The sequence below is a fragment of the Planobispora longispora genome (assembly GCF_016863135.1).
Taxonomy (GTDB): Bacteria; Actinomycetota; Actinomycetes; order Streptosporangiales; family Streptosporangiaceae; genus Planobispora; species Planobispora longispora.
In genome coordinates, this window is sequence record NZ_BOOH01000038.1 from 1 (window position 1) to 53,901 (window position 53,901).

Consider the following 53,901-nt stretch of genomic DNA (forward strand, 5'->3'; position numbering starts at 1 on the left):
GGGGGGGGGGGGTTACCGGCGGCCGCAGCTGCTGGGCACCGGGGCCGCATCCTGGGCCGAGGTGTCGGCCGGGGTGCCGCAGCAGGCGCCCTTGTCTGCGGGCTCACAGCAGCTCTGCAGCGTCGTGGCCGAGCAGCAGGGCGCGGTGTCGGTGGCATCGGTCGTGGTCATGGCGGATCCTCCATCGTCAGGAAAAGGACTTCACCGGAGTAGACGGCGGATCCGGCGAAGGGATGCACCTCTGGACCTCAAAAATTAGACGGCCACCTAATTTGACATCTCTCTAATCAGGATGGCAAGCTGGGCACTACTTAGACAAGCTTCGAAACACGAGGTGTGAGATGCGCTCTCTGCTGCGCCGCCGTCCGGCTCCCGTGAGCGTCTCCTTCGACGAGGCCACCGGCGCCGTCTGCGACCAGGTCTGCCGGGCTGAGGCGGTCATCGAGCGCGCCCGCACCGCGGCCTGGTTCGCCCGCTGAATCCCGGCCATCACCCGAACCCGAAAGGAACGATCATGAGTAGTGGATGCTGCGGCCCGGCCGCCCCCGCCGAACGAAGCGCGCAGGCCGTACCGATCGCCCAGAGCGCTCCCGCCACCCAGAGCGCCTCAGCTGCCCGCACCGAGCCGGTCGCAATCGCACCCGAGCTGGCGCACCTGCCGGTCGTGGTGATCGGCGCCGGCCCGGTGGGTCTGGCCGCCGCCGCCCACCTGGCGACGCGCGGCCTGGACTTCGTGGTGCTGGAGGCCGGCTCCCAGGTGGGCGCCTCGATCGCGCAGTGGGGGCATGTGCGCACCTTCAGCCCGTGGAAGTACGACATCGACGCCGCCGCCCGCCGACTGCTCCAGGCGCACGGCTGGAGCGCTCCCGATGAGGACTGGCTGCCCACCGGCGCCGAGCTGATCGAGGACTACCTGGCCCCGCTGGCCGCCCATCCGGCCATCGCCCCGTACCTGCGCTTGGGCGCGAAGGTGACCGGCATCAGCCGGGCCGGATACGACCGGCTGCGCACCGCCGGCCGCGAGCAGGCACCCTTCCTGATCCGCCTGGCCGACGGCGGCGAGATCGCCGCCCGCGCGATCGTGGACGCCTCCGGCACCTGGACCACCCCGAACGTGCTGGGCGCCTCCGGCCTGCCCGCCCACGGCGAGAGCGAGGCCGCCGCCTACATCGACCACGCCCTCCCGGATGTGCTCGGCACGGACCGTGAGCACTACGCCGGCAAGCACACTCTGGTGGTGGGCGCCGGGCACTCCGCGGCCACCACCCTGCTCACCCTGGCCGCGCTCGCCGACGAAGCACCGGGCACCCGCGTCACCTGGGCGATTCGCGCCGGGAGTGCGAGTCGCAGCTACGGCGGCGGCGCGGCCGACGCGCTGCCCGCCCGCGGTGCGCTCGGCACCCGACTGCACGCTCTGGTGGAGTCCGGTCGCATCACGCTGCTGACCGGCTTCTTCACCCACACCCTCACCGCCGACGGTGACACCGTGACGGTGATCAGCCGCGACCCGTCGGGACAGGAGCGGAAGGCGGTGGCCGAGCGGATCGTGGCCGCCACCGGCTACCGTCCCGACCACGCCATCGCCGCCGAGCTGCGTCTGGACCTGGATGCGATCCTCGGCTCCACCCGGGCGCTGGCCCCGCTGATCGACCCCAACCACCACTCCTGCGGCACCGTGCCCGCGCACGGCGCCGACGAGCTGGCCCACCCCGAGGCCGGTTACTACGCCGTGGGGGTGAAGAGTTACGGCCGGGCCCCGACCTTCCTGATGGCCACCGGATATGAGCAGGTGCGCTCGGTGGTCGCCGCCATCGCCGGGGACTGGCAGGCCGCCCGGGACGTGCAGCTGGAGCTGCCGGAGACCGGCGTGTGCTCGGCCAATCTCGCCGAAGCCCAGGAGGCACGGGTCGGCTTGGCCACCGGGATCAGCGGCGGGCTGCTGGCCACCCCGCTGCCCCTGGCGACCGTCTCCGCCACCGCCGGGGGCGGCTGCTGCGGCTGACCCGCAGCACCATCACTCCAAGAAAGGGCCAGATGCGGCCATGTCCGACGGCTACGTCACCGCACCGCAGCAACAGGCCCTGCGCCTGATCTGCGAGCGCGGCCGGCGGCTGGCCCGTGCCCGGCCCGCCGCCTCCACCCCCGGCCACGCCCCGGCGATCACCCGCCTGGCCGGCGCCCTGGCCTGGCGGCTGGCCGCCCAGGGCTTCATCACCGACACCGGCGGCCGCTGGAGCGCAACGGCCGACGGCCGCCGCCTGATCTCCTGCTTCGGCGGACGCACGTGAGCTCCACCGCCGCCGCGACCACCGGGACCGCCGCCTCCGCCACCACAGGCGGCGGGCTGCATTCCCGGCGCCACGGCGTGCGGATCGTCGCGGCCCTGGCCATCACCCAGACCATCGGCTACGGCGTGCTCTACTACGCCTTCTCGGTCTTCCTGCTGCCCATGGCGGCCGATCTGGGCGCCGGCGCCGCCCAGATCGCCGCCGCCCTGACGATCTCGGTACTGGTCTCGGCACTGTGCGCACCCCCGGCCGGCCGCCATCTGGACGCTCGCGGCGGCCGCGGCCTGATGAGCGCCGGATCGGTCCTCGGCACGATCGCCGTGCTGGCCTGGTCGCAGGTGCACACCCTCATCCAGCTGTATGCGGTCTTCGCCGTCATCGGCGTCGCCAGCGCCATGGTGCTCTACCAGAGCGCCTTCGCCGTTATCGTGGCCTGGTTCGACGGCCAGGCGCGCGGCCGGGCGAATGCGCTGCTGGCGCTGACCGTCGTGGCCGGCTTCGCCTCCACCATCTTCCTGCCGCTGTCCGGCCTGCTGGTGGAGCACTTCGGCTGGCGCCAGGCCCTGGTGATCCTGGCCTTGGTCTACGGGGCGGCTGCGATCCCGCTGCACGCGCTGGTGCTGCGCCGCCGTGAGCGCACCGCCCGCGCGCCCGCCGCAGCCGAACAGCGCGCCGCCATCGTCGGCCACGCCATCCGGGCGCGTCCGTTTTGGCTGCTGGTGGCCGCCTTCACCGCCAACGGCGGCGCCGCGGCCACCGTGGCAGTGCTGCTGGTCGGCTACCTGATCCACCTGGGCCATCCCCCGGTGCTGGCCGCCACGCTGGCCGGGCTGCTGGGCGTGCTGTCGGTGACCGGGCGCCTGCTGACCACCGGCCTGCAGACCCGGCTGCCCGCCGCGCTCATCGCCGCGGCGCTCTTCGCCCTGCAGAGTGTGGCCGCGGCGCTGCTGCCGCTGGCCGGGCGGACGGTCGCGGGCGCGGTCGGCTGCGTACTGGGCTTCGGCCTCGGCTTCGGCATCGCCTCCATCACGCTGCCCCACCTGATCGTCGACCGCTACGGCACCACCGCCTATGCCACCATGTCCGGCAGGATCGCCATGTTCTCCGTCGCCGCCAAGGCCGCCGCCCCGCTGGGCGCGCTCACGCTGGCCCAGGCGGCCGGCTACAGCGGGGTCATGGCCGCGGTGGCTGTCGGCTGCGCGATCGCCGCAGTCGCGCTGACCACCTACCACCACATACCATTTCGAGAAGCGTCAAAGTAAGGAGTCCCCTCGTGAGTGCCCCCACCACCGCCTGCTGCGCGCCGATCGCCCGCGAGCCGCTGGCCGAGGCCGAGGCGGCCGAGCTGGCGGTGCTGCTCAAGGCGGTCGCCGACCCGGTCCGGCTGCGGCTGCTGTCGATGATCGGCTCCCACGCCGGCGGCGAGGCGTGCGTGTGCGATCTGACCGACGCCTTCGAGCTGACCGCCCCGACCATCTCCCACCACCTGAAGGTGCTCCGGACGGCCGGATTGATCGATTGCGAGCGGCGCGGCACCTGGGTCTATTACTGGATCGTCCCGGCGGTGGTGAACCGGCTGGGCGCGCTGTTCGCTCCGCTGGCCGAGCCCGCGCCCGCCTCCGGCGGCCCGGTGGACATCGAGCTCACCACCGTATGAGTGCACCGATGACCGGCGCCTCCCAGCCGGCCGGTGCTGTTGATGTCGCCGTCATCGGCGGCGGCCAAGCGGGCCTGGCGGCCGGGTACTACCTGCGCCGGGCCGGGGCCGACTTCGTCATCCTGGACGCTCAAGAGCAGCCGGGCGGGGCCTGGCGGCACGCCTGGCCGTCCTTGCGGCTGTTCTCCCCGGCTCAGTACAGCTCGCTGCCGGGGCGGATGATGCCCATCCCCGAGGGCGGCGGCTACCCCAGCGCTGCCGACGTGGTCGCCTACCTGACCGACTACGAGCAGCGCTACGACCTGCCGGTCATCCGGCCCGCAGCGGTGCGGGCGGTGCGTGAGGCCGGTGAGCGGCTGGCGGTGGAGACCGGCGCCGGCACCTGGCGGGCCCGCATCGTCATCAGCGCGACCGGTACCTGGGGGCGGCCGTACGTGCCGCACTATGCCGGTCGCGATGTCTTTCGCGGCCGCCAGCTGCATACCGCCACCTACCTCGGCCCCGAGCCCTTGCGGGACATGAGGGTGGTCGTGGTGGGCGGTGGCAACTCCGCCGCGCAGATCCTCGCCGAGGTCTCCACCGTCGCCGAGACCACCTGGGTGACGTTGCGCCCGCCGCGGCTGCTGCCCGATGAGGTCGACGGACGCGCCCTGTTCGACCTGGCCAGCCGCCGCGCCCGCTGTCCCGATGCGCCCGCCATCGGCGAGCTGGGCGACATCGTCGCCGTCTCGCCGGTGCGCCAGGCCCGGGAGCGCGGCGCGCTCAAGGCCGAGCCGATGTTCACCCGCCTCACCCCAGATGGTGTGGCCTTCTCCGACGGCACCACCCTAGGCTGTGACGCCATCATCTGGTGCACCGGGTTTCGGCCCGCCCTGGCCCATCTGGCTCCGCTGAAGCTGCGCAAGCCCGGCGGGACGATCCCGGTCGATGGCACCCGCGCCCTCGCCGAGATGCGCCTGCACCTGCTCGGCTACGGCGACTGGACCGGCCCCGCCTCCGCGACGCTGATCGGCGCCGGACGCAGCGCCAAGGCGACGGTGGCGCAGATCATGCGCCACCTCACCGCCTGATCTCACCCTCTGACGCTCCCGTCGCTGTCTCCCGGCGCGAGGCCGCGGCCGGAAGCTGAACAACCCCTGCGGCCACGACGCGAACACCTCGCCACTTGATTCGATACTTGTTTAAGTTGACATTCATCAAATCAAGCGGCAGGGTGGAGTTGATTCCAAAATCATCTAATCAGGCGACGTCCACCGATCCCCCCAGGAGAGCGCGATGACGACCACCCCGCCCCCCACCCCGGCCCGAGCCGGCGTCACCGCACCACCGGCCGCCCCGGCGGTGCAACCCGGCGACCTGGTTCCCCTGCCGGTGGACTGGGAGCGGGCGCTGGCCATCGTGGCCCACCCCGATGACCTGGAGTACGGCGCCGCCGGCGCGGTGGCGGCCTGGAGCGTCGCCGGCAAACAGGTCGCCTACCTGCTGGCCACCCGCGGCGAAGCCGGCATCGACGGCATGGACCCCGAGCAGTGCGCAAAAGTCCGCGAGGCCGAACAGCGCGACAGCGCCGCGATCGTCGGGGTCACCTCGGTGGAGTTCCTCGACCATCCCGACGGGCTGATCGAGTACGGGCCGCGGTTGCGCCGCGATCTGGCCGCGGCCATCCGCCGCCACCGCCCGCACCTGGTGCTCACCTTCAACCACCACGACACCTGGCCAGGGCCGCGCTGGAACACCCCCGACCACCGCGCCACCGGCCGCGCCGCGCTGGATGCGATCGGCGACGCCGGCAACCGGCACCTGTTTGCCGACCTGGGCTTGCCGCCGTGGAACGGGGTGCGCTACGCCGCCGTGGCGGGCTCGCCGCACGCCACCCACGCGGTCGACATCACCGCCACCCTCGAGGTCGCGATCGCCTCCCTGGAGGCCCACCGCGCCTACCTGGACGGCCTGGGTCCGGGCAACTGGATGGCCGATGCCCGCGGCCTGCTCACCACCATGGCCGAGCAGGCGGGACAGCGCTTCGGCGGCCGTCCCGCCGTCGCCTTCGAACTCCTCCTCACCTAGCCAAGCCCCGCCAGCGCCGCCGAGGCAAGGCCCGGCTGAGACTGCTCGGCAACGGCGACTGGGCCGGTCCCGCCCCGACTAGGCTGATCGGCGCGGGCCGCAGCGAAGGCGATGGCGGCACAGATCCTCCGGCAGCGGTGAGCGCAGGACGGCCGTTCGCCGCAAGGGTGCCCGCGCTCACAGCGGGGATTCGCCGGCCACCGTGACGCCGGTCGCCTCCGCCCACCGTTTCATCGCTTTCCAGTGCGGGCCCCATGCTTGGGCGTTGAGGCTCCCGTCCCGGCGGATCTGCCGGTTCTCCGGGACGCCGAAGGTCTGCAGCAGGTCCCCGACCAGATGGGCCGTGGCTCGGGCCAGCGGCTGGCCGTCATCGGCCAGATCGTCCAGCCATGCCACCGACTCGCCGTAGGCCAGGCGGCACAGGCGGGTGCCCAGCGGCTGGTCTTCGTCGGCGGTGGGGGTGTTCAGGGTCAGCCGGTAGCGCACGATGTCGGGGTTGTCATACGGCCATTTGGTCGAGGGCGCGATCGGCACCACCTCGGGGTGCAGGTGGGTGTCGGCCACCAGCATCACCCGCAGCAGCGCGGCCCCGTTGACCCCAGCCCGGTCCCGGGCGTGGCGGGCCAGATAGCGCAGCGCGCTGGCGGTGCGCACCACCAGCTCGGCATCCAGCACCCGCACCCGGTAGGTCTCCTTGCTCGGAGGCGACAGCCGCTGAGGGTGCACGCTGAAGGTGCCGGATCCGTCGGTGTACAGCTCGGCGCGCACCGCCAGCGGGGTCTCGGCGCCGGCCTCGGCGATCAGCCGCCGGTGCGCCACGCCGACCTCGTGGAAGGTGGGCGTGAAGGCACCGATCATTGCGACGTCGTCTGCGGTGCGCTCCCGAAAAGCCTGCACCGTGTAGCCGTCCATGAGCAGATCCCCGGGCAGATCGGGCACCAAGGTGACGACCAGCAGCGGCAGCGGATAGCTGCTGCGGGCGCTGGTGGCCGCCGTCGTGGCGAGCGCGTTCTTTTCCACCTCGGCCATCCGGGCGGCCTGGTCGGTGGCGGCCATGACGCGGCGCCGGTAGGCCGCGGCGATCTCCGACTCGCTCAGCCACACCTTGTCCGCGCCGTGCCGGCGCGGCCAGCGCAGACCGCTGTCCTTCTTGGCCGGAACCGACACCGCGTGCGGCGCCAGCGCGCTGGGCGGGATCGCGACCAGCAGGAAGCCTCTGCTCGCATCCTCCGGGTGCGGAACGGGGCGAGGGTCGAAGCAGGGCATCGGATGGATGCGGGAGGCCCCGGCCTGGCGGATGCGGTTCTCTAGTCCGGCCAGCTCCACTCCCAGCGCGGCCGAGGGGATCTCGCGGGTCTCGGCCATGCCGATGATGATCAAACCGCCGAGGTGGTTAGCGAAGGTGGCGATGTCGATGGCGATGTCGTCCTTGCCCTCCTCGCCGGAGGGATACAGGCGCTTGTAGTCCAGGTCCTCGGCCTCACGGGCGTCCGGGTTGCCGACCAGGCCGGCGATCTGCTCATAGGTGACCAGATGCAGCGGGTTGCCGAGCAGCGCCTCCAGGCGGCGCGGGCTGTAGAGCATGAGCGATTCAGGTCTCCTGTGACCGTGCGGGAGTCCGGGCGGCCCCGTGTGATCACCGTAGAGGAGACAGGCGACGAATCGTCAGCAAACCGGCACACGACGTGGCAGCCGCCCCGCCGGTGGGCGGCTCGAGGCGACTGCCGCGAATGGGACCGCAGAAGGGGTCAGGCGGGCAGCAGCTCGGCGATGAGCTGCTCGATCCGGGTACGGATCTCATCGCGGATCGCCCTGACCGCCTCGATGCCCTGGCCGGCCGGATCGTCCAGCTTCCAGTCCTCATAGCGCTTGCCGGGGAAGATCGGGCAGGCGTCCCCGCAGCCCATGGTGATCACCACATCGGAGTCCTGCACCGCCTCGGTGGTCAGCACCTTCGGGCGCGCGCCGGTGATGTCGATGCCGACCTCGGCCATCGCCTCGACGGCCACGGGGTTGATGGTCTCGGCCGGGGCCGAACCGGCCGAGCGGACCTCGATCGCCTCACCGGCCAGGAGGGCCAGCCAGCCGGCGGCCATCTGGGAGCGTCCGGCGTTGTGCACGCATACGAACAACACGCTGGGCTTGTCACTCATCACTCTCACAGTCTTTTCTCCAGGCCGCACGATGCGGCAGACACTTCCCCCTTTGAGCGTCCTGCGCCGCCCGGCAGCGGCCGAGGGCGCTCAGGGCCGGGAGGCCGGATGCGGCACGACCGCCTCCTGCCGCGCCCCGACGGCGGGGCGGCCGAACAAGCCGGTCACCAGCAGCAGGCCGATCACCCCGCCCGCCAGCTGGGCGACGACGAAGCCGGGCACCGAGGCCGGGGCGATGCCGGCGAAGGAGTCAGAAAACGCCCGGCCGACGGTGACGGCCGGGTTGGCGAAGCTGGTGGAGGAGGTGAACCAGTAGGCCGCGCCGATGTAGCCGGCGACCGCCACCGGCGCCATCGCCGTACGGCCGGCGCGCACCAGGCCGAAGATCACCAAGACCAGGCCGGCGGTGGCCACACCCTCGCCCAGCCACAGGTGGCTTGCGGTGCGCTCGGTGCTCGCCCAGCTGATGGCCGGCTGGTCGAACATGGCGTTAGCCAGCACTGCTCCGGCGATCGCCCCGCCGATCTGCGCCGGGATGTAGGCGGCCAGCTCACGCGCACTCAGCCCGGTGCCGGTACGGCGCGCCTGCCACCACTCGGCGGCCGAGACCACCGGGTTGAAGTGCGCACCGGAGACCGGGCCGAGCACCACGATCAGCACGCCCAGGCCGAACACCGTGGCGATGGCGTTCTCCAGCAGCTGCAGGCCCACATCGTTCGGCGACAGGCTGTGGGCCATGATGCCGGAGCCGACCACCACAGCCACCAGCAGCGCGGTGCCGAGGAACTCGGCCAGCACGCGGCGCGCCAGCGGGATCACGCGACCGCTCCGGCGGAAGCCGGGAGACCGAGGAGGCCCGACAGCTCGGCCAGCATCTCGGGGACCACCCGGTAATACACCCAGGACGCCCGGCGCTCGGCGGTGAGCAGGCCGACGTCTTTCAGGACCTTCAGGTGGTGGCTGATGGTCGGCTGGGACAACTCGAAAGCGGCGGTCAGGTCGCACACGCAGGCCTCGCCGTCGACGTGGCTGGCCACGATCGAGACGATGCGCAGCCGGACCGGATCCCCCAGCGCCTTGAACACCCGCGCCAAGGCGGCCGCCTGGTCGGCGCCGAGCGGCTGGCGGGCCAGCGGTGAGCTGCATCCGGCGATCTGCAGTGGCTCCATCGTCTCCCCTTGCTCGCGCCGAGCGGCGGCGGTTTCTGCTGCCATCTATATTGGCAGGCGTCTATGCGTGCAGGTGCAGTGAGGTGGGCCTACGCGACGGGGACGTCGAGTTCGGCGAGCAGGGTGCGCACGCGCCGCTCGATCTCCTCGCGGATCGGGCGCACCTGCTCGGCACTCTTGCCTGCCGGATCGGCCAGCTCCCAGTCCAGGTAGCGCTTGCCGGGGAAGATCGGGCAGGCGTCCCCGCAGCCCATGGTGACCACCACGTCGGCGGCGCGGACGATCTCCTCGGTCCACGGCTTGGGGAACTCACGGGAGATGTCGATGCCGATCTCGGCCATGGACTCAACTGCGGCCGGGTTGATCTCACTGGCGAACTCCGAGCCGCCCGACCAGGCCAGGGCGTGCTCGCCGGCCAGGTGCTGAAACAGCCCCAGGGCCATCTGGGAGCGGCCGGCGTTGTGCACGCACAAAAGCACCTGACTCCACCCCGGCGCCGGCACTGATCAGAGCGGTCGGACCCCGGTCATGCCCTCTGACCTGCGGTTGGCCCCTTTCCGGCTTACTTGGTCTGCCCCCCTTTCCGGAACTGCCGATAAGTGGCTAGCTCGTTAAGGGACACTCCGGCCACCCCAGCCACGAGGATTTCCGGGATGCCCGCACTAAGAGCTCCTAACAGAATGACCTCCGTTGTGCTTTGATCTCTCGCTGTAGCGGCGGCGAGAGGAGCAGCAGGGTGGCACGGCTGAAGCCGTGGGAGGTCAGTGACGAGCTGTGGACGGTCATCGAGCCGCTGCTGCCGAAGAAGGCGCGCCGTACCCGCTGGCCAGGACGTAAGCGGTTGGATGACCGCCTGGCGCTGCAGGGCATCTTGTTCGTGCTGCACACCGGCATCTCCTGGGAGCATCTGCCGCAGGAGCTGGGCTACGGCTCGGGCATGACGTGCTGGCGGCGGCTGAAGGAGTGGAACGACGCCGGCGTCTGGCAGCGTCTGCACGAGGTGCTCCTGGACCGCCTGAGAGCGGCCGACGCCCTCGACTTCTCCCGGGCCGTGGTGGACTCCTCCCACGTCAGAGCGTTAAAAGGGGGGCGCAGACCGGCCCGTCGCCGGTCGATCGGGACGGGCCGGCAGCAAGCACCATCTGATCACCGAGGCCACCGGCATCCCGCTCGCCGTCATCATGACCGGCGCCAACCGCAACGATGTCACCCAGTTGATGCCGCTGCTGCAGGCCATCCCCAAGGTGCGTGGCAAACGCGGCCGCCCCCGGCAGCGGCCGGAGGTCGTGCTGGCCGACCGCGGCTACGACCACGACAAGTACCGCCGGCTCGTGCGCGAGCTGCAGATCCGGCCGCTGATCGCTCGGCGTGGTACGGAACACGGCTCCGGCCTGGGTGAACAGCGCTGGGTCGTGGAGCAGGCCTTTGCCCTGTTGCATCTTTCCGCCGCCTGCGGATCCGCTGGGAGGTCCGCGCCGACATCCACGAGGCCTTCCTCAAGCTGGCCTGCGCCCTGATCTGCTGGCGCCGCCTCAGCTCATTGCGTTAGGAGCTCTTAGCGGCTGAGGCGTTCGATACAGCCGGCGTAGGGCGCAGGACAACCTCCAACTGCCCATACAGCAGGCGGGCGGTGAGAAGTCCTGGCTGAAGTTGACATGGAGGCGACATCAGGTTTGCCTTCCATGACTTTATGTAGTGAAACGAGGCTGCGTTGCTTGATCTTTCCCCAACAGAGCCTCTCCATTCGACAAAACTATGCATTATGTTAAAAACATGCATAAAACGGACATAAGGTTGCGGTGCTCTGTCACACCGAGTGAGGGACCTTTGTGACCACATCTCCATCCGCGCCCCGGCATCTGCGCCGGGGCGCTGCCGCGCTCGCCGTGGCCGCCCTGACATCCATGGGCATGGCGACCTCCGTCGGATCCGCCGCGGCTGACCCGCAGCCAGCCGCGAGCACCGAGGCCACCGCTACCTCGGCCCACGACAAGAACGCCGCCAAGAAGGCCGCCCGCGAACACGGCCGCCCGGTACGCGTCGATGCACTGCTCGCCGAGCAGTCCACCACCTGGGCCATGCCCGACCAGACGCTCAAGACCGAGCTGTATGCCGGCCCGATCCGCCTCCAGCGCGGCGGCGCCTGGCGCGACATCGACACCACCCTCACTCAGAGCGATGGAGTGCTCAAGCCCAAGGTCGCCAAGGCCGAGGTGGAGATCTCCACCGGCGGCACGGGCCCATTCCTGCGCCTGCGGCACGGCAACGGCAACGCCTTCGGGGTGCGCTGGGCCAAGAACCTGCCCACGCCGACCGTCGAGGGCGACACCGCGACCTTCGCCGACGTCATCCCCGGCGGTGACCTGGTCGTCACCGCCCTGTCGACCGGCTTCACCCACGATGTGGTGCTGCGCAAGCGCCCCACCGGCCCGGTAGAGATCCGCATGCCGCTGGAGCTGACCGGCATGAAGCTCGATCGCAAAGCCGCCAAGGGCGCCAAGCGCGGCGAGGGCCGCCTGGAGCTGACCGACACCAACGGCGACCTGATCGGTACGGCGCCGGACCCGCAGATGTGGGACGCCGCTGCCGAGGACTCTCCCGATGCCGGCCAGCGCGCGGTAGTCGACACCGAAATCGCCACCGAACGCGGCCAGCAGGTGCTGGTACTGCGCCCGGATGCCACCTTCCTGAACGACCCGGATGTGCGCTACCCGGTGCGCATCGACCCGTGGACCTCCCTGGCGCTCACCACCGACGCCTTCGTCTCCACCGACTACCCCAGCCCCGGCAACGCCTCCACCTGGCTGCACGCCGGCAAGTTCGGCTCTGGCGCCAAGGTCGCCCGCACCTACCTGAAGTTCGACACCACCCCCCTGCTCGGCAAGGCCATCCTCAATGCCGACTTGAAGCTGTGGAGCTACAAGTCCAACGCCTGCGGCATGGTCGTCGGCTCCGGCATCCAGGCCCGCCGCGTCACCGCAGCCTGGACCAAGGTCACCTTGTCGGCCCAGCCGGCCACCACCACTGAGGACGCGGTCACCAACCGCGCCTCCTACGGCGCGCCCAACTGCAAGGAAGAATGGCTGTGGTGGTCGATCGAGGGCATCGTGGCCGACTGGGCGAACGGCGCGGCCAACCACGGCCTGCAGATGCGCGCGGCCAACGAGAACGACACCACCAACTGGCGGATGTTCCACTCGGCCGAATTCGCCGGCGGAAACCGGCCCACCCTGGTGGTCAAGTACGAAGACCAGGGCATCGTCGCCCCAGCCGGCCCCGACGGCGTGGAGGTCTTCCGCGGCAACGGCGAGGATGTGCCGCAGATGTCGGACACCCTCTCGGCCGCCCTGGACAAGGCGATCGACGCCGCCGAGGCCAACCCGGCCGACCTGGCCCAGCCGTATGCCGATGCCGAGACCGGCCAGCTCATCACCCCGGCAGTGACTACCGCTGGGCAGACGCTGGCGGCCAAGACCCTCTCCGGCCAGGCCGCCACCGGTGAAGGCAGCGACGATCCGACCGTTCCCGGTGCGGTGGAAGCTTCTGAGGAAGGTGACGCCGCAGAAACTCCGGACACCTCAGCGGGCACCACCGTCTCCTACAGCATCGCCTCGGCGGTGGCCAACGCCAAGTACAGCGCTGGAGCATTGCAGGCGATCGCCGATGAGATCGCCGGCCTCGACGCCACGCAGCTTCCCGGCGCCGATGCCATCTACATCACCGGGGTGCAGCCGGAGCGCAACCGTGTGGTGGTGCAGGCCACCAGCGCCAGCGTGGAGACACGTCAGGCTCTGGCCGCCCGCTACGGCCTGGACAAGGTCGCCATTCGATTGATCGATCCTGGCCAGGTGCCGGTCAAGACCGAATCGCGCAACAACGACATCGGTGACTACATCGCCGGAGGGGCCGCCGCCAGCCCGTGCACGACCGGGTTCGCCTGGATGGACGGCACGACTCCGGCCATGTTGGGCGCCGGCCACTGCTACGACACCAACATCACAGATCTGGGCCTGGTCGCTTACGACACCTACGGTCCCAACGGCACCGTGAAGCTGCAAGGACAACCGAAATACCGCGGTGATCTGGCGCTGGTCTACCTCACCAAATATCCGAGGGGCGGATCGGCCTCGATCTGGATCGGGGGCGCTACCTCCACCCAACGCCGTTACGTCTCTGGGGTGTACAGGAAGTATGCGAAGGTCGGTGACCGATACTGCGTCTCGGGAAAGATGACCGGAGAAACCTGCGGCTGGAAAGTGGTCGACATAGGCGAGACCATCACCTACAAGGACGGCGATGAAGCCAAATACCTGGTCATCGGCGAGAAAACCTCCGGCAAGTGCATCATCGGAGGCGATTCCGGATCTCCGGTCTACACCATCCGCCCAGAGGACGGACGAGTCGTCGCCCGCGGTATCACCAGCGGCGGCACCGCCCTTCAGGAAGCGAACTTCTTCCTGAACTGCCGTCACTACTTCACCGACATCCGCCATGCGGTCAACGCCATGCCCGGCAGCATCAAGCGGACCACGAAAACCGGGATCGCCCAATGAGCCGCCACCGCGGTGGCGCGCTCCGGCTGGCCGCAATGGTAGCGCTCTGTGGCCTGCTCACTGCGGGATGTCTGCACAGCAAGCGGCTAGCAGTGGTCACCGAAGCAGTAGTCCAGCCGGATGAGCGGACACTGACCGTCCTGTTCCCCGGGGATCTCATCGATGGAAAGGTATGCACGGCCGTCGACGACACCGAGGTCACAGAGACGGATCAACGCGTCACCATCGGCGTCTACCTCAAAGACGTCTGCGAAGGAAGCCCTTTTGAGAATGTCGCCGGCATCGATACCGAGCAGAGCACGCAGATCCACCTGACCGCCCCCTTGGGGGATCGGGTGCTGGAGATGCCCGACGGGCAGCGCATCACCATCCGCCGCCCGTAGCCAAAGCGCTCTCTGTCCCTGCTGAGCAGCCGATTGTGCAGGGACAGCCTGTTCGGTCATCGCTACCCGCCCCCAGTTCGGATCGGGATAGCTCCAGAAAATAATGGCCGCAATGCCGACTGAAGGAGGGCATTGCGGCTGATGTGAAGGAGTTCCCGGCCAAGATGACCGGGGACTCCTTCATCGTTGATCTATCGTGCGTCCGCCTCTGTCCAGGGCTTGTCCATGGCCCGGGCCAGGGCGTCGACGCCATCCAGCGCCGGGGTGATGCCCAGACCCCGCAGCAGCATCCCGGCGCCGGCCTCCGCGAGGCCAGGCTCGCCGGCGACCGACTCCGGGTCGAGACCATAGGTGCGCAGCAGCGCCTGGACCTCGCGGACGAGCCGCTGGGGGTCGTAGTACTGGGTCATGGTCATCCCTTCCAGGTCTGGCCGGTGATGCGCTCATACACCTCGATGTAGCGGGACTGGGTGGCCTCCACGATGTGGTCCGGGATGGCGGGCCCGGGAGGCGTGCGGTCCCAGTCGAGGGTGGAAGACCAGTCGCGGACGAACTGCTTGTCGAAGGCGTGCTGCGGGCGGCCCGGCTCCCAGTCATCGGCCGGCCAGAACCTCGAGGAGTCGCTGGTGAGGATCTCATCGGCGAGCACCAGCGTGCCTCCGGCGCAACAACGCCGGGCTCGACCCCGAAACGCTGGTGGCCCGGGGAGACGCCCTGCTGCGGACCGGGCCGCTGCCCAGAAAGGATCTCGCCAGGCACCTGGCGAGCCTGCACCCGGACCGCGACGGCCGGATCCTGGCCGGAGAGATCGAACTACGTACCCCGCTCATCCACGATCCGGCCACCGCGTCGTGGGGCGGCTGGGGTACCCGCTCATCGGTCGCCGTCAGCGCCGCCCCGACCGACGCCTTTCACCCCGCCCACGGCACCTGGTCTTTCACCGCAGGCCAGGTACGGCTCACGCCGTTCCGGCCTCTATCGCCAGCCCAACAGGAGGCAGTCGACCACGAGATCAGTCGGCTGCTGCCGTTCCTGACGCACCGCTGAGCATGACTCCGAGCAGGGCGGTGGTGCGCAGCTGGCCGGGGCGGTCGTCGGCGTCGGCGGCCGCGGCCAGGAACGGCCCTTGAGCAGCAACCGAACGGCCAGTCACGTTGAGGAGCCCGGCGGGCTCGTCTTATCGTGACTGGCCGTTCCGATGCGGATGGCTGCCGGCCGCTGGGCGGGAGCCCCGCTGGTGCGGCAGGCCCGCGAGGAGGATCGGAACGGATTCTGGCGGTAGCGGGCTGAAGCTGGTGTCGGTTCGGTGAGATGCTCGCCCTGCACCTGCCGGTCCTCGCTGGTGTTCATCAACACCCAGCTCCTGCAGGCCGTCCTGCGCGACCCCGCCTGGGCCGCGAAGCTGTCCGAAGACGACCGGCGCGGCCTGTCGCCCCTGCTCTGGGCGCACGTCACCCCCTACGGCCGGTTCACCCTCGACCTGGACCCGCTTGGACCTCGCCGACTGAGCGCTCTGCGGGATCGCAGGGCGGGGCGGTGCCCTAGGTGCGCTGCCGCCTTGGGCCGCCGACGACCTTTCGCGCTACAGGGACTCAGGTGAGTCCGGCAGCGGCTCGCGGTGCCCGCCCGCGCGCATGCCCTCGATGAACAGCTTGAGGTGGTGGCGGTACAGGTACGGATCCGTGTGGTAGGTCGCTTCGATGATCGCGGCCAGGGCGATCTGGATGTAGTAGACATCGGCGGCCTCGAAGTCGGGGCGCAGCGTGCCCTGCTGGTGGGCCTTGGCGACCATCTGCTGCACCAGCGGCGCGATCTCCTCGCGGGACCTGACCGCCAGCGGGCTGCTGGGCGCGGTGCAGACCACCAGTCCGCGCAGGCCGCAGTTGCCGACCTGCATGTTCATGGAGTCTTCGAGGTAGCGGACCAGGCCGCGCCACCCGTCGGGGTCGGCGGCCGCCTTCCGGGCGCTGTCGGTCGCGCTGGCGAGCCGGTCGGCGAAAAGCGCGTCCAGCAGATCGTCCTTGGTCGGGAAGTGCCGGTAGACGGTGCCGACGCCCACACCTGCATGGCGGGCGACGTCCTTCAAGGTCACGCTCAGCCCCACGGTGGCGTAGAGATCCTCGGCCGCCTCCAGCAGCAGGGCACGGTTGCGCGCGGCGTCCTTCCTGATCAGAGGGGTTGCGGCGTCGGTCATGTCACGATCATACCCTACGCGGAACAGTCGGTCCGTTTAGATTTGGAACAGTCGGTCCGCTTCTGGTGCCGCCCCTAAACGGACCAACAATTCCGTTTTTTGTCGTTGTCGGGAGCCTTTCCTATGCCGCCCAAGCCAGCAGATCACAGCGCCCAGCCAGCCATCCGGCGCAAGTGGCTTGCGCTGGTCTTCATCGTGACCGCGCAGCTGATGGTGGTGCTGGACGGCACGATCGTGAACATCGCGCTGCCCGCGGCCCAGGCCGATCTGGGGTTCGGTGATCACGACCGTCAGTGGGCCGTGACCGCGTACGCGCTGGCGTTCGGCAGCCTGCTGCTGATCGGTGGCCGGGTTGCTGACCTGTTCGGTCAGAAGCGGGCCTTCCTGATCGGCCTGGTCGGGTTCGCAGGCGCCTCCGTGCTGGGTGGGCTTGCTTCCTCGCTCGGGCTACTGATCGCCGCGCGGGCCGGGCAGGGCGTGTTCGGTGCGTTGTTGGCGCCGGCTGCGCTCTCACTCATCTCCATCACGTTCACCGACGCCAAGGAGCGCGCGAAGGCGTTCGGTGTGTTCAGCGCCGTGGCGGCCTCGGGTGGCGCCCTCGGCCTGCTCTTCGGAGGCGTGCTGACCGAGTACCTGTCGTGGAACTGGTGCATGTTCGTCAACGTCGCCTTCGCTGCCATCGCCTTCGCCGGTGCCGCCGTGCTCGTGCCGAATGAGGCACCGACCGCGCGGCCCCGCCTGGACGTGCTCGGAGCCGTCACGGTCACGGTCGGGTTGGTGGCCCTCGCCTACGGGGTCGCCCGGGTCGAGACCGCGGGCTGGACCGACGCCCTCACGGTGGGATCGCTGCTGGTCGGCGTGGTGCTGGTGGCGCTGTTCGTGCTGGTGCAGAGGCGTACGTCTCACCCGCTGCTGCCGCTGCACATCTTGCTGCACCGTGACCGCGGCGGATCGTTGCTGGTGCTGACCCTGATCAACTTCGGTCTCTTCGGTCTGTTCCCCTTCCTGACCTACTACCTGCAGGTCACGCTGGGCTTCTCGGCCCTCCAGACCGGGTTCGCGTTCCTGCCGTTGCCGCTGGGGATCATCATCGGGGCGAATCTGCTCACCGGGCTCCTGCGCCCCCGGGTCGGCCCCCGACTGATGGCGGTCAGCGGCACCGTGATCGCTGCCGGCGGCCTGCTGATCCTGCAGACCCTCGCCGTGGACTCCGCGTACGCCGCCGTGGTGCTCCCCGCGCCGGCCGTGATCGGTCTCGGCGTCGGCCTGGTGTACCCGGCCGCGCTCTCGACCGGCACCCTCGGTGTCGCCACCGAGGACGCCGGCGCCGCCTCGGCCGCAGTCAACATGGCCCAGCAGGTCGGCGGCTCGATCGGGACCGCCGTGCTCAGCAGCATCTACGGCAGCGCGGTCGCCGGCTATCTCAGCGACCACGCGGGCACCGACGACCTCGCCAACGAGGCGGCCGTGAACGGCTACCACCTCACCTTCGCCGTCGCCGCCATCGTTCTACTCGGCGCCGCCCTCATCAGCGCACTGCTGGTGCGAAACGCCGGCGACCCGACCGGGGCAGCCGACGAGGCACCGGCTCCCGTCGCGGTCCACTGACCATTCACCTTTCCACGACACACTCACGCTCACGCCACCACCGAAAGGCAGAACTCTCATGACCATCGCCATCACCGGAGCCTCCGGCCAGCTCGGACGCCTCACTATCGACGAGCTCCTCACGGCCGGCACGCCCGCCGACCAGATCGTCGCCATCGTCCGCAACCCCGCCAAGGTGACCGACCTCGCCGAGCGAGGCGTCGTCGTACGCCAGGCCGACTACAACGAACCGGCCGCCTGGCCGACGGCACTGCAGGGGGTGGATCAGCTCCTGCTGATTTCCATCTCGGGGCCGGGGGCGAGCACGGCGCACCGGAACGTGACCGACGCAGCCGTGCAGGTGCAGGTCGGTCGCATCGCGTACACCTCGATCGTGAACGCCGACTGGAGCTCGCATCCGCTCGCACCCGAGCACTGGAAGACCGAGCAGCTCGTCGCCGCGAGCGGGATCCCGTACGTGATCTTCCGCAACGCCTGGTACCACGAGGTCTACACCTACCGGCTCCCCGACTACCTCACCAACGGCGAAGTCGTCAGCGCGACCGGCGAAGGCCGAATCTCCGGCGCAGCCCGGGCCGACTTCGCCGCCGCCACTGCCGCCGTACTCCTCTCCGAGGACACCGAGTCCAAGACCTACGAGTTTGGCGGCAACCCGTCGTTCACCCTTGCCGAGCTCGCGCACGAGATCTCCGCTGTCACCGGCAAGACGATCAAGCACCGCGATGTCACCGCCGAGGAGCTCACTGCGGAGCTCGAGGCAGCCGGGGTCCACCCCATGCTGATCGAGTTCGGCGCCGCCGGTGACATCTCCATCAGCAAGGGCGAGATGGAGACCGACTCCGACGCGCTCGTCCGCCTGATCGGTCGTGCCCCGATCACGCTGGCCGAAACGATCCGCCAAGCGCTCTGACCCGGACGCCGATCGCGCACGCAACCCGACCTTCTCACCTCACAGAAAGCAACGATCAATGACTGACAGCACCGCCCCTGCGATTGGCATCGTGGGCGCCGGTTCCGTCGGAGTCAACACCGCTTACGACCTCACCCGTGCAGGCGCGAAGGTGACCTTCCTCGTCCGACCACACCGACAGGAACAGCTCTGCCGCCCGCAGGCGATGTTCTCCTACGAGACCAACACCCTCGACCGCTTCTCCGGCTACGACGTCATCACCGACCCGACCGAGCTGGCGGGCCAGAAGTTCGACTTCCTCATCGTCACCCTCGACGCTGCTTCCCTTCACGCCGAGGCAGGCCTGAGGCTGGTGAAGGAGATCGGCCGCGCTTTCTGCGGCACGAACACCGGCGTCATCCTCGCCGCCATCGGTATCGGGGTCCGTCCGTGGTTCATCCGGGAGTCCGGCCTTCCCGAGGAGCAGGTCGTCATGGGCAACACCGGCGCTCTGATCCACGAGGTCGCCGCAGCGAACCTGCCCATCGACCCCTCCGTCGACGCCGAGCTGCTCAGTCAGGCGGACTACGCGTTCAAGCACCTCGGCCCGGCCGGGTTCTTCATCGATGACAGCGCCCCGAAGCTCGCGGACGCGTTCGCCGCCGTGTACTCCGGCGGCGGTATTCGTGCCGCGGCAATCGGAGCCGAGTCCGAGACGGCGATCGGTGTCGCCGTTCTCGCACCAATCCTCGCGTGGGGACTTCTCGACTACCAGTCCCTCGATGAGTTGGACGCGTCGAATGATGAGTGGCAGCTCGGCGTGAACAGCATGCGCGAGATCCAGCAGCTCAGCGTGTTCGGACCCACCGGTCAGGCAGCCGCAGAGCAGACCACCCCAGAAGGGGTGCTCCAGATGTTCCGGCAGATGACGCAGCTCTCCAAGCCGCTCGACTTCGCCGCGTTCAACGCCTACCACCACGGCGGCAAGGTGAACCAGCAGGACCTCGACTTCCTCGACGATGCCCGCAGGCGTGCCGACGCCGAAGGAAGGACGTGCCGGCGCTGCGCGAGCTGATCAACCGCCTCCGCGATGCGGGGGCTGAGCAGCAGTGGAACGGTCAGTGGCGTCAGCGAGGCGTCGGGACGCGGCTTACCGCCTCTCGCTGTTCCGATCCGGGTGCCTGCCAGGTGGCCTATGAATCCTTGGCGTCGGCGAGGGTCTTGCGGACGATGTCGCGGCGCCGGTCCTCCGACAGGGCCAGGGCCAGGTACAGGATCAGGGAGCGCTCGGTGTGCTCGCCGGCCGCGATGCCCTCCAGTACCTTGACCGCGATGCCGTGATCGTCGGGCCGGCGAACTCCACATACTCCTCAGCGTGCAGTTCCCAGTCCGTCAGGAACACCGTTACACCCACGGACCCGGCACCCCCTGAAGCTTCACCCCGGCCCCGACCGTCGGCACATCCCAGTCAGCAACCCGCCACATCCGGCATACCGGCAGTGATACGCAACCGTCATGAATTGCCCGCAGGAGGTAAGAGGAATGTGTCCCCGCTGAACACCTGCCTGAGGGCGCGCGAAACCGGCCGACCAACGGGCCTGGAGCTGATCTCGCCCTCAGAACGCCGTCCGTACCGGGTTCTGCGACTCCTTACCGAACCGAAGAGGAGATCCCGTGCCCCGTCCAGTGACGGCGAAGGGCAGGTGCCTACTGACAACAACCGGGCGCATGATCACTGACAACAACCGGGCGCGCAACACCGGAAGTAGGCTGCCAGCGCGGCCGCCATATCCGGATGCACCCTGCCAACCTGGCGGCTTTCGCGCTCCCGGCACCGGGCTGTTATCTACTGGCGCCCCGCGCTCCCACCGCAGGAGGTCGTTCGTGGTCCAGCTCCACCTTTGTTCCGGCATCGGCCCCGGTGACCCGGACGTTCCCGTCGTGGCACTCGTCGTTGACCGCGACGGCCTACCCGGCGAGCGCGCCCTGGACCGGCTGGGCATGTACTGCCATGAGTGGGAGGGCGGGTTGTACCTGCCGCAAACCGACGGCTGGGCCGAGCGTGTCCTTGAGGGCACCCGCCTGGTGGTCGACGTCGCGGTGTACCCGATTGGACTGCACAAGGTCGGTGTGGGGGTCGCGGCGTTCCCCAGCCGCTCGGCCATCGACCCGGACGCGCTCCTGGTGCTGCGTGCCGAGGCTGTGGTGGACCGGCGGGTGTACGCACAAGCGGCTCCCGAGACCCTGGTGTTCACCGCGGACCCGGGCCACACGCCCGATGACGCGATCACCTCCGGACTATGGCCGATGGTGCTCGCGCCCCCACCCACCGAAACGGCAAACTAAGCCCGAACAAGATCCTGCCGTCGTGCCTGTTCCACCCTGCCGATCCCCAGCTCGTTGTACTCATCACTGACAGCCTTCGTCCGGAACGGACACCGAGCCTCGCTACCGACGTCGGGAGGTCGAGCACCTCCACCCACTGGCGAACGTCCGTCGGGATGACCGGATCGGGCTTGGCGCGCCGCACGACGATGGTGTTCTCGGTGACGATTTCGCGGACCGTCTCGCGCACCGGCTCGGTGCGCAGTGCGCCGGCGGCGATGTCGCGTTGCAGCCGGGCCTCGGCGCTGTCTTCGCCGCGCTGGCCGAGTTCATCCGCAAGCTCATCGTCGCCGGCACCCGCGAGGGCCTGGCCGCAGCCCGGGCACGCTCTACAACCACATCCCGGACCTGCGCGAGCTGCGCGCTACCCGAGTAGCGGCGTTGGAAGCAGGCGATCGGTGATCCGCGCCCAGTACCGGGCCAGGGTGGGACGCGCTCAGCGCGGTGCCCTGCCGAGGGGGTAGGTCGCTCGGGTGGCGGTCGGCCTGTCGTTGAGGACACCGCCGTCGAGTGCAGGCTAGCCAAGAACCGCCACCGCAACCTGGCCACTCTTGGTCAGTACGGACGCCTCGGCGACGATGCCGCCGCTTGCATCACCGCCGAAAACGATCCGTTCTCCCGTCTCCGCGCACTGAATCACTGCAGATCAGCGCGCAGGAGGGTATGCAACTCGGCGGTTTGGAGGATGTGGGCCCGTGAAGCCGACCCGGACATAGGCGACGGTGCCGCCCCTGGCGGGAACATCGGCGATGACCTTGGCAGGAGGAGCGGGGTCGCCAGGAGAAGGAGACCGGCGATCGCGATCGCGGTGCGAGGACTGGTGAGGTGGGCCAGCAGGCCCCATGCGCCGGTCATGGCCGCGATGGTGGTCTTACTGGTGATCGACCAGGCGGTCAGCGTGCGGACGATGCGGTCCGGCGGGAGCTGTTGGAGCCGGTAAGTGGCGAATACCGGGTTGAACACGCTCATGCAGGTGATCAGTCCGAACTCGACGGCGATGACGAGGAAGAGCCCCGTGGGGCCGGGCCCGACGAAGGCCAATCCGAGTGGCCAGCACGCGCGCAGCGTCCCGGCGGTGAGCATGACCGTGTGCTGTCCCAACCGTGCCAGGAGCGGGCGGGCCAGTCGCGAGCCGATGAGGCCGCCGATGCAGGGGACGCCGAAGGCGAGGCCGTATTGCCAGGGTGCGAACCCGAGCTCGCCGAGCATGAGGACGGCGAGCAACGGCGAGGCCGCCATGATCAGGCCGTTGACCAGGACGGTGTTGAAGAACAACGGGCGCAGCGCCGGACTGGCCAGGATGTGGCGCCACCCCTCCAGCAGGCCGCCGGCCCCGGGCCGGGCCGGTGCGGCGGCTCGCGTGGGATGTGGCCCCCGCCCGCCGATGGCGCCGATCCCCGCGGCCGACAGCAGGAAGCTGACCGCGTTGGCCGCCACGCTCGCCACCGGGCCCACCAGCCCGATTGCGGCGGTACCGAGCGGCGGCCCGAGCGCGGTGGCGGTCCAGGTCGTGGCCTCGAATCGCCCGTTGGCGACGAGCAGGTCCTCGGAGCGGACGAGCGCCTTCAGGCATGCCCCGCTCGCAGCGGTGAAGGCGATGTCGGCCGCGCCGACGACCACCGCCACGACCAGGAGCTGGGCGAAGCTCAGCCAGCCGAGCAGGTAGGTGGCGGGAACGCTCATCAGCGCCGCGAACCGCACCAGGTCCATCGCGATCATCACCGGCCGTTTGCGCCGGAACTCCACCCACGGCCCGAGCGGTACCGCGACCACCGCACCGACCGCGAGCCCCGCGGCGGCCAGCACCGACACTTCGGCGGGCCCCGCGTCCAGAGCGAGAATCGCGACCAGGGCGAACGCGTCGAACGCGAGCCATGTACCGAACGCGCTGACCGCGTACGCGGCCCACAACCACCCGAACCGCCGCCCCAGCGACCTTCCCAACGCGCACCCCGCCATCTCCGGTGAACAACCGTCAGTTGACCCGGGAAAGCAAAACCTGCAGATGGTAGGCAGGTCAAACAACCGGATACATCGCAGTGCACAACTATGAGTTGTGCTCTAAGGTCGGCTGTTGTGGATCTCGATGCTGTGCGCACGTTCGTCGCCGTCGCAGAGGCCGGGCAGTTCCAGGAGGCCGTCCGCCGCGCGTCGACGTGATCAGCTCGCGCGTCGCGCCCTCGGGCCTGATGCGCGACTTCCACCGCGCGCACCCGGAGATCGAGCTCGACGGTGACGTCAGCACGTGTCAAGCATTCATCGGCGAGGCCTGCCCGTCGGGTCATCGACGAGGCATGCCTGAAAGACCCACCAGCCGGAGTTGAGCCGGCGGACCTCGCTGCTCCCCAAAGCCAGTGCCCTGTACCCCGGGCCCTCACCGCTGCCCGCCCCTTCCGGCCAATAGCTACCGCGCCGGGACGCGACCTTCAGGCGCATGGATGGGCGCGATCCGGAACACGGGATAAAGGGCGGCGATCGCCGCGAACTCTTCCAGCGGGCCATCGGGAGCGACCGGCAGGTGCGGCCGAGCCCCAGGCGCCAAGGCGAGATAGCGGCGCAGGATCGAGGCACGTGCACCAGTCTCGACCTCCTGGAGCATGACCGGTCGGCGCCGCCCACGGCGCAGAACCGCCCGGCCGCCGGCGGCGCGGACGTTACGGACCCAGTTGGCGTCCTTGCCGAGCATCGATACCAGGTACTCCTGACCCTCGTAGTCGGCCACCACCACCGGCACCGTGATCACCCTGCCGCTGGAGCGACCGCGCACCTCAAGGGTGACCGCCCGACGGAGGGAGAGCAGCCCACGTGAGAACAGCACGACATCCAGCCGATTCATCGCCCACGCCAGCTGGCCGGGCCGACCGCTGCGGTACATCCACCGTTTCAGCGCATACAGCCAGCCGATGAGGAGCGTTTTCCGCTGACTCGATCTATCCGTCATCACACCCTCCGCAGGGGATCGGCCGTTGCTGAGGCTTCCCTGTCGTAAGACCTTGTGATCACCCCGCTCATCGTGTTTTCCGGATGCCGGCTTCACGACTGAATCGAGGCCGAGCTGAACACGCCCGCCGCGGCCTTGCCCTGTCATGGGTCGGCAACGTCGTATATCAAGTAGGAAATGGTCAGCTTGAGCTGCGCTTTCTCCGTCGTTGTTGTCTTTTGACTGGGCGTGTTTGGTTACATAGATCGATGGCTTTACGTTGTAGATTAATAACGTCGGGGTTGTTTGAGGTGGCGGTCGAAGAAGGTGATGATGCGACGGCGAGCCTCGCGCGTCGACGGCTCGTGGTAACGAGTGCCCGAGACTTTCGACAGCAACACCAGCAGGAGGGTCATATCGGCCGGGTCATGGTCGTTCATGAACCCGTGCCCCGCCTCCGGATAGACCTTCACATCATGGTCCACGCCCAGATCGGTGAGGATGCGCTCCAGCCGGACCGCCGCTGAGCGGCCCATCGGCGAGCGGTCCCGGCCGCCGAAACTACCCACGATCGGGCAGGCCCCGCGCAAGATGCGCTCGGCCTCCTCAGGACAGCCGCCGTAGTTCACACTCGACGCCGCGAACCCGTGCCCCGGCGCCAGCAGCAACGCGTACCCGCCGCCCATGCAGAAACCGATCACACCGATCCGCCCGGTGCAGTCGTCCCGTCCGGCCAGCCAGGCGCGCGCGGCGTCGATGTCGTCGAAGGTCCGACCCCGTCGGGCTCCGAGATCCCGCATGATGGTGCGCAGGCACGACAGCCTGCTCCCCCAGTAGTACAGGTCCGGTGCCGGCGCCAGATACCCCTCCCCCGCCAGCCAATCGGCCTGGTGGCGCAGGTCACGGCTCATCCCGGTGAAGTCGTGGATCACCACCACCCCGGGCCACGGCCCCGCACCGGACGGTACGGCCACATAAGCGGGCATCTGCCCATACGGCGTACAGATCGTCACCTCGGTCATCATGTTCTCCCGGTGGCCGGCCTCACGACGTCTTCTCAGGGGTGAGGCGGATCAGCGCAGGCCTGCGGCCCAGCCGCCTGGCATACCGGGCGTAGTCGGGAGCGATGCCCAGCACGCGTGGCCAGAAGGCGTCCGCCTCGCGAGCCGACAGCTCCCGCGCCTGCACCTGACAGGTCCGGCCGGACACCTCCACCCGCGCGTGCGGAGTGGCCGTGAGATTGAAGTACCACCCGGGAGGCGCGGCAAGCCCGCTGTTGGCCGCCACGACGATCAGGTCGTCGCCGTCCGGGAAGAACTGCAGCGGCACCGTACGCTCCCGGCCCGTCCTGCGGCCCCGGGTGGTGAGGATCAGGGCCTGCCCGCGCCGCAGACGGGCGGCTCGGCCCCGGGTCAGGCGCAGCAGCCATACCCCGAAACCGACGGAGCGAGTGTCCACCTCGTGCTCGATACGCATCCTGAGCCGCTCCCCCGACGAAAGCGGCCGGGCCTCATCGGCCGTGACGGGTTTCATCATGGCCCCTCCCATCGACAATCAGGCTTCTCCCGGCGCGCGTACCACCGCGACTGGGCAGTGGACGTGATGCAGCACTCCATGACTGACCGAGCCCAGCACGGCGGAGCCGAACGCACCCCGCCCCCTGGACCCGACGACGGCCAGATCTGCTTCCCGGGACACCTCGCAGATGGCCCGGACCGGGTGCCCGCAGAGCACCACGTGATCCACCTCCACCTGGGGATGTCTCTCCCGCCACGGGGCCAGCTGCTGCTCGGCGGTCTTCCGCTCGGCGGCGGCGATGTCCTCCACCAGCGGGGTGGGCGCCATGGCGCCCGGTCCGACGGGGGGCATCCGCCAGGCGTGAATCACCCGCAGGCGGGCCTGGCGGCGCACCGCCTCGGCGAAGGCATATCGCAGCGCCACAGTGGCGTGGTCGGAACCGTCGAACCCGACCACGATCCGGCCCCGCGGGTGTTCCGGCACGTTCCTGACGACCACGACGGGCGTCGCCACATGACCGGCCAGATCCAGAGAGAGCGAACCGAGCAGCAGGCCGCTGAAGCCACCGAGCCCACGGCTGCCGACCACGACCTGTTCGGCGTCCTCGGCCTCACGCCGCAGGACCTCGCCCACCCGGCCGGCCTCCAGCAGGGTGCCGATCTCGGTTCCCGGCGCGCGCTCACGTGCCCGCGCCGCTGCCGCATCGATGACGCCGCGGCAGTACTCGGTCGCCGAGTCGCGAAAGCCCGGCGGTGTGTGCAACGGGATGTCGTAGGACCACGGCTCGCACACGTGCACAATCCTCAGGGCGCAGCCGCGCCGTACGGCGTCGGCGGCCCACTCGACCGCGGCTGTCGCGGGAGGCGAGCCGTCCGTCCCTACCACCACATGCGCCGTCATGTCGTCCTCCTCTGCCGCTGTCTCTATCCGACCCCTATGCCGAGCTCACCGCCGGGGCCGAAAGGCACTGATACCGGGGACTTCCGGCCCAGTCGTCGTCTCCGCTCGAAGCCGGCGAGCCCCGCCGCAAGGTGATCGCCAGCCCTGGGCGGTCGGGACGCCGGATCACGGACGCTTTCGATGCGTTCTCAGCTGGACCGGAGCCAGACCCGCCCGGTGCTCGGCTCACCGGTGAATCCGGGATGACGACCTTCATCGGGTTCGCGGGTGAGGTTACGGCGACCCGCCGCCGACAGGGTCGGCGGCGGGCCAGGCTGGACAGCAGCACGCAGGCGAACACGGTCAACAACGCTCTCCACCCGGTCAGATCACTTCGCACTGCCGACCAGTCTTCCCGGCGCACCGCGCCGTACCGTGGCAGGAGCGCGGCGGGGCGCATCCTGACGCACGCCAGGGGCATCGCCGGTTGCGATCGATTGAACTCGGTTACCGATATGGGTGGGTAAGGAGCTGGTCACAGCTTGTGGGCGCTCCAGTGCTGGAACAGCCATTTCATTGCACAGGGCAAGAATCTGTTAGGCTTCTTGAAGGTGCGCCGGGAAGACTGGTCGGCTTCCGTTCTCGTATGCCGACCTGGAGAGCCGCCACATGACCGGGACCCCTCCCCCCGCCCCCTCCTCGCGGCTCCTGGTATGAGCGAGGACCATGGCTCCACCGGCCTACACGTAGACGTCCAGCCCTACGACGACCTGACCGTCCTCCACCTGACCGGTCGACTGACCGGAACGACCGCCCCGATGCTCCATGTGTTGCTGGCCAAGACACTGGCCGCGCGCTTCCCACCGGCTGTGATCGTGGACGCTCGAGGGCTCAGCACAATCGATCCATCCGGCTGGGCCATCTTGGAGGCCGCCGACCGACACGCACGTGACTCCGGCGGCCGAGTGATCGTCACCGGTGCCGACAGCGCGGCGTTCGGATGGTCCGCCACGATCGAGCAGGCGATCGCCGATTTCGGCGAGGCCTGAGCCCGTCAGGGGAATGCGACCAGAGGCCGTTACGCCTCCGGCCAGCCGAGCGGGTGACTGACGTCTACCGGAGGCTCTCCACCCGCCTCGCTGAAGGCGGTCATCGCCGAGATCAGCGCCCGGCGCTGCTCAGCCGACATGCGCGCGACGATCGCGGCGATCTCATCGCGGCGGCGCACGGTGACCTCCTCGACGATGCGCCGCCCCTGCGGGGTCAGGCGCATGAGGTTCTCGCGCCGGTTGCGGGGGTTGACCTCCCGTGTGATCATCCCGGCCGCGGCGAGGCGGTCGGCCATGCGCATGGCCGTGGAGGAGTTGACGTTGAGCGCCTCGGCCATGGCCACCAGCGTGGTCTCCCCATGACCGGACAGGACCACCAGCATCCGGAACTGCGCCAGCGTGACCTTGTCCTCCACCGCACTCAGGGAACGTGCGGCGACGGCCACCAGAAGCCGAGATCCGGTCAGAACCCCGGAGATGACCGCGGTCAGGTCCTCACCATTGACCTGTTCCGAATGACGTGCTGCCATAGGCAATGTTGTACACCGTCCGCCCGGTGTCCCTCTCCGGCAACCGCACGGCACAGCCGGAACGGAGCGTAGAACGCCCTACGGTCAGCTCACCCGGCCCTGCGCGGGACCGGGCGCATAGTCACTATCGTCCGTCAGCGGATGACCACGGTGTGGCCGATCTTCAGCCAGGAGCTCGACCAGATCCAGTCCATGGCACTCACGCTCACCCTGACGCACCCGTGCGAGGCCGGGTACGGCGGAACCGCCCCGTAACCGTGGACGGCGATGCCGCCGTTGAAGTACCTCGGCCGGTACAGGGAGCCCAGCGGTCCCCGATCCCAGCCGTTGACCTGGCGGAAGACCGTGTAGGTGCCGCGCAGGGTGACGGCGCGCCTGACCACGCCTCCCACCGTGTAGGTCCGCCCGCTGCCGGTGGAGGTGTTGAACACCCGCTCCACCCGGCCGTTCAGGACCAGCAGTGGTGAGCGGGCCGCACCTTGCCCTCCGCCCGGCGGATCCAGTAACCGAGCCCGGTCAGCCGCCGTTGCAGCGCGAGCACCTCGGATCCGCTCGCGCCCTGCCGCAGGATCGGCCTCTGGCGGGCGGGCCCTGCGCCGGGACCGTGAGGCGATGGGCGGTCGCCGCCGCTGCGGGCGGACCGGTCTGAGGCGACGGCCCAGGGGGAATTGTGATCGTCCCGCCGGCGGACGCGGCTATCGTCAGCACGGCCAGACAGTGGCGGAACATCTCATTCCTCCATACCGGCCATGAGGCCCATGAGGTTTCCCGCTGGGTCGGTGAACAGGGCGAACTCCAGTTGCGTACCACCGTCCGACTTCCGGTCTCGTAGCTCCTGCGCGATCTGGACCGCCGACTTCCGGTCCGCGTCACAGACCTTCATCCCGGTCAGTTCCCTGCCCTCGTCGACCGCCGCGACGAAGAACACGTCGACGCGGTCGCGTGTGAAGCTGCGCCCGCGCGCCGCCGGACTTCCTCGATGTAGGAGAGCAAGGCCGCGGCGTCCAGTTCCAGGTCGCCGAAGAACTACGGGTCGCGTGGGCGCCCCCGGCTGGCACCCGCCAACCTGCGCCATCCGATGAGACGGTCAGCCATGGCGACCTCCTCACTGTCCAGCATGCCGAGGCCCACCCCATCCGGCACAAGAAGAGGGTCCTGACATCAGGCGCCATTGGTACTCGATTCCATAGGTCGGTGTCGCGCCCGGCCGACGAGCCGGTACCCGAGGGCGGCCATTCGGTCCCCTCGGGAAGGGACGACAGGCCCTATGGGAGATGCCGGAGGGAGATGTCGGACGAGCCGCATGCTCTCGTGCAGGCGAGTACCACGGATTACGCGGACAATGGGGTGGCCGATCATGAACGCGAGAGACAGACTGTTGGGTCACGGTCGCGTTCCGGCTTTATCCGGTCCATGGATTTCGCGGCCCCGGCCGCCGGAGCGACTTCTGCCCTCAGGTCACCCTGCAAGGGCTGCGGGTGCTCGCCAGACTCTCCGAGGACCGGCGACCGCCCGAGCTGATCCGGGTCGCCCGGGTCGCGCTGCGCGCGTGGCGGATGCGGGGAACGGAGAAACCGTACATGTTCGGCCATGGCAAGGCGTTCGAGACGGTCAAATGGCCGGTCACGTGGTACGGCGCGTACGCGATGCTCGACACGCTCGGTCGCTTTCCCACGCTGCGGCGGGCAACGACCGCAGACCCGGAGGACCGCTCGGCGCTGGCCGAGCTCGCCGCCTGCCTGATCGCCTACAACATCGGCGCGGAAGGAATAGTGCTCCCTCGCTCGGCTTACCACGGCTGGGCCGGGTTCTCGTTCGGGCGTAAACACGCACCGTCACCACTCGCGACCGCCTGGCTGCTGAAGGTGCTGCACAGACTCGACGACCTGGCCCCCGAGGCCGCCCTCGTCGACGTCCGCAGACGGTGACGGTAGACCCCGTGCACGACCGCGCTGTCGAACCGCCCGTCCATTCTCGACCGTACTTGCCGTCACGGCTCTTTTCCTAGGTGGTCTTTTTGCTTTTGATTCTTTGTGCTTATATACTCAATTGCTTTACTTTGTAGATTACAAACAGGTTGGCCCTCGGCTTCCGCATCCCACAGTGCGCCCGCCGCAGGGCGTAGTCCTCCAGCACCCGGCCGGTCGCCGGCATCACCGCGATCACAGCCCCGGCCAGGTGCTCCCGTACGGCCAGCGCGCCCATCAGCGCCAGGACCGCGATCGCGTCGACACCCAGCCGACCGGCCCGCAGCCCCGCCACCACCCACCGCACCGCAGGGACCGTCGCCAGGACTGTCCCTGCGGCCCACACCGCGTCACCGGCGGCCACCGCCCCGAGGGCGTGCAAAACGATGCCCGCCAATAGCGCCCCGGCGGTGCCTCCCAGTAACCACACCGGCCTCACCCGGTGACCGGCGCCATCGGAGTCGGCCATGTTGATCCCTCCCTCCCCTCCAGCGTGATGCCGGTCCGGGAGGACGCCCGGGGACAAGGTCCCCGGGCGGGGTGGCTTCCGGCCCTGGGCGCGCCCGGGCTCGGCGGCGACCATGGCAGTGGCGGCCGAGGGCCACGACGTGTCGCCTGTCGCCCTTCCGGCACCGAAGGAGGGGAGAGCGGGTGCAGCACTTCTGCGACCTGCTCCATCTCGAGGCCGGGCCGTTCGGGGCCGTCCTCCCCAGCTCAGCGTGCGGGCCGGGGAGCCCGTCGCCGTCGCTGGCCGGGTACTACCGCCGGGGACTGCCGATCGTGGCCGATCCCGGCACGACCTTCGCCTACTGCAACCACGGCTATGCCACGCTCGGCCAGATCGTCGAGGACGTGAGCGGGATGAGCCTGGAGCGCTACTTCCGCGAGCGGATCTTCGATCCCCTCGGCATGCCGGACACCGGCCTCGTCCGCTCCGCACGGATCGCCGCACGCCTGGCGACCGGGTACGCCCTGGGGCGCCGCGGCGTGCAGGCCGTACCCGATCCTACGTGTTCCGGTTGGGTCTTCCGGAGTCCGGGGCGTCGAGTCTGCGCGTCGTGTTCGGCACCGCCCCGGGCGGCACGGCGGCCATGCACGCGGATCTCGGCGGGCAGCCGATATCGCTCATCAGGCGTCCCGTGGAAGGCGGCAGGGCCGGTGCGGTGCGGGCCGCTGCCGTGCGATCCGCCATGAGGCGTCGCCGGCGATCCGAGGAGGCGCGGTGATGAGCGGCCCGGCAACGTCCGCCGAGCTTGGGCGGATGAGCACGCCGATCGACAGGCTCGGGCCGTTCTTGAAATGGCCTGAAGGCAGTTGACGAGATCCCGTCCGATCATTCCGATCGGACGGGATCTCGCGTTTACCGTGGTCTCAAACTGGTCGGGCGATGCTGCGTCAACGGCGGACGCCTTCGGGGACATCTTTCAGGTGCGGGCGCCTTCGATGGCGCCGAACCACCGCTGCAAGGCCGTCCGGAGTGTTTCCAGCTCCGCGGGATCTGGTCGGGGTGATGTAGACGCCCAGGCCACGTAGCAGTCCGGTCGAAGGAGCAGGGCGGCGGGCGCGTGGGGCTGGGGGCGCGCGGTGACGATGTCGACCCGGTCATGCCGCAGGCCAGGTGTCCGCGCCAGCGATGTTCCTTCGGTCAGGTCGAGCAGCAGGGGGCGTGCGGTCCTGGTCAGCTCGGCCAGCCGGACCGGCCCGGCCGGGGTGTGCAGTTCCATGTCCGGGGCGAAGCGGCCGATCAGCGGGTGCGGTTCGGGTCCGCCCATGTCGTAGCGGACGTCGGCGCCCGCGGTGAGTTCGGCCAAGCGCCGCACCGTGTCCGGGTCGCGGAGCAGTTCGGTGAACAGTTCGCGCAGTCCGGTGACGTCGTCGCCGGGGGCGATCAGCGCCGACTGCGCCTGGGCGTTCAGCACCATGCGGTGCGCGGCCGATCGCCGCTCTGTCTCGTAGGTGTCCAGCAGTCCGGGTGGGGCGCTTCCGCGGATCTCGGCGGCGAGTTTCCAGCCGAGATTGACCGCGTCCTGCAGGCCGAGGTTGAGCCCGGGGCCGCCCCCGGTGGCGGCGTACACGTGGGCGGCGTCACCGATCAGGAACACCCGGCCGCAGGCGAAACGTTCGGCGATGCGGGTATTGCCGCCGGTCAACCGGCGCAGCACGTGCGGTCCTTGGCCATCGGGCGGCCCGAGTGGCACGTCGACGCCGAGCACGCGACGGATGCTCGCCCGCACCTCCTCCAGGCTCATCGGGGCGTCGGTCGCAGGCTGGTCCCACTCGGTGGTGCTGACCAGCGGTGGATGGCCGGGCATCGGCGCGTAGGAGAACCCTCCGTGCTCGGTGCGGTGAGGCAGGAAGGGCATGACGGCGCCGTAGCCGGGAACGTTCAGCGCGCCGTTCGCGGGGTCGATCCAGTCCGCGGGGACGGTCGCGTGCGCTGAGCGGACGGTCATGCGGTCATAGGTGATGCCGGGGAACCCGATGCCGGAGAGCTTGCGCGTGATGCTGTGGGCTCCGTCGGCGCCGATCAGGTATCGGGTCCGCAGGTGGTATCCCCCGTCCGGGCCCGTGATGTCGACGGTGACGGCGTCGTCGTCCTGTGACAGGCCGACGACCTCGTGTCCCCATCGGATTTCCACGCCCAGTTCGATCGCTCGCTCCTGCAGGACCTGCACGATGCGTCGCTGCGGTACCGGCAGGGCGTAGACGGGGCTGTCCTCCAGCAGGCTCAGGTCCAGGCCCATCGCGCCGAACATGAAGTACGCGGAGTTCGGGCGCGGCGGTTGCGGGCTGCCGCTGAGGCGTTCGTGCAGTCCGCGGTGGTCGAGCATCTTCACGATCTGGCCGAGCAATCCGTTCGCTTTCGGTTCCTGACTGGGCTCGGGCAGCCGTTCCAGCACGAGCGGCCGGACTCCTGCCAGGCTCAGTTCGCAGGCCAGCATCAGCCCGTTCGGGCCGCCGCCGGCGATGACGACATCGGTGGTCATGGTGCTCCTTCGTTCGCATGGAAAGGTCAGGGCGGGTGAGGCGCTGCGGCACCCGGCTCGCGGCGGATCCCGGTTTTCGGGTGGCGTGGTCAGCCGCGGTGGTGTGCTGCGACGTCGAGTTTTCAGGACACGACAGCGGTGGCCGAGGACTTTGACGATGCGGGGATGGTCAGGCCGGAGCAGCCGGAGATCGGTCGCTGTGGTCCTTCCTGTCGAGACGGGCGTCAGATTAAACAGAAAAAGTGCGTGCACGCAAGTTTGCGTGTACGCACTCGAATCGAGACACTGAGGCGGTGACGACAGGACGAACCGGGTTGCGTGAGCAGAAGAAACAGGCCACCCGGGAGGCGTTGAGTGCGGCGGCACTGCGGCTGGCCCTTGAGCGCGGACCGGACAACGTGCGCGTCGACGACATCGCCGAGGCCGCCGGCGTCTCACCGAGGACCTACAACAACTACTTCTCCAGCCGGGAGCAGGCGATCGTCGCTGCCGTCACCGGCGAACGGGGGGCGCGGGTCGCGGCGGCAGTGGCCGACCGGCCCGCCGACGTCGGCCTCGCCGCCGCGGTCATCGAAGCGATCGTGGATCAGTACACCGCTCCGGGCGAACCTGGTCGCGACGCGCTGCTACTGATCACCGCCAGTCCCGCGCTGCGCGAGGCGTTCGTCGACACCACCGGTGCGATCGAGCATCCCCTCACCGACGCGATCGCCGGACGCCTCGGCGATACCGACCCGCACACCGCCCGCGTGCTCGCGGCGAGCGTGGCCGCCGCGGTCCGCCTCGCGCTCGGACGATGGCTGCAGACTACTGCCGCGTCCTTCACGGCCGGCGGGCTCGTCGTGCCGTCCGGCTCGCTACCGGACCTGCTGCGCGCCACGCTCGCACCACTCGCGCCCGCACTCGACGCCGCGGAGCAACAGGCGCTCCGCCGTCGTCGGTGAGCTGCCCGTCCTGGAGGGAACGGCGCCCCGCCATGCACCGCCGAATCGCGGGAGAATCGTCTCGGGTCCTCTGCCGGAGATCATCATGCCTGCGGCACGGTACGGGAAACGATCATCTTCATCCCGGGAAGCGATCAACTCCCCCTTGGTTCGTCAGCAGGTCGAAGCCATTCGTGAACACCCCAGGCTCACCGCCATCGACCGGCTGATGCTGGGAGCCGGTAGACAATGGCCGCAGCACATCGGCGCCCTCGCCGTCCTCGACGGGACGGGCCTCCTGGCCGTGACCGAGGGAGGTGCGAAGCGAGCGGTTCGACCGGCCTTGACCGGGTCAGGGCAGTTGCGCACGCCCACGGCGCGACCGTCAACGACGTCCTGCTCGCCCTCACGGCGGGCCGTCCTGCGCAGCCGCGGCGAGCGGCTCACCGGTGGCCGACGCCCGGTCCGTCAGCCACCGGTGCAGGTCACCCCGGAGCGAGACGACCGGCCGCCGCGCGTGTGCCCCCCGCCAGCGCCGCGGCCTGCAGGAGCAGCACCGGCGCCAGCACGGCGAGAAATCCCAGGCTCCCTCCCGCACCGCGTCCGCCACCGCGACAAGGATCAGCACGGCGGACGGTGCGATCAGCGCGTAGGTGCGTCCGGCAGTCGTCATACCTCATGGGTACGGCCCGGCAACCCTCCGGTGCCGGGACCAAAGACCCCGATCCGCTCCCGGCAGGCCCTTGCCACCGCATCCACGTGCCGGAGGAGAGGCGTGGCGTGGTTACTCCGTCCCGCCCGGCTGCACGAGCGGGGTGCGCTTCCCGCCGATGAGGTGCGCGCAGGGATCACTCGGCCCGGCCGGGAAACGCGGGGGATTTGAAGGCTTTGCACCCTATGAAACCGGTGCCCACCCCGCGTGGGGTGGGCACCGGTTCCGGGTCGCGGTCCCGCTGCGCGGCGCTCCTCGGGGTGCGCCGCCGGGGTGGCTACTTCAGGATCGGGTGGCGGCGCACCAGCGCGGTGGAGCCCCACCACTTGCCGATGCCCAGGCTGTCGCCCGCGTTCGCCAGCGCCAGGCCGGCCAGCACGAGGGCGTAGACGATGTGGTCGTCCATGAACGGGTTGGTGGCCAGCGGCAGCTCGGCCGCCCACATCAGCACCAGCATCAAGGCGCCGGTGACGGCGGCGATCCGGATGCCCGCGCCGGCGATCAGCGCGGCGCCGATGCCGAGCAGGCCGAGCATGAACAGCCAGTCGACCCAGGCCAGCCCGGCCAGGCCGGAGAAGAACCCGCCCAGCGCGTTCTCCCCGGTGCCCTTGAGGAAGCCGGTGGTGGGGCTGCCGCCGCCGATCCAGGCGCGCTCGGCCGGGGTGGCGACGCCCCAGCCGAAGGTCTTGTCCAAGAACGCCCACAGGAAGACCCAGCCGATGCTGATCCGAGTGATCGCCCAGGCGTAGTCGACCGGGCGGGACACTGTCGCGCGGGGGGTCGTGACGGGGTGGGTGGGGACGGAGTGCCGTCCTTCGATGGTGGCCATCATGGCCTCCTTTTCCATATTGTCCGTCGCTGCTTCTCGCTCCTTCAGCACACCGTTTTCCCGGCCGGGTGGGCAGTGCCGGACGGCTCGGCCGACCGGAACCGAGGGCCTCGATTCTCCGGGACTTCCGGCCCTGACCGGCTCTCTCCGACACATCCGGTGACGGGAATCACGATGATCGGAATTCCATGGGCAAGAACTTCTGGCCCCGTTGAAGGCCGACAACGACATCGACGATGCCCTCCACCCTGCGGACGGCCTCGGCCACGTAGACGACCTGGGACCTGCGCTCGACGGCGCCGCCGAGCCTCACCACCCCGTCTCGCACGTCGATCGCAAGCTCCGCCGGGTCGAGCCCGGTCTCCCGCACCGCCTGCTCGATCTCGGCGTGCAGTTCCTCCGCCGGGCGGGTGAAGACCCGCAGCAGGTCCGCCTGGTGCACCGTACCGGTGATCCGGCCGGTGACCGGGTCGATCACCGGCAGCTGCTTGATCCGCCGCTCGTGCATCAGCCGGGCCGCCTCCCGCACCGGCATGCCCGGGGTCACCGTGATCGCCGGGCTGGTCATCAGCTCGGCGGCGGTGACGCCCGCCGCCTTGCGGTGCTCCTGCCGGTGCTTCTCGCTCTCGAAGAGCGAGAAGCTGTGCCGTACGCGGTCGGTCTCCTTGAGCAGGAGATCGTCCTGCGACACCACGCCCACCGGCCACCGGTCGGCGTCGAGCACGGCCACCGCGCCGACCGCGTAGCGCTTCATCGCCGCGACGATCCCGGCGAAGGGGGTGTCCATCTGGACCGCGATCGCAACGCGTCCCGTCACGTCTTCGACTTCGATCGCCATGACCGGTCTCCTCTCACTTCACGCGACCGGGGACGGCCGCGCCCGGACGCGGACCCGGCGCAAGAGCGCACTACCGGGATGCGGTTGGCGCGTGCACCGGCGGATCCCGTCCACACCCTCATCGTCCTGAGCGGATGCCGGCGCCGAACAGGGCGCAACGTCCCGCGAACGGGGACCTCCTACCTCTGCGGCACGGCTGTCCGGCCGCCGCCCGGCGCGGCCAGCGCCCTGGCCTGCCCGGTGTCTCGCAGTCGCGCCAGCGACTCCCGCTCCAGCAGCCGCACCCAGGTGCCGGTGAGCCCCAGCCGCTCGGCGATCTGCCGGGGCGTGTGGGCGATCCCGTCCTGCATGCCGTATCGCAGGCGCATGAGCAGTGCCTGGCGGGGCGCCAGCGTGTCGTCGAGCAGCGACCGCATCCCGTCCGCCAGTTCGCGCCGCTCCACGACCTCCTCCACGGAGGACTCCTCGTCCACGACGAGTTCGCCGAGGCGTGTCTGCTCCTCCTCTCCCACCAGGGCGTCCAGGCTGACCGGCTCCGGCGGCAGTCGTTTGACGGCGGCCACCTTCTCGACCGGCTGTCCGGCCTCGGCGGCCAGTTCCTCGATGTTCGGATCGTGCCCCAGCTCCGCCGCCAGCTCACGTTCGATCCGGGCCAGCCGGGCGATGTCGTCCACGACGCGCGTCGGCAGCCGGATCATCCGGCTCTTCTCAGCCAGCCCCCGCTGGATCGCCTGGCGGATCCACCACATCGCGCAGGTGGAGAACTTGCAGCCTCTGGTGTAGTCGAACTTGTCCACCGCCCGGATCAGCCCGATGTTGCCCTCCTGGATGACGTCGAGCAGCGGCAGGCCCTGGTGGACGTAGCGTTTCGCGACCGACACGACCAGGCGCAGGTTCGCGCGGATCATGTCATCTCTGGCATCCGATCCGTCGCGTGCCACGGCCTCCAGCTCGGCCTTCCGTGCCTGCGGCGGCTCCGGATCGGCGTCGAGCAGGTGGCGGGCGTAGAGTCCCGCCTCGATCCGCTTGCCCAGTTCGACCTCTTGTTCGGCTGTCAGCAGCGGTATCCGGCCGATCTGCTTCAGGTACCGGTCGAGCGGATCGGTCGCGTACGGCTCCGCCCTCGGCGTCTTCTCCACTGTCATCGTGCTCATCGCTACCCCCTCCCCGCCACGTCGCCTTCCTGCATGACCCGGGACGGGAAATCTTCGATGAAGATCCCCATGTCTCGGGAGAAGTGCCCTCACCCCCGGCGCGATCTCACCGGTGCCGCCAGATGGGCTGGAGGGCGAGGGGATCCTGCGCCGGGACGGAGTCGTCGTGCTCGTAGGCGAGCTTGGAGACCACGTCCACGACGCCGTCGACGGACAGGGTCAGCCGCTCGGCGAAGGGGATCAGGCTCTTCAGCTCGATCCGGCCCTCCAGGGTCACCACGCCGTCGCGCACGTCGACCGCGACCTTGCGGGGGTCCTCCCACAGCGTCTTGACGACGACCTCGTCGATCACCTTCCGGCGGATCCGCTCGTCCGGGGTGAGGAACATCTTCAGCAGGTCGGCGCGGCTGACGATGCCCACCAGGCGCCCCGCCTCGTCCACCACCGGCAACCGCTTGACGCCGTACTCGGCCATCAGCCGGGCGGCGGCCGGGATCACGGTGTCCGGCGCGACCGTCACCGCGGGCGTCGTCATCAGCTCCGCCGCGGTGTCGCCGCGTGCCTTCTGCCGGGCCAGGCGGTCGCGCCGGTGCTCGAAGAGGCGGTGCCGCTCCTCGGGGGCGTCCTTGTGCTCCTCTTTCCTGAGCAGGTCGGCCTCGGTGACGATGCCCACCACGTGCCCGGCGTCGTCGAGCACCGGGGCGCCGCTGACCGCCCGGTCGGCGAACGCGGCGACGATGTCCTTGAAGGGGGTCTGTTCGGGCACGGTCAGGACGTCCTCGGTCATGACGTCGGCGACCGTCGGCCGGTACGGCTTTGCTGTCATCGTCGGTTCCCTCCTCCTTTTTCGCACCATCAGTCAAGCCCCGGCCGCGTCCCGGCGGCAGGGCTGTTGGGCCGTCCGCTGCGGGACTTATGGCTCTGTCCGCTGCGATGCGGCCTTGACAGCCTGTGGCCGAGGCGGTGGATCGCCGCCGCCGGCCCGGCCACGGGAGGTGCGTCGTGCTCATCGACACCCGGTCGCAGGACTCCGGCTGCACCCGCTTCACTCGCACAGACGGGCGGGCCTGCCCGCCGCCGGAATCGCTGCCGCTCACCGCGGCGCTGGTCCCGGCCCGGACCGCCTGCCGTACGGCGCTGCGGGCCGGAGTGGAGCACGCCGCCGCCCTGTCGGCCGCCCGCGTCGTCGAGAACGAGGTGAACGCCACCCGCCGCCGGATCCACGCCTTGCGGGAGCGCTGGGTGCCCGCGCTGGAGAGCGCGCCCGCCGACCTGGAGACGGCCCTGGACAAGCTGGAACGCGCCGACGGCGTCCGTGTGCGCCGCGCCCGGCGGGAAGGTTCCCGATGACTGTGGTCCAACCGTCGAGAGCATGCTCTATCCCCGCCAATATGCCTCCTCCCTCCTCGTTGCTGTTTGTCTTGTTTGTTTGTTCGAAATAAACACATTCCTTTACATTGTAGATTTTTAATTTTTTCCAAGGACAGTCGGCCCGAGGATGAGGACCTTCGCCCGTGTACGGGCCGCTCTGGCCTTCGGCGCCGGCATCGCCCAGGTCGCGGCCAATCTCACCGCTCAGGCCTTCCAGATCGGGCTGGCCACAGCACCCGCCGAGCAGGTGTCGGGCGCCCTGGTGGCGCTGACGAACGCCACCTTCGCCCTGGCCAACGCGCCGACGGCCGTGATGCTCGCGGCCGTCGCCGTCGCCATCGCCGTCGTGTCGCTGAGCCACCGGACCTTCCCACACTGACTGGGATGGCTGGCCGCGGCGGCTGCCGGAGCGTACGCGATCCTGTCGGTCAGTGCCGTCGCGCCCGACGGCCCGCTGGCGCCCGGCGGGGTATTGAACTACGTCCTGTATCCCGCCCTCGTCGTCTGACTGGTGCCCGCCGTCATCACGATGATCACGAAGGGTGACCGGATCGCACAGCCGACCGGTGACGGGGCCGCAGCCGAGTGCTCGACGCCCTGGTCGACCGGGAGGATCGACAGGTACCCGGTGCCGGCCAGGCGGCCGGTGCCGAAGACGTGCTGCGGGTTGCGCAGTACCGCGGGGGCCGGTCGCTGCCGACGAGGACCCGGTCCACGAAGTACGGGCCGGGCAGGTGCAGCCGCTCCCGGCCGATCGTGGAGCACTCGTGTCCCAGCAGGGACGGTGTCTCGTCGCCGAGCAGTTCCTTCAGCTCCATTGGACTCTCGCCTCAGGCCGCGTCGGTGGTGTGCAAGTCGAGCATGAACGCCGCCGCCAGTGTCTTGGCGCACGGCCAGGCGGATCGGCAGGTCCCGCAGAGATGAGCGGAGTCAGCCCGGTGCTGGGTCAGGCTGCCCGCTGCCCGGACGAAGTAGGCCTCGCTCAGCGGTTCGCTCTGTGCCGGCACCAGTCCCAGCAGGGTAGCCATCTAGATCACCTTCGTTCCTCCGCCGTCCCAGACTCCCCGGGGCGGAGCGTTTACTGTGTTCCATCTCACATTCGCCGATCACGGCACCCGGCCGCCCGAGGCGAAGGTCCCCTCCCGCAGGACCTAAGTCCTCACCGGTTCCGGGCCGGTGGTCACACGTCTGTTCCCCGCGGCTCTCCCTTCGCGTCTCCACGGCCGAACCGCCTCGCGGAGAGGAGATCGACCAGGCGATCACCTTCGCCAAGCAGGCGCCCGTCGAGCCGGTGGAGGACCTCGCCCGGTTCATCTACAGCGAGGTGACGTCATGAGCGCGAAGACCCCCCGCCGGCGAAGCGTGAAGGCCAGGCCACGCATCGGTGCCACTCCCGGCGGCAGGAGAACCGCGTCCGGTGAGACTCCTCACCGCGGGAACCGCGCTTCCCCGGCTGCGAAAACCTGTCTTTCGTCCTGCCGACCGGGGACATTCGCCGGGCACACCCGCGGTCACGCCGCAGCAGTATGGAGGTGGAGCACCCGAGCAAGACATGATCAGCGAGAAGAGATGATCACCGTGCTCACCACCCGCACCCTCGTCGCCACCACCGTCCTGGCCGCCGGCACGGCCGGGCTGCTGCCCGTCGTATCGGCACAGGCCGCCTCGGCCCCCGCTCCGCTGTGGGCGACGGCGACGCAGCAGTCCACACGGCAGACCACACACCCGATCGTCCCGACGCTTGTCGACGTGCGCGCCGCCCACCACCCGGGCCTGGACCGGCTGGTCTTCCAGTTCCGCGGCCCCGTGCCCACCCAGTACGGCGCACCTACCCCCTGCCCGGTGTGATCCAGGTCGTCTCCACCGGCGATGACGAGGCGGTGCTGTCCTTCGGGGTCGGGCTCGCCAAGCGCACGCCCTACCGGGTCTACACCCTCACCCGGCCCAGCCGGGTGGTCGTCGACATCAGCACGCCGTACCGGACCGTCAAGGCGCGCGACTACTTCCTCAACAGCCGCAACTTCAACATGGGGCGGGAGCCGTACACCACTGCCGTTCTCCGGCCGGTGATGCCGCCGGGCACCGCCTACGGCGCGCTGCAGCGCCTGTTCGCCGGGCCGACCCAGGCCGAACGCGCCCAGGGCCTGCGCTTCGTCAGCTCCAGGGCCACCGGCTTCAGCAAGCTGACCATCAAGAAGGGCATCGCCCGGGTCTACCTGACCGGCCGGTGCGGCAGCGGCGGCTCCACCTTCACCATCGCCAACGAGATCGTTCCGACGCTCAAGCGGTTCCCCTCGGTCAAGTGGGTGAAGATCTACAATGCGCTCGGCCAGACCGAGCGGCCCACCGGTCCGTCCGATTCCATCCCCGAGTGCCTGGAGCCGTGAATCGAGCCCGTGCGGAGGAGACGCACGGGACGATCTCCGAGTCCACCGGCCGCCCCGCTCTCAGTATCGTCGTTCACCGCACCCGACGACTTTCGGGGGATGTCCAGGGTTCAGGTCATGACGATGCGGATTCGCCCGCGCGGTACGGCGCGGCCCGCGACAGGGCACGCAGGGCGGAGGCGACCCCGGTGACCATGGGCCGCCCGTGGCCCGGCGCCAGCACCCGCGGTTCGAGCCGGGCCAGGACGGCGATGGACTGTCGCGCCGCAGGCCATCGCCAGGTCGAGATGTACGGCGGGCCGTACAGTCCCGGCCTCCGGCGCAGGGAGTGATCGGGGTGCAGGTGGGCCAGCAGGACGGTGGCCGGTCGCGTGCCGGCTCTGAAAGCCGTCTCGGCCGCGTTCTTGATCCGCTGACCCCGCTTCGCCCAGCCCGTGTCGATGAGCGTCCAGGAAGCGCCGGAACGCACGAAGTACACGTTGGAGGCGGTGACGCCGCGCCCCGGAGCCGCCGGGAAGACATCCTCGGCGATCTCCTGTGGCCGGCCGTACCTTCTCGTTCTCGTCCCATCGGCGCCTCACCTCTTTTCCCGGACGTCACGGCCCCGTCTGCGGAGCCGCGCCGCCGTTCCCACTCCCCGGTCCAGGCGGCGTGCCACGCGGCATAGCGCCTGCGATCCAGCAGCCACCGGAAACCCAGGAACCACAACGTCACCGCCCCGGCTGCTCCGGCCACCACCGCGGCAGCCGCGACGACGGCACGGGTCACGGTCTCCAGCCGGTGCTTGGGCGGCCTGACGGCCTGTCCCCGGCCGTCCACCCACACCCGCTTCAAGGCGCCCGCCTTCGCCCCCGGCCAGACGCCCACCCGGCCGGTCACCCGCTCCCCGGAGGCCGTCACCCAGCGGACCGCAGCCGTCAGCTCCGGCACGCCCTCCCCACCGGAGAACCGGCCTCGGCGGCTCTCCGCCCCGAGGCCGGTTCTCATGTCCGGCCTTCAATATCCGGCGCCGGCGGCGAGCCCGGCAGGGCCGTCCGGGACGGACGGGCCGGGACGGACGGGCCGGGACCTTGGACCCTTACGGTCCCGCCCCTTCGGCAGTCTCGGACTCTTATCGGGCTTCGGCAGGCCGCCGCAGGAGCCGCAGCACCGCCAGCCCGGTCAGGGCCGCGACGGTGGCCGCCATGAGCAGGCCGGCGAAGAGCCCGATGACCACGGTCAGCCACACGGGCTGGCCCTCCTGCCACAGCGGTGAGGCCACTGCGAAGAACACGCCCAGAGCGACCAGCCATGCCCCGGCGCTGGCGGCGATCCACCACGCCGCTCCGGCCACCCGGCGGCGCAGCACCCGCCACTGGAACAAGCCCATGGCCGCCAGCAGGACCACCCCGAGCAGCACGACCACCGCGGGCGGCCACTGCATGATCTGCTCACCGAGGACGATCGGCAGGGAACCGATCATCCAGGCGACGGCCGCCCCGGCCGCGGTCGCCCGCACCCAGGCACCGGTGCTCACCTCGGGCAGTCCCGTCCGCAGCCCGTAGGCTTGGGCCAGGCCCAGAACGGTCCCTTCGACCACGCCGGCCGCCACCATCGCGGCGACCTGGAGCAGCGGCGTCATCCCGAGCACGCTCCAGCCGGGGTCGGCCACCGCGGGACCGACCAGTGCGGGCACCGAGAAACCGAGGATCTCCCCCACCGTCACCGCGACGACCCAGCGCCGCCACAACCTCCGGCCCGGCGGCCACGGCCGCGGGACGTCCGCGGGATCGAGGCGGACGGTGACCGCGACGGCCTCCTGCACCGGCATGAGTTCTTTGTCCCTGCCGATACTCCGCCCGATGGCCGCCAGCGCCGCGCGGACCCGCTCGGGATCGTGACTGACGACCGCCCGCCCGGTGCGCTCTGCGCCGCGCAGGGTGAGCCGGAGCGCGGCGCCGCCCTCCAGGTTGCGCCACCAGGTCCGGGAGCGCTTGCTGACCAGGGTGAGGGTCTCGCCGTCCTGGGCGTACTGGACCGGCACCGTGATCGCGGCGCCGCTGCGGCGGCCGGTGAGCGTCAGCGACACCACCCACCGGGAGACCAGGTCGTGCCAGGGAGTGCGCAGCACCCGCCGTACCACCGGGTTGACCAGGCGCGTCTGCACCCGGTCCAGGATCCGGTGCGGGCGGCGGGTGTGCGGCGCCGCGGTCTCAGCCATGATCATCACCTCGGGGGATCAGGGGTAACGGGTGACCGCGTGCTGCTCCGCCGGCGACGGCCCGGGGGCCGGGCGGGACCTCGCGGTGTCGGCGCAGCCCGGGCGACGGCCCAGTAGCAGATACAGGATCGGGCCGACCGGCTGGATGAAGATGGCCGGCCACCACAGCGCCTTGCGCCCGCGCACGTCGGACTGCGGCCGGATCCGCATGTCCACCGCGGCGGCGGAGGTCAGCAGCAACTCGATCACCGCCAGCGTGAGGATGGCGCCGCGCCGCCGTGGCGGCAGGTCGGCCCACCGCCTCCTGCGCGTCCGCCTCGCCGATCTCCCCATTGATCGCCTGTTCATCTCGGCCCCTTCTCCGTCGGGTTCCTGGGCCGTCGCTCTTCATGCTCCTCAGCGGTGCGGCCTCCGCGTAGGGGCGAAGGTCCCAGCGGTGCGCGCCATCAGCCCGCCCATATCGCCGATGGAGCACCGGGCTTCGGAGAGGGGAGGTCTGCAGGGGCGCACCAGGCGCGGGGCGGCGAGCCGCTTGATGACCAGAGCCGTTCCGGCGACCAGGCCGGCCACCGCGGCGGTCAGCGGGACCAGGAGATCTTGATGTTGCCGGCCCGCGTTCCCGGCGACGGCGCCGATCACCAGGTAGACCGTCACCCAGGCGGCGGCCCCGGTCATCGCCCAGCCGATGAAGCGCCGGTACGGCATGGCCAGCGTGCCGGCCAGCACCGGGGTGAGGGCGTGCGCGACCGGCAGGAAATAGGCCACCGCGAGGGTCACCCCGCCGCCGGTCCCGCCCATGAGGCGCTCGGCGCGGCTCCAGCGCTCTTCTCCGATCCAGCGCCCGGCCCGGCCGCGCCGCAGCCGCGTGCCGTACACCCTGCCGATCAGGTAACCGCCGGAGGCGCCCAGATAGCATCCGATCACCTCGATCGCGATCACCCCGCCGACCTCGGCGGGACCGTCCAGGGCGATGCCGGCCATCAGGACGGCCGCGTCCGCGGGCACCAGCAGGCCGAGCAGCAACGAGCCCTCCATCGCCAGCAGCATCAGGAGGGAGACGCCGACCAGCAGGGGATCCTGCCCGTCCAGCAGGTCGAGCAGACCGGCGAGCAGGTCGTTCAGCGCGCTCAGCATGATTTCTCCCTCTTCCCGCCGGGCACTGCGCGGAGCCGGGGTGTCCGGCAGGCTCCTATGCGGTGTCCACCAGCGCCGTAAGCTCCTTCAGCGCCTCCTTCAGGTACCCGGGAACGGCCCACACGTCGGGCACCATCTCCCGGCAGGCGATGATCCCGACATCCAGGCGGCCGTCGTAGGAGAAGACCGTGATGTTGAGCCCGCCGCTGACGCCGGTCACCACCGAGACCGGATAGTGCGCCAGCAGGCGCACTCCGGCGACGTACAGCGGCACCTGCGGGCCGGGGACGTTCGACACGATCAGGTTCATCGGCGGGGCGGCCTGCCCGATCAGGGCGAATGCGGCCCGGTCGGCCAGGCCGGTCAGCGCGGCCGGCAGACTCTCGGTGAACTCCCGCAGCCAGCCTGCCGGTACGGGGTCGGCGTGCGTCTTGAGGCGTTTCATGGACGCGTGCACCTCGTCGAGACGCCTCCGGGCGTCGGCGACATGCGTCGGCAGCGGTACGGTCATGATCGTGATCTGGTTACCGTGCTCCAGGCCACCGCCGCCGCGTTCCGGGCCGCCGGGCCCGCGCAGCGAGAAGGGCACCCCCGCGATCAACGGCTCGGCGGGGAGCGCGTCGCGGGCGGCGAGCCATCGCCGCAGTGCGCCGGCCGCCAGCGTCATGACCACGTCGTTGACTGTGACGCCGAAGGCGTTCTTGACCCGTTTGACGTCGTCGAGCGAGAGCTCGGCGAAGGCGAAGCGACGGTGGGCGGAGATCGGCCCGCTCAGCGGTGTGCGCGGCACGGGCGGGTGCGGCAGCTCGGGCAGCGGCCGCCCGCCCAGCCATCGGGTGAACCGGGACACCTGCCCGGCGCCGGGAAGCCGGGAGACGACCGGGATCTCATCCAGACGGGGTAACGCCCCGGCGAGGAAGCGGAGCCCGTGCACGGGGCCGGCCAGCGCGTGCGCGGCGCTTCGCGCCAGCATCCACGGCAAACCCGGCGGCGGGTCGGGGGGTACGGGTCCGCGGGACGGCTCTAGTGGCGTGCCCGCAGGTTCGTCGGCCGGTCCTGCCGGCAGCCCCGCAGGCTCCCCGCCCGGCTCGGCCGACGCATCCATGAGCGCGGCGAGCACGTCGGCGCCGCCCAGGCCGTCGACCGCGGCGTGGTGCAGTTTCGTGTAGACGGCCGAGCGTCCGCCGGCCAGGCCCTGGATCAGATACATCTCCCACAGCGGCCTGCCGCGGTCCAGCCGCCGCTCGTGCAACCGGGCGACCTGCTCGCCCAGCTGGGCGTCGTCCCCGGGCGGGGGCAGGGCCAGCTCGCGCAGGTGGTAGTCCAGATCCACCTCGGCGTCCGCCACCCAGTAGGGCCGGTCCAGCCGGAACGGGACGTCCCTCAGCCGCCGGCGCAGCTGCTCGATGCGGCCCAGCCGCTCCTTCAGCAGGACGAACAGCTCATCCCTTGACACCTCACACTCCAAGATCGCCAGTCCCGCGACGTTGGCGACGTTCGCCTCCGTCTCGAAGTCGAGGAACTGCCCGTCCAGCGCGCTCAGCTGACGCATCGCGCCCTCCCTCCACCGGCCCCCGCTGCGGGGCCTCCGTCATGAGTCCTGGGGCGAGAGCACCACGGGCTCGATGTGGAACAGCGCGGTCCGCAACTCACCCGGCCCGCGGTCGGCGGCGATCCGGCCGGCCACGGCCGTCAGAACGTCCGCAGCGGTGATCATCCCGATCGATTGGCCGTCCTCGTCGACGACCGGGACCGCGTCGCAGGAGGCGCTCAGCATCGCCGCCGCCCCAGGGCGTACGGCGAGCTCATCGGCATCTGCCAGGCGTAGACCGCCCGCAGCCGGGCTCCGCGTCGCCGGGCCTGGGTGAAGGCGTACGCCAGCGCGGCCCCGGAATGCTCCGAGCCGTCGAACCCGACGACGATCAATCCGGTCATGGCCGGCCTCCTTCCGGAGGATCTATCTGTCTTCGCCTCCATCGCACACCTGCCGGGAGGCTCCGGCACCGGCCGAACGTCACCGGTGCGAGGGACCAACGCCTCCCACGGGCGCGGCCGGACCCGCCCGACCGCCGAGGGCTGCCCTACTGATGGACGCCGTTCCATCAAGCAGACTTTCCGAACGTGGTCGACCGGCGGGTGCTCCCGGCGCCCGCCGGTCCTCCGTACCGGCATGATCACCTCCGTGCCGGCTGCTCCGGCTCGATGACCTCGTGCACGTCACGCCCGGACGGCGGCGGAGCGCCGGGGATGCCGAGCGTGTGCCGTACCGTCGAGATGAACCACAGTGCGATCGTGGCGTAGAACAGGACCGCCAGCGCGACCTCACTCGCGGCGATCAGCCCGATGATCCCGGCCACCAGCGCCGTGACGCCGAGCAGGCTCGCGACCACGGTGAACAGCCGCCTCGCCGGTGTCTTCTCGCCGCTGTACAGCTCGTCGGCCGCGCTGAGCGCGCACCCGCCGACCAGACCGAGTACCAGGATGGTCGCGGTGACGCCCCGCACGCCGGGGATGATCGGCAGATCGGCTCCCTGCAGGAATGCTGCGTAGACCGCGACGTTGACACCCGCGACCGCTGTGGCGACCGCGTCCTTCCATGTCAGCCTCATCATGCTCACCCCCTCTCGTTTCCCGAGGGTCCTCTCGCTTGAGGAGGTTCCTGCTTTCAGGATCCGGCGCGGACGCGGGCACGGGCAGTGTCAAAGGTCCTTCAAGGCGCGGCGTCGGTCCTCGAATGCGCGGGTACGGCCGTGCCGCACGCGGGTGATCCGTCCCTGCCCGGCCATGCGGGTCCATCGGCGTGCCGGTTGGGGACTTTCGGCCGGTGGAACGGGCGCCGGCAGGTGGTGCGCTGGCAGGGCAAGCCGTTTCCCGGTGTCTCCCGGAAAGGAGCCGGGGCCATGAACGCCTATCCCGTACGCGTGCGCGCCCGCCTGGACGAGCCGCTGAACCGTGGCCTGTGGCTGGTCAAGTGGCTGCTGGCCATCCCGCACTACCTCATCCTGGGGTTGTTGTGGATCGCCTTCCCGATCCTGACGGTGATCGCCTTCTTCGCGATCCTGTTCACCGGCCGCTACCCCAGGCCGATCTTCGAGTTCAACGTCGGCGTGCTGCGCTGGACCTGGCGGGTGGCCTACTACAGCTACGGCGCCCTGGGCACCGACCGGTACCCGCCCTTCGCCCTCGGCCCGGCCCCGGACTACCCGGCCACGCTGCAGGTCGACTACCCGGTACGGCTCTCGCGCGGCCTGGCGCTGGTCAAATGGTGGCTGCTGGCCATCCCGCACTACCTCATCGTGGCGCTGTTCACCAGCGCCGGCGTGGTCCTGTGGCGCGACGATCTGCCGGACACCGGCGGCCCCGTGCACAGCCTCGGCTTTGGCGGGCTCGTCGGCCTGCTGGTCGTCGTCTCCGCCGTCGTCCTGCTGTTCCGCGGCCGCTACCCGCGACCGATCTTCGATCTCGTGATCGGCATGGACCGGTGGGCGCTGCGGGTGGCCGCCTACGCCGCCCTGATGACCGACGTCTACCCGCCCTTCCGCCTCGACACGGGCGAAGAAGAGCCCGCAGGACCGGCGCCGGCTCCCGCCGGTCCTGCCGTACCGGAAGGTCAGCGGGGCGGGACGACCACCAGCGGGCAGTGCGCGTGGTGCAGCAGCGAGTGGCTGACCGAGCCGAGCAGCAACCCGGTCAGGTCGCCGCGCCCGTGAGATCCCACCACCAGCAGACCCGCTCCGGCCGAGGCCTCCTTGAGCACGTCCACCGGGTGACCGTTGACGGCCTGCGCGGCGACCTTGACGTCCGGATAGCGCTCACCCCAGCCGGCCAGCGCCTCGGCCAGTACCCGCTGTTCGCCGCCCTCGCGTTCCCCTTCCGCGGTCAGCACGCCGGGCGCGCCCTCGATGACGGGCCCGCTCCAGGCGTGCACCGCCCGCAGTTCGGCCCCGCGCGCCGCCGCCTCGGCGAAGGCGAACGCCAGGGCGTCCGCTCCGGCGGGCGAGCCGTCGACCCCGACCACCACCGGTCCGTCCCACACCGCCCCGGGTGCGTCCTGACCGGCGGGCGCGGCGCGGACCACGGCCACCGGGCAGGAGGTGTGCCCGGACACGCCCAGCGCCACCGAGCCCACCAGCATGCCCAGGAAACCGCCCTGCCCGTGACTGCCGACCACCAGCAGCTCCGCGCCCTTGGCGGCCTCGATCAGGCCCAGCCGCGGATCACCCGGCAGCAGCTGCGACTCCACCTCGACCGCGCCGCCCTCGGCCTGAGCCCGCTGCACGCCCTGGGCCAGGATGTCGGCGGCTCCGCCGCGCATCCACCGGCCCACATCGGCGTGCGGCACATCCTCGGGCATCTCGAAGGCCCAGGCCGGCATGACGTGCACCACGCGCAACCCGATGCCGCGCAGTCCGGCCTCACGCACCGCCCAGCCCACCGCCGCCAGAGCGGCCTGCGAGCCGTCGACCCCTACAATGATCATGTCGTCCTCCGGTCGCTCACAGGGCCGCGAACGCGGCGTCCCTGTCCTGCTTGGTCACCACGCGGGCATCGGGTCCGGGGAACACGAGGCTCTCGCGCTCGTCGTCAACCCAGCGCACCAGGTAGGGCGGGGAGCCGTCGGGGTGCCGCAGCTCCGTGATCACCCCGATCCGGCGGACGTCGCCGCCGTGAGTGCCCTCGACGATCAGCCTGTCGCCTACCGCTGCTTTCATCGCGAGCTCCTCTCCTCCATTGTCACCCGCCGGGCGTGACCGGCCGGTGGATCATCCGAGCGGACTCCGCCGTACGGCGTCGCACAGCGCCTCCCGCCTTCACCTCCCATCCTTCAGCGGGTCTGCTATCCATCGCAGAGGCGACCGTAAGGAGATATCCGGGCACAAAGACCCTGTCTCAGCGTATTTCCCACTGCCTCCAGGATCAGGTTGACATGCCACTCTTCTATTCATCCGGGGACATGAGGGTTAGCGTCGAGGCCATGATTCGCGTGTTCCTCGTGGACGACCACGAGGTGGTACGGCGCGGCGTGGCGGCACTGCTCGACTCCGAAGACGACATCGAGGTCGTCGGCGAGGCCGGGACCGCCGAGTCGGCCGTCGCCCGCATCCTGGCACTCGAGCCCGACGTCGCCGTGCTGGACGTGCGCCTGCCCGACGGCAGCGGCGTGGACGTCTGCCGGGAGGTCCGCTCCCGCCTGCCTTCCGTGGCCTGCCTGATGCTGACCTCCTTCGCCGACGACGACGCCCTGTTCACCGCCGTCATGGCCGGCGCCGCCGGTTATGTGCTCAAGCAGATCCACGGCTCCGACCTGGTCGGCGCGGTGCGCACCGTCGCCGCCGGCCAGTCCCTGCTGGATCCGCAGACCACCGCCGCCATGCTGGCCCGGCTGCGCGAGCAGGCCAGCCGCAAGGACCCGCTGGCCCGCCTGACCGACCAGGAACGGCACATCCTGGAGCTGGTCAGCGAGGGGCTGACCAACCGGCAGATCGGCGAGCGGCTGCACCTGGCGGAGAAGACCGTCAAGAACTACGTCTCCAACCTGCTGGCCAAGCTCGGTGTGCAGCGCCGTACCCAGGCCGCGGCGCTGGCCACCCGGCTGAAGAGCGAAAAGGGGCGGTGAGCCGCCGGCCCCCTCCCAGCCACGGCACGGCCACAGCACGGCCTCACCCGGTCCGGGCGCTCACCCGGTGCCGGGCCCGCCAGGCCTTGTACGCGGCATCGGCCAGGAGCACGGCGGGAATCGCCAGAGCGGCCAGCGGCCAGCCGGCGGCGTCCGGGAAGGACCCGCCCAGCAGGTCCGCCAGCGCCGGCAGGCCGAGGAAGGCCAGCAGCACCACGATCTCGAAGGCGATCGCCCAGAGCAGCAGCGGGTTGCTGCGCCACTTCAGCCGCCCGATCCAGCGGGACTCGCTGCGGCAGGCGAAGGCGTTGGCGAACTGGCCCAGCACCACGGCGGCGAAGGCCGTTCCGGAGGCGGTGGCCAGCAGCGCGGGCCCCGGACCGGCGCCGAGCGTCCAGCCGCCCAACAGCAGCACACCGGTGAATGCCGCCATCTCGGCCAGCGCCTGCGCGGGACCGAGCACGCCGAACACGCGGCGCAGCAGCCGCCGGTCCACCAGGTTGCCGGTGCGGGCGGGCCCGTCCATGGTGCGCGGGTTGGCCGGTTCGGCCCCCAGGGCGAGCGCGGGCAGCAGGTCGGTGCCGATGTCCAGGGCGAGCACCTGCAGCACGCTCAGCGCCAGCGGGATCGTGCCTCCCGACAGCGCCCAGACGGCGAACGGGGTGAGCTCGGCGACGCTGTCGGTCAGGTGGTAGGTCAGGAAGCGGCGGATATTGGCGTAGGTGGCCCGGCCCAGCTCGATCGCGGTGACGATGGTGGCGAAGTGGTCGTCCAGCAGCACCAGGTCGGCGGCCTCGCGAGCGACGTCGGTGCCGGAGGCGCCCATGGCGATGCCGATGTCGGCCTCACGCAGGGCCGGGCCGTCGTTGACCCCGTCGCCGGTCATCGCCACGACGTGGCCGCGCCCGCGCATCGCCCGGGCGATGCGCGGTTTGTCCTCCGGAGTCACCCGGGCCACCACGACGCCGTCGCGATCCAGCAGCTCGCCCAGTTCCTCATCGCCCGGCGGCAGTCGCGCGCCGGTGAGCACCAGCGCGTCCGGGCCCAGCAGTCCGACTTCGACGGCGACGGCGCGGGCGGTGCCGGGATGGTCACCGGTGATCATGGCCAGCTTGATCCCGGCGCGACGGCACATCGCGATCGCCGAGATGCGCGCGTGCCCGAGCCCGGCGGTGATCCAGGCGTGCAGCCGCTCCAGATGGCGGCTGATCTTGCCGGTGACTTCCGGCGAGCGGGTACGGCCGGAATACGGCGGAAAGGGGCCGCTGAGGTGGTGGCCGCGGGCTTAGTCAGCGGATGCGGCGGCGGGCGGCCGGATCGGTGTGGGCGGTGACGGCCGCGGAGGTGTGTTCGCAGAGACGGACGTAGGCGCCGAGGCTGGCCAGGTGGGCGTGGCGTGACTTGGCCTGGAGTTCTGCGGCGGTGCGGCCGGCGTCCGCGAGGTGCTGCAGCGCGGAGTGGCGCAGCTGGTGGAGTGTCCATCCGTTGCCATGCGGATCGAGGGCCCGGGTGGCGGTTTTGAACAGGTGTTCGGCGCGTGGGTAGGACAGTCGGCCGCGTCCGGTGGTCGGACAGATGTCGGCGGTCGCGGGGGTGCGGGGGCCGGAAGTGGAGGCGCGGCGGTCGGCCAGGAACACCGGCCCGGCGATGCGGCCCTTGAGCAGGCGTGGGAGGAGGCGGGCGGTGCCGGTGGCCCAGTGCACGTACTCGATCGCGCCGCCTTGGAGACCACGCGGGCGCGGCGGAATTCGGGGTCGAGGTCTTCGATGTTGAGGGAGAGGATCTCTTGGGCGCGGGCTGCGGTCTCGTACATCATGCGCCACAGCACCCGCTCGCGCAGCCCGTGCGCGTCATCGCCGAACAGCTTTTCCAAGCGGGTCCGCGGGATGGAGCGGTCGCCGCGGCGGGCGGTCTTGCGCCGGGTCAGCCGCCGCGCCGGGTTGGTGGCCAGGAGTTCTTGGCGCTGCGCCCAGGTGGTGAAGGAGGTGAGCGCGGACAGGTGCCGGTTCCAAGTGGCGGCCGCCGCAGTGTTCCACCGCTGCATCACCGCGGCGTAGTCTTCGGGGGCCAGGTCGGCGATGGGGTTGGCGCCGCCGGCGACGTCGATGAGGCGGGCGAGGGTGCCGTCGTAGTTGGCGCGGGTGGTGGCGGTCGGGATGGAGTCCAGGTAGCAGTCGACGGCGGCCGCGAGGGTGACGTCGCCAGATGAGCTTGCGCGGCCGGGGAAGGCGACGACGGACACGGCAGGGACCTCCACAGGGCCTATGTGACACATAACGTTGCCGAGTCGCCTGCGCCGTGGTGGACGGCGAGCTGGGCGGACGCAGGCCAACGCCGGCCAGTGTGACAGGTAATGCAGATTCTGTGTCACATCCAGCCTGCCGACATGCACCCGCCGCCTGGCGGGCGAACGTGGAGGTGAACCCGGATCGACAACGAGGTCGCCGATCCGGGAGCCGAGCGGGACGAGCGGAGCCGCGGTCGCGTCGCCGAGTCCGCGGTGGGCGACCGGGGGGCGCGGCGAAGCGGCGGGGCGTGGCCGGTCGCGGTGCCGTGTGTTCCGGGCGGGTTCAGGTGGTCGCGCCGCCGAACAGGGCGCGCAGTCGACCGGTCTGTTCGGCTCGTTCTGCGGCGTACTGCTGGTCGGGGAGGTTGTCGGGAGCTTGGCGCAGCAGGCGTTTGGTCGCGGTGGCGGCGCCGGCGTCGACGGCCAGGAGCGCGGTGGTCAGGTCGGCCACGGCAGCGTCCAGGCCTTCGCGGGGCACGAGGGTCTCGGCCAGGCCGAGACGGGCGGCCTCGTCGGCGGGTACGGTGCGGGCGGTCAGGCAGATCTCCAGTGCCCGGGGCAGGTGCTGCCCAGCGGCGGCAAGGGCTTGCCACAGGGCGAAGGTGAGTGCGTTGCGCCGTTCGGGTCGGTTCAGGGTGAGGGTCGCGACGGGCCCGTCGATGTCCACGAGCAGGCCATCGTGGACCGGCTGGGCGGTTTCCTGCGGCCTTTGATCGGCCGCGGTCTCCATGTGCATCCCTTCTGGGCAGGATCGGTTCTACGGATGGCGGCGTGAGGCGCCGCCCGCCCGACAGTAACAGAGCGCGCGCTCTGTTACTGTGTGGTTATGGCGCGACCTCGGATCTACGACCCTGAGCTGATCATGGACGCTGCCGAGCGGCTGGTGGCCGGTTCGGGACCTGATGGCGTCACCATCCGTGGGCTGGCCGCGGCGACGGGGGTGTCGAACGGGGCGATCTACCACGCGTTCGGGTCTCTGCCCGTCCTGCTGGGGCGGGTGTGGCTGCGAGCCGCCGGCGACTTCCTGGACCTGCAGGAGACCGCGGTCCAGAAGGCTGCGGAGTCCGAGGGGCCGTCGGCAGGAGCGGCGATGGACGCGGTGGCGGCGGCGGCCGACGCGCCGGCGGCGTTCGCGCTGCGGCGTCCCGCGGCGGCCCGGATGCTGATGGGCGTGAGCCGCGAGCAGCTGCTGGGCCCCGGCCTGCCCGACCAGCTGGCCGCCGACCTGCTCGCGCTCGACCGGCGGCTACTGG

General features: G+C 70.3%; 63 protein-coding genes and 3 pseudogenes (1 of these 66 only partly in view). 27 read left to right on the forward strand and 39 right to left on the reverse strand.

The features are described from left to right. Positions 1-12: 12 nt before the first annotated feature. Positions 13-171, reverse strand: coding sequence for a hypothetical protein (locus Plo01_RS22940; protein ID WP_203892735.1), 159 nt, complete (start codon positions 169-171; stop codon positions 13-15). A 170-nt stretch (positions 172-341) separates the two neighbouring features. Here Plo01_RS22940 and Plo01_RS22945 point away from each other — a divergent pair, with 170 nt between their 5' ends. From Plo01_RS22945 to Plo01_RS22975, 7 genes are all read left to right on the forward strand, one after another. Continuing rightward, positions 342-479: a hypothetical protein gene (locus Plo01_RS22945; protein ID WP_203892736.1), complete on the forward strand. Its 138-nt coding sequence runs from the start codon at positions 342-344 to the stop codon at positions 477-479. Between the two features lie 35 nt (positions 480-514). After that, positions 515-2,002 (forward strand): FAD-dependent oxidoreductase, encoded by a 1,488-nt coding sequence (locus Plo01_RS22950; RefSeq protein ID WP_203892737.1) that lies wholly within the window; start codon positions 515-517, stop codon positions 2,000-2,002. A 40-nt stretch (positions 2,003-2,042) separates the two neighbouring features. After that, the gene (locus Plo01_RS22955; protein WP_203892738.1) at positions 2,043-2,288 is read left to right on the forward strand and encodes a hypothetical protein; all 246 of its coding nucleotides are present in this window, start codon (positions 2,043-2,045) and stop codon (positions 2,286-2,288) included. Then, entirely contained in the window at positions 2,285-3,550 is a 1,266-nt protein-coding gene (locus tag Plo01_RS22960) for an MFS transporter (protein WP_239316872.1), read from the forward strand. Before Plo01_RS22955 ends, Plo01_RS22960 begins: the two co-directional genes overlap by 4 nt. Before the next feature lie 11 nt (positions 3,551-3,561). Further along, positions 3,562-3,945: an ArsR/SmtB family transcription factor gene (locus Plo01_RS22965; RefSeq protein WP_203892739.1), complete on the forward strand. Its 384-nt coding sequence runs from the start codon at positions 3,562-3,564 to the stop codon at positions 3,943-3,945. Between the two features lie 8 nt (positions 3,946-3,953). Then, on the forward strand, positions 3,954-5,015 hold the full coding sequence (locus tag Plo01_RS22970; RefSeq protein ID WP_203892740.1) for an ArsO family NAD(P)H-dependent flavin-containing monooxygenase: 1,062 nt from the start codon (positions 3,954-3,956) through the stop codon (positions 5,013-5,015). Between the two features lie 205 nt (positions 5,016-5,220). Continuing rightward, positions 5,221-6,012 (forward strand): PIG-L deacetylase family protein, encoded by a 792-nt coding sequence (locus Plo01_RS22975; RefSeq protein ID WP_203892741.1) that lies wholly within the window; start codon positions 5,221-5,223, stop codon positions 6,010-6,012. Positions 6,013-6,189: 177 nt separating this feature from the next. On the opposite strand, the gene Plo01_RS22980 is transcribed toward Plo01_RS22975, so the two are convergent. The 5 genes from Plo01_RS22980 to Plo01_RS23000 all read right to left on the reverse strand — a co-directional run bounded on the left by Plo01_RS22980 (position 6,190) and on the right by Plo01_RS23000 (position 9,801). Further along, complete coding sequence (locus Plo01_RS22980) at positions 6,190-7,596, reverse strand: AlbA family DNA-binding domain-containing protein (RefSeq protein ID WP_203892742.1); 1,407 nt, start codon at positions 7,594-7,596, stop codon at positions 6,190-6,192. Between the two features lie 164 nt (positions 7,597-7,760). After that, a complete protein-coding gene (locus Plo01_RS22985) occupies positions 7,761-8,165 on the reverse strand; it encodes an arsenate reductase ArsC (RefSeq protein ID WP_203892743.1) in 405 nt (134 codons plus the stop codon). 90 nt (positions 8,166-8,255) lie between these two features. Beyond that, positions 8,256-8,984 (reverse strand): aquaporin, encoded by a 729-nt coding sequence (locus Plo01_RS22990; RefSeq protein ID WP_203892744.1) that lies wholly within the window; start codon positions 8,982-8,984, stop codon positions 8,256-8,258. Then, complete coding sequence (locus tag Plo01_RS22995) at positions 8,981-9,334, reverse strand: ArsR/SmtB family transcription factor (RefSeq protein ID WP_203892745.1); 354 nt, start codon at positions 9,332-9,334, stop codon at positions 8,981-8,983. The genes Plo01_RS22990 and Plo01_RS22995 overlap by 4 nt, the downstream gene beginning before the upstream one ends. Positions 9,335-9,423: 89 nt before the next feature. After that, complete coding sequence (locus Plo01_RS23000) at positions 9,424-9,801, reverse strand: arsenate reductase ArsC (RefSeq protein WP_275415412.1); 378 nt, start codon at positions 9,799-9,801, stop codon at positions 9,424-9,426. A 269-nt stretch (positions 9,802-10,070) separates the two neighbouring features. Here Plo01_RS23000 and Plo01_RS23005 point away from each other — a divergent pair. From Plo01_RS23005 to Plo01_RS23015, 3 genes and pseudogenes are all read left to right on the forward strand, one after another. Beyond that, positions 10,071-10,883: pseudogene (locus Plo01_RS23005) on the forward strand (IS5 family transposase). Positions 10,884-11,163: 280 nt separating this feature from the next. Further along, the gene (locus Plo01_RS23010) at positions 11,164-13,887 is read left to right on the forward strand and encodes a DNRLRE domain-containing protein (RefSeq protein ID WP_203892746.1); all 2,724 of its coding nucleotides are present in this window, start codon (positions 11,164-11,166) and stop codon (positions 13,885-13,887) included. Continuing rightward, on the forward strand, positions 13,884-14,270 hold the full coding sequence (locus Plo01_RS23015) for a hypothetical protein (RefSeq protein WP_203892747.1): 387 nt from the start codon (positions 13,884-13,886) through the stop codon (positions 14,268-14,270). The genes Plo01_RS23010 and Plo01_RS23015 overlap by 4 nt, the downstream gene beginning before the upstream one ends. Positions 14,271-14,461: 191 nt before the next feature. On the opposite strand, the gene Plo01_RS23020 is transcribed toward Plo01_RS23015, so the two are convergent. Further along, positions 14,462-14,680: a hypothetical protein gene (locus Plo01_RS23020; RefSeq protein ID WP_203892748.1), complete on the reverse strand. Its 219-nt coding sequence runs from the start codon at positions 14,678-14,680 to the stop codon at positions 14,462-14,464. Positions 14,681-14,682: 2 nt separating this feature from the next. Next, positions 14,683-14,928 (reverse strand): annotated as a pseudogene (locus Plo01_RS23025) (phosphoribosylaminoimidazolesuccinocarboxamide synthase); the annotation flags it as partial. A gap of 38 nt (positions 14,929-14,966) precedes the next feature. Between Plo01_RS23025 and Plo01_RS23030 the strand changes: the two are divergent. Beyond that, positions 14,967-15,317: a hypothetical protein gene (locus Plo01_RS23030; protein ID WP_203892749.1), complete on the forward strand. Its 351-nt coding sequence runs from the start codon at positions 14,967-14,969 to the stop codon at positions 15,315-15,317. A gap of 295 nt (positions 15,318-15,612) precedes the next feature. Further along, a complete protein-coding gene (locus Plo01_RS23035) occupies positions 15,613-15,870 on the forward strand; it encodes a Tn3 family transposase (protein WP_203892750.1) in 258 nt (85 codons plus the stop codon). Here Plo01_RS23035 and Plo01_RS23040 read toward each other — a convergent pair. After that, positions 15,853-16,464, reverse strand: a complete 612-nt coding sequence (locus Plo01_RS23040) for a TetR/AcrR family transcriptional regulator (protein ID WP_203892751.1) — start codon at positions 16,462-16,464, stop codon at positions 15,853-15,855. The two genes, Plo01_RS23035 and Plo01_RS23040, sit on opposite strands and share 18 nt — an antisense overlap. A 123-nt stretch (positions 16,465-16,587) precedes the next feature. Between Plo01_RS23040 and Plo01_RS23045 the strand changes: the two genes are divergently transcribed. The 4 genes from Plo01_RS23045 (at position 16,588) to Plo01_RS23060 (ending at position 21,307) form a co-directional block, all read left to right on the forward strand. After that, positions 16,588-18,072, forward strand: coding sequence for an MFS transporter (locus tag Plo01_RS23045; protein ID WP_203892752.1), 1,485 nt, complete (start codon positions 16,588-16,590; stop codon positions 18,070-18,072). 58 nt (positions 18,073-18,130) lie between these two features. Further along, entirely contained in the window at positions 18,131-18,982 is an 852-nt protein-coding gene (locus tag Plo01_RS23050) for an SDR family oxidoreductase (protein WP_203892753.1), read from the forward strand. Positions 18,983-19,040: 58 nt separating this feature from the next. Continuing rightward, the gene (locus tag Plo01_RS23055; RefSeq protein WP_203892754.1) at positions 19,041-20,036 is read left to right on the forward strand and encodes a ketopantoate reductase family protein; all 996 of its coding nucleotides are present in this window, start codon (positions 19,041-19,043) and stop codon (positions 20,034-20,036) included. Positions 20,037-20,845: 809 nt separating this feature from the next. After that, positions 20,846-21,307 (forward strand): hypothetical protein, encoded by a 462-nt coding sequence (locus Plo01_RS23060; protein WP_203892755.1) that lies wholly within the window; start codon positions 20,846-20,848, stop codon positions 21,305-21,307. 675 nt (positions 21,308-21,982) lie between these two features. Here Plo01_RS23060 and Plo01_RS23065 read toward each other — a convergent pair. From Plo01_RS23065 to Plo01_RS23085, 5 genes are all read right to left on the reverse strand, one after another. Next, a complete protein-coding gene (locus Plo01_RS23065) occupies positions 21,983-23,290 on the reverse strand; it encodes an MFS transporter (protein ID WP_239316874.1) in 1,308 nt (435 codons plus the stop codon). 460 nt (positions 23,291-23,750) lie between these two features. Next, positions 23,751-24,287 (reverse strand): nitroreductase/quinone reductase family protein, encoded by a 537-nt coding sequence (locus tag Plo01_RS23070; protein ID WP_203892757.1) that lies wholly within the window; start codon positions 24,285-24,287, stop codon positions 23,751-23,753. Positions 24,288-24,553: 266 nt separating this feature from the next. After that, positions 24,554-25,288, reverse strand: a complete 735-nt coding sequence (locus tag Plo01_RS23075) for a dienelactone hydrolase family protein (RefSeq protein WP_203892758.1) — start codon at positions 25,286-25,288, stop codon at positions 24,554-24,556. Between the two features lie 22 nt (positions 25,289-25,310). After that, the gene (locus Plo01_RS23080) at positions 25,311-25,742 is read right to left on the reverse strand and encodes a nitroreductase family deazaflavin-dependent oxidoreductase (RefSeq protein ID WP_203892759.1); all 432 of its coding nucleotides are present in this window, start codon (positions 25,740-25,742) and stop codon (positions 25,311-25,313) included. Between the two features lie 78 nt (positions 25,743-25,820). Beyond that, complete coding sequence (locus Plo01_RS23085) at positions 25,821-26,684, reverse strand: universal stress protein (RefSeq protein ID WP_203892760.1); 864 nt, start codon at positions 26,682-26,684, stop codon at positions 25,821-25,823. A gap of 692 nt (positions 26,685-27,376) precedes the next feature. Here Plo01_RS23085 and Plo01_RS23090 point away from each other — a divergent pair. Next, a complete protein-coding gene (locus Plo01_RS23090) occupies positions 27,377-27,712 on the forward strand; it encodes an STAS domain-containing protein (RefSeq protein ID WP_203892761.1) in 336 nt (111 codons plus the stop codon). A 29-nt stretch (positions 27,713-27,741) separates the two neighbouring features. Here the strand turns inward: Plo01_RS23090 and Plo01_RS23095 are convergent, their stop codons facing one another. From Plo01_RS23095 to Plo01_RS23105, 3 genes are all read right to left on the reverse strand, one after another. Then, positions 27,742-28,242 carry a MarR family winged helix-turn-helix transcriptional regulator gene (locus tag Plo01_RS23095; RefSeq protein ID WP_203892762.1) on the reverse strand — a complete coding sequence of 167 codons (501 nt, stop codon included), beginning with the start codon at positions 28,240-28,242 and terminating at the stop codon, positions 27,742-27,744. A gap of 134 nt (positions 28,243-28,376) precedes the next feature. Next, positions 28,377-28,673, reverse strand: coding sequence for a L,D-transpeptidase (locus tag Plo01_RS23100; protein WP_239316876.1), 297 nt, complete (start codon positions 28,671-28,673; stop codon positions 28,377-28,379). Between the two features lie 299 nt (positions 28,674-28,972). Next, positions 28,973-29,170 (reverse strand): hypothetical protein, encoded by a 198-nt coding sequence (locus Plo01_RS23105; RefSeq protein WP_203892763.1) that lies wholly within the window; start codon positions 29,168-29,170, stop codon positions 28,973-28,975. Between the two features lie 550 nt (positions 29,171-29,720). On the opposite strand from Plo01_RS23105, the gene Plo01_RS23110 reads away from it, so the two are divergent. Continuing rightward, the gene (locus tag Plo01_RS23110; RefSeq protein ID WP_203892764.1) at positions 29,721-30,170 is read left to right on the forward strand and encodes a hypothetical protein; all 450 of its coding nucleotides are present in this window, start codon (positions 29,721-29,723) and stop codon (positions 30,168-30,170) included. 109 nt (positions 30,171-30,279) lie between these two features. Here the strand turns inward: Plo01_RS23110 and Plo01_RS23115 are convergent, their stop codons facing one another. Beyond that, positions 30,280-30,678 (reverse strand): hypothetical protein, encoded by a 399-nt coding sequence (locus tag Plo01_RS23115; protein ID WP_203892765.1) that lies wholly within the window; start codon positions 30,676-30,678, stop codon positions 30,280-30,282. A gap of 182 nt (positions 30,679-30,860) precedes the next feature. Here Plo01_RS23115 and Plo01_RS23120 point away from each other — a divergent pair, with 182 nt between their 5' ends. After that, a complete protein-coding gene (locus tag Plo01_RS23120; RefSeq protein ID WP_203892766.1) occupies positions 30,861-31,403 on the forward strand; it encodes a serine hydrolase domain-containing protein in 543 nt (180 codons plus the stop codon). Between the two features lie 230 nt (positions 31,404-31,633). Here the strand turns inward: Plo01_RS23120 and Plo01_RS23125 are convergent, their stop codons facing one another. Beyond that, positions 31,634-33,196 carry an FAD-dependent monooxygenase gene (locus Plo01_RS23125; RefSeq protein WP_203892767.1) on the reverse strand — a complete coding sequence of 521 codons (1,563 nt, stop codon included), beginning with the start codon at positions 33,194-33,196 and terminating at the stop codon, positions 31,634-31,636. A 293-nt stretch (positions 33,197-33,489) separates the two neighbouring features. On the opposite strand from Plo01_RS23125, the gene Plo01_RS23130 reads away from it, so the two are divergent. Continuing rightward, complete coding sequence (locus tag Plo01_RS23130; protein ID WP_239316878.1) at positions 33,490-34,140, forward strand: TetR/AcrR family transcriptional regulator; 651 nt, start codon at positions 33,490-33,492, stop codon at positions 34,138-34,140. 385 nt (positions 34,141-34,525) lie between these two features. Here Plo01_RS23130 and Plo01_RS23135 read toward each other — a convergent pair whose 3' ends face one another. The 5 genes from Plo01_RS23135 to Plo01_RS23155 form a co-directional block, all read right to left on the reverse strand. Continuing rightward, entirely contained in the window at positions 34,526-34,792 is a 267-nt protein-coding gene (locus tag Plo01_RS23135) for a hypothetical protein (RefSeq protein ID WP_203892768.1), read from the reverse strand. Positions 34,793-35,108: 316 nt separating this feature from the next. Beyond that, positions 35,109-35,660, reverse strand: a complete 552-nt coding sequence (locus Plo01_RS23140; RefSeq protein WP_203892769.1) for a hypothetical protein — start codon at positions 35,658-35,660, stop codon at positions 35,109-35,111. A 169-nt stretch (positions 35,661-35,829) separates the two neighbouring features. After that, positions 35,830-36,498 carry a CBS domain-containing protein gene (locus Plo01_RS23145; protein WP_239316880.1) on the reverse strand — a complete coding sequence of 223 codons (669 nt, stop codon included), beginning with the start codon at positions 36,496-36,498 and terminating at the stop codon, positions 35,830-35,832. Between the two features lie 179 nt (positions 36,499-36,677). After that, positions 36,678-37,652 (reverse strand): sigma-70 family RNA polymerase sigma factor, encoded by a 975-nt coding sequence (locus Plo01_RS23150; RefSeq protein WP_203892770.1) that lies wholly within the window; start codon positions 37,650-37,652, stop codon positions 36,678-36,680. Between the two features lie 106 nt (positions 37,653-37,758). Further along, a complete protein-coding gene (locus Plo01_RS23155; RefSeq protein ID WP_203892771.1) occupies positions 37,759-38,478 on the reverse strand; it encodes a CBS domain-containing protein in 720 nt (239 codons plus the stop codon). 176 nt (positions 38,479-38,654) lie between these two features. Here Plo01_RS23155 and Plo01_RS23160 point away from each other — a divergent pair, with 176 nt between their 5' ends. Then, positions 38,655-39,002 (forward strand): V-type ATP synthase subunit D, encoded by a 348-nt coding sequence (locus Plo01_RS23160; protein ID WP_203892772.1) that lies wholly within the window; start codon positions 38,655-38,657, stop codon positions 39,000-39,002. Between the two features lie 148 nt (positions 39,003-39,150). After that, positions 39,151-39,402: a hypothetical protein gene (locus tag Plo01_RS23165; RefSeq protein ID WP_203892773.1), complete on the forward strand. Its 252-nt coding sequence runs from the start codon at positions 39,151-39,153 to the stop codon at positions 39,400-39,402. A 451-nt stretch (positions 39,403-39,853) separates the two neighbouring features. Here Plo01_RS23165 and Plo01_RS23170 read toward each other — a convergent pair whose 3' ends face one another. Beyond that, positions 39,854-40,051, reverse strand: a complete 198-nt coding sequence (locus Plo01_RS23170) for a hypothetical protein (protein ID WP_203892774.1) — start codon at positions 40,049-40,051, stop codon at positions 39,854-39,856. A gap of 541 nt (positions 40,052-40,592) precedes the next feature. Here Plo01_RS23170 and Plo01_RS23175 point away from each other — a divergent pair. Then, positions 40,593-40,871, forward strand: a complete 279-nt coding sequence (locus Plo01_RS23175) for a hypothetical protein (protein ID WP_203892775.1) — start codon at positions 40,593-40,595, stop codon at positions 40,869-40,871. Beyond that, on the forward strand, positions 40,868-41,410 hold the full coding sequence (locus Plo01_RS23180; protein WP_203892776.1) for a GerMN domain-containing protein: 543 nt from the start codon (positions 40,868-40,870) through the stop codon (positions 41,408-41,410). Before Plo01_RS23175 ends, Plo01_RS23180 begins: the two co-directional genes overlap by 4 nt. A 115-nt stretch (positions 41,411-41,525) precedes the next feature. Here Plo01_RS23180 and Plo01_RS23185 read toward each other — a convergent pair whose 3' ends face one another. The 9 genes and pseudogenes from Plo01_RS23185 to Plo01_RS23220 form a co-directional block, all read right to left on the reverse strand. Next, positions 41,526-41,942 (reverse strand): MBL fold metallo-hydrolase, encoded by a 417-nt coding sequence (locus Plo01_RS23185; RefSeq protein WP_275415414.1) that lies wholly within the window; start codon positions 41,940-41,942, stop codon positions 41,526-41,528. 269 nt (positions 41,943-42,211) lie between these two features. Beyond that, a pseudogene (locus tag Plo01_RS41550) lies at positions 42,212-42,397 on the reverse strand (hypothetical protein); the annotation flags it as partial. A 124-nt stretch (positions 42,398-42,521) separates the two neighbouring features. Beyond that, the gene (locus tag Plo01_RS23190; RefSeq protein WP_203892778.1) at positions 42,522-43,610 is read right to left on the reverse strand and encodes a nitroreductase/quinone reductase family protein; all 1,089 of its coding nucleotides are present in this window, start codon (positions 43,608-43,610) and stop codon (positions 42,522-42,524) included. A gap of 18 nt (positions 43,611-43,628) precedes the next feature. Further along, positions 43,629-43,958 (reverse strand): PLD nuclease N-terminal domain-containing protein, encoded by a 330-nt coding sequence (locus Plo01_RS23195; protein ID WP_239316882.1) that lies wholly within the window; start codon positions 43,956-43,958, stop codon positions 43,629-43,631. 48 nt (positions 43,959-44,006) lie between these two features. After that, complete coding sequence (locus Plo01_RS23200) at positions 44,007-44,744, reverse strand: DedA family protein (RefSeq protein WP_203892779.1); 738 nt, start codon at positions 44,742-44,744, stop codon at positions 44,007-44,009. A 55-nt stretch (positions 44,745-44,799) separates the two neighbouring features. After that, the gene (locus Plo01_RS23205; protein ID WP_203892780.1) at positions 44,800-46,296 is read right to left on the reverse strand and encodes a WS/DGAT/MGAT family O-acyltransferase; all 1,497 of its coding nucleotides are present in this window, start codon (positions 46,294-46,296) and stop codon (positions 44,800-44,802) included. A 39-nt stretch (positions 46,297-46,335) separates the two neighbouring features. Then, positions 46,336-46,521, reverse strand: a complete 186-nt coding sequence (locus tag Plo01_RS23210; protein WP_203892781.1) for a CBS domain-containing protein — start codon at positions 46,519-46,521, stop codon at positions 46,336-46,338. Next, positions 46,515-46,679, reverse strand: a complete 165-nt coding sequence (locus tag Plo01_RS40465) for a universal stress protein (protein ID WP_307837399.1) — start codon at positions 46,677-46,679, stop codon at positions 46,515-46,517. The genes Plo01_RS23210 and Plo01_RS40465 overlap by 7 nt, the downstream gene beginning before the upstream one ends. Before the next feature lie 239 nt (positions 46,680-46,918). Continuing rightward, entirely contained in the window at positions 46,919-47,356 is a 438-nt protein-coding gene (locus Plo01_RS23220) for a hypothetical protein (RefSeq protein WP_203892783.1), read from the reverse strand. Positions 47,357-47,644: 288 nt separating this feature from the next. On the opposite strand from Plo01_RS23220, the gene Plo01_RS23225 reads away from it, so the two are divergent. Further along, the gene (locus tag Plo01_RS23225) at positions 47,645-48,454 is read left to right on the forward strand and encodes a DUF4389 domain-containing protein (protein ID WP_203892784.1); all 810 of its coding nucleotides are present in this window, start codon (positions 47,645-47,647) and stop codon (positions 48,452-48,454) included. Here Plo01_RS23225 and Plo01_RS23230 read toward each other — a convergent pair. Next, a complete protein-coding gene (locus Plo01_RS23230; RefSeq protein ID WP_203892785.1) occupies positions 48,355-49,224 on the reverse strand; it encodes a universal stress protein in 870 nt (289 codons plus the stop codon). The two genes, Plo01_RS23225 and Plo01_RS23230, sit on opposite strands and share 100 nt — an antisense overlap. Positions 49,225-49,240: 16 nt before the next feature. Then, the gene (locus tag Plo01_RS23235) at positions 49,241-49,456 is read right to left on the reverse strand and encodes a DUF1918 domain-containing protein (protein WP_203892786.1); all 216 of its coding nucleotides are present in this window, start codon (positions 49,454-49,456) and stop codon (positions 49,241-49,243) included. A gap of 263 nt (positions 49,457-49,719) precedes the next feature. Between Plo01_RS23235 and Plo01_RS23240 the strand changes: the two genes are divergently transcribed. Continuing rightward, positions 49,720-50,361 (forward strand): response regulator, encoded by a 642-nt coding sequence (locus Plo01_RS23240; protein WP_203892787.1) that lies wholly within the window; start codon positions 49,720-49,722, stop codon positions 50,359-50,361. Between the two features lie 43 nt (positions 50,362-50,404). On the opposite strand, the gene Plo01_RS23245 is transcribed toward Plo01_RS23240, so the two are convergent. The 3 genes from Plo01_RS23245 to Plo01_RS23255 all read right to left on the reverse strand — a co-directional run bounded on the left by Plo01_RS23245 (position 50,405) and on the right by Plo01_RS23255 (position 53,378). Continuing rightward, positions 50,405-51,571: an HAD-IC family P-type ATPase gene (locus Plo01_RS23245; protein ID WP_373871709.1), complete on the reverse strand. Its 1,167-nt coding sequence runs from the start codon at positions 51,569-51,571 to the stop codon at positions 50,405-50,407. Positions 51,572-51,650: 79 nt separating this feature from the next. Further along, positions 51,651-52,064, reverse strand: a complete 414-nt coding sequence (locus Plo01_RS23250; RefSeq protein WP_203892788.1) for a site-specific integrase — start codon at positions 52,062-52,064, stop codon at positions 51,651-51,653. A gap of 867 nt (positions 52,065-52,931) precedes the next feature. Continuing rightward, on the reverse strand, positions 52,932-53,378 hold the full coding sequence (locus Plo01_RS23255) for an enoyl-CoA hydratase/isomerase family protein (RefSeq protein WP_203892789.1): 447 nt from the start codon (positions 53,376-53,378) through the stop codon (positions 52,932-52,934). Positions 53,379-53,474: 96 nt separating this feature from the next. Between Plo01_RS23255 and Plo01_RS23260 the strand changes: the two genes are divergently transcribed. After that, a protein-coding gene (locus Plo01_RS23260) for a TetR/AcrR family transcriptional regulator (protein WP_203892790.1) crosses the window boundary here: on the forward strand, positions 53,475-53,901 show its 5' portion. Its footprint extends 266 nt past the window's final position; the window shows 427 of its 693 coding nt (coding positions 1-427); it begins with the start codon at positions 53,475-53,477; its stop codon lies off the right edge, out of view.

What these genes read in the sequence shown, in the direction of transcription:
- Plo01_RS23220 (WP_203892783.1), bottom strand. Translation starts at nt 47,356, where the DNA reads ATGATGAGGCTGACATGGAAGGACGCGGTCGCCACAGCGGTCGCGGGT.
- Plo01_RS23020 (WP_203892748.1), bottom strand. Translation starts at nt 14,680, where the DNA reads ATGACCCAGTACTACGACCCCCAGCGGCTCGTCCGCGAGGTCCAGGCG.
- Plo01_RS23140 (WP_203892769.1), bottom strand. Translation starts at nt 35,660, where the DNA reads ATGGCCACCATCGAAGGACGGCACTCCGTCCCCACCCACCCCGTCACG.
- Plo01_RS23170 (WP_203892774.1), bottom strand. Translation starts at nt 40,051, where the DNA reads ATGGCTACCCTGCTGGGACTGGTGCCGGCACAGAGCGAACCGCTGAGC.
- Plo01_RS23145 (WP_239316880.1), bottom strand. Translation starts at nt 36,498, where the DNA reads ATGGCGATCGAAGTCGAAGACGTGACGGGACGCGTTGCGATCGCGGTC.
- Plo01_RS23070 (WP_203892757.1), bottom strand. Translation starts at nt 24,287, where the DNA reads ATGACGGATAGATCGAGTCAGCGGAAAACGCTCCTCATCGGCTGGCTG.
- Plo01_RS22955 (WP_203892738.1), top strand. Translation starts at nt 2,043, where the DNA reads ATGTCCGACGGCTACGTCACCGCACCGCAGCAACAGGCCCTGCGCCTG.
- Plo01_RS40465 (WP_307837399.1), bottom strand. Translation starts at nt 46,679, where the DNA reads ATGACCGGATTGATCGTCGTCGGGTTCGACGGCTCGGAGCATTCCGGG.
- Plo01_RS23235 (WP_203892786.1), bottom strand. Translation starts at nt 49,456, where the DNA reads ATGAAAGCAGCGGTAGGCGACAGGCTGATCGTCGAGGGCACTCACGGC.
- Plo01_RS22985 (WP_203892743.1), bottom strand. Translation starts at nt 8,165, where the DNA reads ATGAGTGACAAGCCCAGCGTGTTGTTCGTATGCGTGCACAACGCCGGA.
- Plo01_RS23195 (WP_239316882.1), bottom strand. Translation starts at nt 43,958, where the DNA reads ATGAACAGGCGATCAATGGGGAGATCGGCGAGGCGGACGCGCAGGAGG.
- Plo01_RS23050 (WP_203892753.1), top strand. Translation starts at nt 18,131, where the DNA reads ATGACCATCGCCATCACCGGAGCCTCCGGCCAGCTCGGACGCCTCACT.
- Plo01_RS23045 (WP_203892752.1), top strand. Translation starts at nt 16,588, where the DNA reads ATGCCGCCCAAGCCAGCAGATCACAGCGCCCAGCCAGCCATCCGGCGC.
- Plo01_RS22950 (WP_203892737.1), top strand. Translation starts at nt 515, where the DNA reads ATGAGTAGTGGATGCTGCGGCCCGGCCGCCCCCGCCGAACGAAGCGCG.
- Plo01_RS23190 (WP_203892778.1), bottom strand. Translation starts at nt 43,610, where the DNA reads ATGGCTGAGACCGCGGCGCCGCACACCCGCCGCCCGCACCGGATCCTG.
- Plo01_RS23135 (WP_203892768.1), bottom strand. Translation starts at nt 34,792, where the DNA reads ATGACGACTGCCGGACGCACCTACGCGCTGATCGCACCGTCCGCCGTG.
- Plo01_RS23155 (WP_203892771.1), bottom strand. Translation starts at nt 38,478, where the DNA reads ATGACAGCAAAGCCGTACCGGCCGACGGTCGCCGACGTCATGACCGAG.
- Plo01_RS22980 (WP_203892742.1), bottom strand. Translation starts at nt 7,596, where the DNA reads ATGCTCTACAGCCCGCGCCGCCTGGAGGCGCTGCTCGGCAACCCGCTG.
- Plo01_RS23200 (WP_203892779.1), bottom strand. Translation starts at nt 44,744, where the DNA reads ATGCTGAGCGCGCTGAACGACCTGCTCGCCGGTCTGCTCGACCTGCTG.
- Plo01_RS22970 (WP_203892740.1), top strand. Translation starts at nt 3,954, where the DNA reads ATGACCGGCGCCTCCCAGCCGGCCGGTGCTGTTGATGTCGCCGTCATC.
- Plo01_RS23230 (WP_203892785.1), bottom strand. Translation starts at nt 49,224, where the DNA reads ATGATCATTGTAGGGGTCGACGGCTCGCAGGCCGCTCTGGCGGCGGTG.
- Plo01_RS23085 (WP_203892760.1), bottom strand. Translation starts at nt 26,684, where the DNA reads ATGACGGCGCATGTGGTGGTAGGGACGGACGGCTCGCCTCCCGCGACA.
- Plo01_RS22995 (WP_203892745.1), bottom strand. Translation starts at nt 9,334, where the DNA reads ATGGAGCCACTGCAGATCGCCGGATGCAGCTCACCGCTGGCCCGCCAG.
- Plo01_RS23075 (WP_203892758.1), bottom strand. Translation starts at nt 25,288, where the DNA reads ATGACCGAGGTGACGATCTGTACGCCGTATGGGCAGATGCCCGCTTAT.
- Plo01_RS23125 (WP_203892767.1), bottom strand. Translation starts at nt 33,196, where the DNA reads ATGACCACCGATGTCGTCATCGCCGGCGGCGGCCCGAACGGGCTGATG.
- Plo01_RS23040 (WP_203892751.1), bottom strand. Translation starts at nt 16,464, where the DNA reads ATGACCGACGCCGCAACCCCTCTGATCAGGAAGGACGCCGCGCGCAAC.
- Plo01_RS23080 (WP_203892759.1), bottom strand. Translation starts at nt 25,742, where the DNA reads ATGCGTATCGAGCACGAGGTGGACACTCGCTCCGTCGGTTTCGGGGTA.
- Plo01_RS22940 (WP_203892735.1), bottom strand. Translation starts at nt 171, where the DNA reads ATGACCACGACCGATGCCACCGACACCGCGCCCTGCTGCTCGGCCACG.
- Plo01_RS22945 (WP_203892736.1), top strand. Translation starts at nt 342, where the DNA reads ATGCGCTCTCTGCTGCGCCGCCGTCCGGCTCCCGTGAGCGTCTCCTTC.
- Plo01_RS23210 (WP_203892781.1), bottom strand. Translation starts at nt 46,521, where the DNA reads ATGCTGAGCGCCTCCTGCGACGCGGTCCCGGTCGTCGACGAGGACGGC.
- Plo01_RS23015 (WP_203892747.1), top strand. Translation starts at nt 13,884, where the DNA reads ATGAGCCGCCACCGCGGTGGCGCGCTCCGGCTGGCCGCAATGGTAGCG.
- Plo01_RS23205 (WP_203892780.1), bottom strand. Translation starts at nt 46,296, where the DNA reads ATGCGTCAGCTGAGCGCGCTGGACGGGCAGTTCCTCGACTTCGAGACG.
- Plo01_RS23150 (WP_203892770.1), bottom strand. Translation starts at nt 37,652, where the DNA reads ATGAGCACGATGACAGTGGAGAAGACGCCGAGGGCGGAGCCGTACGCG.
- Plo01_RS23175 (WP_203892775.1), top strand. Translation starts at nt 40,593, where the DNA reads ATGATCACCGTGCTCACCACCCGCACCCTCGTCGCCACCACCGTCCTG.
- Plo01_RS23240 (WP_203892787.1), top strand. Translation starts at nt 49,720, where the DNA reads ATGATTCGCGTGTTCCTCGTGGACGACCACGAGGTGGTACGGCGCGGC.
- Plo01_RS23165 (WP_203892773.1), top strand. Translation starts at nt 39,151, where the DNA reads ATGAGGACCTTCGCCCGTGTACGGGCCGCTCTGGCCTTCGGCGCCGGC.
- Plo01_RS23225 (WP_203892784.1), top strand. Translation starts at nt 47,645, where the DNA reads ATGAACGCCTATCCCGTACGCGTGCGCGCCCGCCTGGACGAGCCGCTG.
- Plo01_RS23055 (WP_203892754.1), top strand. Translation starts at nt 19,041, where the DNA reads ATGACTGACAGCACCGCCCCTGCGATTGGCATCGTGGGCGCCGGTTCC.
- Plo01_RS23090 (WP_203892761.1), top strand. Translation starts at nt 27,377, where the DNA reads ATGAGCGAGGACCATGGCTCCACCGGCCTACACGTAGACGTCCAGCCC.
- Plo01_RS22975 (WP_203892741.1), top strand. Translation starts at nt 5,221, where the DNA reads ATGACGACCACCCCGCCCCCCACCCCGGCCCGAGCCGGCGTCACCGCA.
- Plo01_RS23115 (WP_203892765.1), bottom strand. Translation starts at nt 30,678, where the DNA reads ATGGCCGACTCCGATGGCGCCGGTCACCGGGTGAGGCCGGTGTGGTTA.
- Plo01_RS23255 (WP_203892789.1), bottom strand. Translation starts at nt 53,378, where the DNA reads ATGGAGACCGCGGCCGATCAAAGGCCGCAGGAAACCGCCCAGCCGGTC.
- Plo01_RS23095 (WP_203892762.1), bottom strand. Translation starts at nt 28,242, where the DNA reads ATGGCAGCACGTCATTCGGAACAGGTCAATGGTGAGGACCTGACCGCG.